We start from the raw sequence: 57,407 nt of genomic DNA, 5'->3' as shown, positions 1-57,407 counted from the left end.
TGGGGGCTGGGCGGCCACTGGGCCGGGATGGACGGTGTGCCACGCCGTTCCTGGGTCTCGGGGCTGCCGCATGACCAGTTCATGCAGTTGTATGGCGCCGTGCAGCCGGCGCTGATCCTGGTGGGGATCGGCGGGGCCATCGCCATGCTCGGCGCCGTGGCGTTCTACATCGTGTTTTTCGGCAGTCTGTTCGGCCGCAAGGACGACCGGGCCATGGTGGCGATCCCATTCGCCGAAGTCATCGCCGGTCCCGAAGGCTCGGCGATGGCGCGCATCGCCGAGCACCTCGGGTTCTGGGCCATTGCCACGCTGGTCATCACCCTGGCCGTCTACATTCCCGTGCTGTGGCCCATGATCACCCATCCCATCCACGCACCCGGCTTCGTCTTGTGGTGAGTGAATGAGGGCTGCAAGCGCAGCGCCGCACGCCCCCGGGCCGCTCAGGCGGCCCGGGGGCCGGAGGGCGTCGGTGCTGCGTGCCGTGCTTGTCTCCGCGGTCCTGATCGCAACGCTTTTCGCATGGTCGCGGCTGCAGCAGCACGCGGTTGCGCTGCATGGCACACCGCTTGCGCCGTCCCCCGCGCCGGCTTTCGCCGGATTCACCGACACGCAGGGCAGGGCGTTTTCCTGGGGCAATGAGCGCGGGCGCGCGGTGCTGGTGTTCTTCGGCTACACCCATTGCCCCGACGTCTGCCCGCTCACCCTCTCGGCGCTGGCGCAAGCGCTGTCCACGCTTGGCCCGCTGCGCCGGCGCGTGCGCGTGGTTTTCGTCAGTCTCGACCCCGCACGGGATACGCCGACCGTGCTGCGCGCCTATCTCGATGCCTTCATCGCCGACGCCATCGGCCTGCGCGGCCCGCTTCCCGCAGTGGCCGCATCGGCCCGGCAATGGGACGTGACCTGGCGGCGCGTGAACGCGGAAGGGGGCGACTACTGGATCGATCACACCGCTGCCGTCACCCTGGTCGGGCCCGATGGCCGGCTGCTGGCGCGCTACGGCTACGGCCAGCTCACCGACCCCGCGTGGCTGGCGGCCGATTTGCGCGCAACGCTGGAGCCCAGGTGACAGCCCCGGGATGGCCGCTCGCCGCATGGAGCGGCTGGTTCGCGCTGGTCGCGGCTGGCGCGGTGCTGTATGCCCTGGCCGCGAGGCGAGGGCGCTGGCCCTGGTGGCGCGCGGCGGTGTTTGCCCTGGGGGGCGCGCTCGCCCTGTTTGCGGCCTGGGGACTGAACAATCCGCTGGCGTCGATGACCGACTACACCGTGGCCCTGATGACGCTGGGTCAGGTGGCGTCGCCCTTTCTGCTGCTGGGTTTCCCACCTGCTGCGCGCTTGCAATGGCGCTCCAGCGGCAACCGCTGGTGGGCGGCGTGGCTGCTCGATCCGTGGGTGGCCGCGGCGGTGTTCGTGCTGCTGACCCTGGGCGTGAATCTGCCCGGCGTGTTCGACACCGCCTTGGCCGATGCGCTGTTTTCGGCGCCCATCGGCATGCTGTTGCTGGTCTCGGGGCTGATGTTCTGGGCGCAGCTGCTGCCCGGCAGCACCGGCATCGGGCAACGCTGGGTGGCCGGCATCTATGCCTGGCTGGCCAGCCTGCCGATGATGATCATCGCCGCCGTTTGGGTGTGGAGCGGGCATGTGCTCTACACGCCGTATCTCGATGTGTTGTGTCTGTGGAACCTGAGCCCGCTGGACGATCAGCATTACGCCGGTCTGGTGATGTTCGCCGCCGGCCTGCCGCTGCAACTGCGCGCTGCATGGCTGCTGATCATGCCGGGTGACGACGAAGACCAGCAGGACAGGATGAAGGGCCGTGATTCAACCACGATGGGCGTCGCGTCTGATCGATGACGTGCGCCTTGGCCATGACTTCCGACTGAAGCCGAACTGAAACGCGCCCACGGCAAGGCCTGCGAGCCTTGAAGATTGGCACATGGCGCATATTCTCATATTCTGTTTGTAGACGTTGTGCAAACCCGTCGAACGGCTTCAAGCGGCTCCAAACGCCAACCACAACACAGGAACCACACCATGGCCACCAACGATGCGCCGCAAGGCCAGGGGAATCCGGCCGGCAAAAAATTGCCCAAGTTCGACCCCAAGACCCGCGTGCACCTGGGCTATTGGCTGATGGCCATGGTCGCCGTGTTCTGGCTGCAAAGCATCTGGTCGACATCCCAGGACGTGCAAACCGTGCCTTACAGCCAATTCCAGACCGAATTGCAGCAAGGCAAATTCAGCAATGTCGTGGTGGGCCAGCAGACCATCACCGGCACCCTCAAATCGCCAGACGCCACCGGCAAGAAAATCATGATTGCCGTGCGGGTCGATCCCCAACTCGCCGGCCAGTTGCAGCGTCAAGGCGTGACCTATTCGCAGGCTTACAGCAACACCTGGCTGAGCAACATTCTCTCATGGGTGCTGCCGGCGCTGGTGTTTTTCGGTGTCTGGTATTTCATGGTGCGCAAGTTCGCCGAGAAGCAGGGCGGTATGGGCATGGGCGGCTTCATGTCCATCGGCAAGAGCCGGGCCAAGGTGTACATGGAAAGCAGCACCGGCGTGAGCTACGATGACGTGGCCGGTGTCGACGAAGCCAAGGCCGAACTCAAGGAGGTGGTCGACTTCCTGAAAAATCCGGTCGACCACAGCCGCCTGGGCGCGCGTGCGCCCAAAGGGGTGCTTCTGGTGGGTCCGCCCGGCACCGGCAAGACCCTGCTGGCGCGGGCCGTGGCCGGGGAGGCCGGCGTGCCGTTCTTCTCCATCAGCGGCTCGGAATTCGTGGAAATGTTCGTCGGCGTCGGCGCCGCGCGGGTACGCGACCTGTTCGAGCAGGCGCGGGACAAGGCCCCGGCCATCATCTTCATCGACGAACTCGACGCCCTCGGCCGCGCGCGCGGCGCCTCGCCCTTCGGCGGCGGCCACGACGAGAAGGAGCAGACCCTCAACCAATTGCTGGTCGAGCTCGACGGCTTCGATTCCGCCTCGGGCCTGGTCATTCTCGCCGCCACCAACCGCCCTGAAATTCTCGACCCCGCCCTGCTGCGCGCCGGCCGCTTCGACCGTCAGGTGCTGGTCGATCGCCCCGACAAGCTCGGCCGGGTGCAGGTGTTGCAAGTGCATGTGCGCAAGATCCATCTCGACCCGACCGTGGACCTGGAGCAGGTGGCAGCGCTCACGCCCGGGTTCTCGGGGGCCGATCTTGCCAACCTGGTGAATGAAGCCGCGCTGATGGCGACGCGCAACAACGCCCAGACCGTCACCACCGAGCATTTCACGCTCGCAGTCGAGCGCATCGTCGCCGGTCTGGAGAAGAAGAACCGCCTGCTCAACCCCAAGGAACGCGAGATCGTCGCGCATCACGAAATGGGCCACGCCATCGTCTCCATGAGCCTGCCTGGAACCGACGTGGTGCACAAGGTGTCCATCATCCCGCGCGGCGTCGGCGCCCTGGGCTACACCATCCAGCGCCCGACCGAGGACCGCTACCTCATGACTCGCGAGGAACTGGAGAACAAGATGGCGGTACTGATGGGTGGGCGTGCCGCCGAGCACATCGTCTATGGCCACTGGTCCACCGGCGCCGCCGACGATCTGGCCAAGGTCACCGACATCGCCCGCAGCATGGTCACGCGCTACGCCATGGTGGACAAGCTGGGATCGATGACCCTGGAAAATGCGCCGCAGACCATGCTGGGCGGGCCCGTCATGCCGCAACAGCGCGAATACAGCGAGCAGACCGCCCGGGAAGTGGACTGCGCCGTGCGCGAACTGGTGAATGCCGCATTCATCCGCGCCGAAGCCATCCTTCAGAGCAAACGCGCCATGCTGGACGAAGGCGCGCGCCAGTTGCTGGACAAAGAAACCCTGAGTGGTGCCGAACTCAAAGCCTTGACGCAGATTGCCGTGCCTGCCGAACCGGCGGCCGCAGAGACGAATGCAGAGATGAAGCCAGCACCCGCCGCCAGCCCGGCATCTGCCTGACTCGGCCGGGCGGCGCCCAAAAAAACGCCGGTCGATCGACCGGCGTTTTCAATACAAGGGATGCGCTGCTTTACTGCGTGACCTTGGCTTGCGCGAGCAATTCCTGCTGGTACTTTTGCACCGCTTCGCGCTGCAGTTCCTGCATGATCTGGGGCTTGAGTTGATCCATGGTCGGCGGCTTGGCCGGGCGGGTCTTGTCCAGCTTGATGATGTGCCAGCCGAACTGGGTCTGCACCGGGATGGTGGTGTACTCGCCCGGCTTGAGCTTGGTCAGCGCGGCGGCGAACGGCTCCACGTAGTTGCCGGGAGTGGACCAGCCCAGATCACCGCCCTTGACGGCCGAGGCTGCATCCTTCGAGTATTTCTTGGCCATCGCGCTGAACTTGGCGCCCTTTTTCAACTGCGCGATGATGTCATCGGCTTCCTTTTCGGTCGGCACCAGGATGTGCTGGGCTTCGTACTCGGTGGTGCCGAAGCTCTTGGCGAACTGGTCATACTTGGCCTTGACCTGCGCGTCGGTGATCGGATGCTTTTTCAGATAGTCCTGGAACAGGGTGCGAATCAGAATGTTCTGGCGGCCGACCTGGATTTCTTCCTGCACGTCCTTCTGGTTCTGCAGGCCTTGTTTTTCGGCTTCCTGCACCACGACTTCACGCAGGATCAGTTCTTTCTTGATCTGGTCCTTGAGTTGCGGGGTCACGGGCTGGCCGGACTGCTTGGCCATGTTCTCGGCGACGATGGTGACCATGCTCTCGGGAATGGCCTTGCCATTGACGGTGGCTGCCGTCTGGGCGAATGCCACGGGTGACAGCAGGGCGAGTGCCAAAGCTGCTGGCAGAAGTTTGATCAGGGGTTTTTGCATGACTGAATGGGGAGGGGTTCGTGAGCGCAGGCCACAAGGACCACGAGGGCTTGCAACCTAGGGTTGGGGTGGCTTGGATAAGTCGCCCGGGGCATGCAGGTCGAGCACGAGGGCATGAATGTCGTGCGCCAGCATCGAAGCCAAAGCATCATACACGAGCCTATGGCGCGCAAGCCTTGACTTTCCGCTGAATGCATGGCTGACCATGCGCACGCGAAAATGGCTGCCCTGGGCATCGAAGCCGCCATGCCCGGCGTGGCTGGCGGATTCGTCGATGACCTGCAGTTGCTCGGGGTCGAGCGCCAGCCGCAAGGCCTGCTCGATGCGCTGGGCGCGGTGCATCAAACGCTCCATCAGGCGTTTTTTCGCGGCAGGTAGCGGGCGATCATCAAGGACTGGATGACGGCGAACACCAGCGTGAGGCCCAGGCTGCCGAAGAGCTTGAAATCCACCCAGATGGCGGTGGAGTAGCGGTAGGCCACCCAGATGTTGACGATGCCCATGACCGCGAAGTAGCCGGCCCACGACCAGTTCAGCCGCGTCCAGGCCACGGCGGGCAGATCCATCTGCGTGCCCAGCAGTTGGCGGATGAAGTTCTTGCGGAACAGCACCTGACCGCCCACCAGCACGACGGCGAACACCCAGTACAGCACCGTGGGCTTCCACTTGATGAAGGTGTCGTTGTGCAGCAGCAGTGTGGCGCCGCCGAACAGCACGACGATGACGAGGCTGACCCAGAGCATGGGCTCCACCTTGCGGCCCTTGAACCACACCCAGCCGATTTGGGCGAAGGTGGCGGCGATGGCCACGCCGGTGGCCACATAGATGCCGCCGAATTTGAAGGCGACGAAAAACAGGATGATGGGAAAAAAGTCGAACAGGAGTTTCATGCCCGTCATTATCCTTGTTCGCCGGTGCTGTCGGCATGCTGGCCAGGGGCGAAATCGAGCGCTGCGGAGTTGATGCAGTAGCGCAGGCCGTTCAGTCCGGGGCCATCGTCGAACACATGGCCGAGGTGGGCATGGCATTTGGCGCAGCGCACTTCGGTGCGCACCATGCCATGGCTGCGGTCTTTCACTTCCTCGATGGAATGTCCCCAGGCCGGCTCGGTGAAACTGGGCCAGCCGGAGCCGGAGTCGAACTTGGTGGTGGAGTCGAACAGCAGCGCGCCGCAGCACACGCAGCGGTAACTCCCATCCGCATGGTGGTCCCAGTATTGGCCGGTGAAGGGGGCTTCGGTGGCGCTGCAGCGCGTCACGCGGTATTGCTCGGGGGTGAGTCGGAGGCGGTAGTCGGCGTCGGCTTTGTCGTCGGGCTGGGTGGGTGACATGAAGCAATCTCCGTGGAGAAGAAAAGTTGAAGCATGGTTGGGGCGAACTTGCCGGGGCGGTCGAGCCGGTTCAAGACGAGCAGGACAGGGCGGGAGCTTCGGCATCCTGCGGCGGTGCGGCGGCGTAGGCCGCGTGCTCGGGCTGCTCCGCATAGGGATGCCGCAGTACGGCCATCAGTTCCCGCGTGGCGGAAAAATCGCCGGCCTCGGCTTGGGCAATGACGTCTTGCGCCAGATGATGGCGCAAGACGAAGCGCGGGTTCACAAGGTCCATCGCCAGCTTGCGTTCGGCGTCCGCACGGCCCTGCTGCTGCAGGCGCTGGCGGTACTCGGCAACCCAGGTGTGGAAGCGTCGCGGGCGGGTGGCGAACAGGCTTTGCAACGCCTCGGGAATCGGGCTGTCGGGGTTGGCGGACAGAGGGCTCAGCAGGCGAAAACTCAGGGTCCAGTCGGCCTGGTTCTCGGCCATGGCCGCAAGCCAGGCGTCGACCAGGGCATCGTCGCCGTCTTGTGGTGCACCCAGGCCCAGCTTGTCTTGCAACTGGGCGCGCATGGCTTGCGAGAACTGGGGCTCGAAGGCTTCCACTGCGTCAATCGCGAGCCGGGGATCGCCGATCAGCGGCAGCAAGGCCTGGGCCAGCGCCAGCAGATTCCAGCGCGCAATGGCCGGCTGCCGTCCCCAGGCATAGCGGCCGGAGCGGTCGGTGGTGTTGGGTGTGTGCGCCGGATCGAAGCCGTCCATGAAAGCGAACGGGCCATAGTCCAGCGTCCAGCCCAGCATCGACATGTTGTCGGTATTCATCACCCCGTGGATGAAGCCCACGCACTGCCATTGCGCCATGAGCCGGGCGGTGCGCGCCACCACGCCCTGCAGCAGGGCGAGTACAGGGTTGGCGGCATCGGCGCAGGCGGGATCGATGCGGGCGATGGTCCAGTCGGCCAGGCGGCGCAGCGCTGCATGCCGGCCGCTGTAGCTGAAGTGCTCGAAATGGCCGAAGCGGATGAAACTCGGCGCCAGGCGTGTGACGACCGCCGCGGTTTCCATGCGCTCGCGCGCCACCGGCAAGCTGGAGGTGACGAGGCAGAGCGCACGCGTGGTGGGAATGCCGAGGTGCCACATGGCTTCGCTGCAGAGGAATTCGCGGATGGAGGAACGCAACACCGCGCGCCCATCGCCATGGCGGGAGTAGGGCGTGAGCCCTGCTCCCTTGAGTTGCACTTCCCAGCGCGCATGGCCGCAGTTCTGCGTGGCATCCGGCGCGTCGAGTTCGCCCAGCAGGTGGGCGCGGCCGTCACCGAGTTGCCCGGCCCAGTTGCCGAACTGGTGGCCGGAATAGACGGTGCTGATCGGGTCGCAACCGGCCGGCAGGGTGGTGCCGCTGAACAACTCGGCCCAGGCCTGCTGCGTTTCAGGATGGGTCGATTCCAGATGCAGACCCAGCAGGCGCGAGGCATCTTCGCTCACCAAACTCAAGCGCGGTGCGGGTAGCCCCATTGGCCGAACAGGGCTGAAGAATTCGCTCCCCAGGCTGCGATAGGGCTGGTCGAAGCCGAGGTCGACCCTGTTTGGAGTCGGTAGCGAGCAAGTTTCCATGGCGTGATTGTCCCCGAGAGCGAAAGCCCTGCGGCGACTGTGTCTGTGTGCGTCTCGAGGCCAACCCGCGAGCAATGGGGATGTGGCCCAGGGCTGGCGGCCCGATGACGGAAATCACGCCATACCACTTGCGGTATCAGAATGAAACATTTTGAAACCTTGGCATCAGGTCTGCCGTCGAAATGCAGGGTTTTCCCGTGGGAAAAGCGCTTGAGCAGCCTGCGTGCATTGCAGCAGAATGTCACCTGCCAAACCAACAAACTCCAATGCCGAACACGCCGATATTGCGGGCCCAGGGGCTCAGCAAGCAGTTTTCCGGTTTCGCCGCGGTGCAAAATGTCGATCTGAAAATCGAAGAGGGATCGATTCATGCACTGGTCGGTCCGAACGGCGCTGGAAAAACAACCTGCTTCAATTTGCTCAGTAAATTTCTCCAGCCCAGCGCGGGCGATATTTATTTTCGTGAGCAGAACATCACAAAAATGTCTCCAGCCAATATATCCAGGCTGGGCATGGTGCGCTCGTTTCAAATCAGCGCCACATTTGCGCACATGAGTTTGCTGGAAAATGTGCGTGTGGGCCTGCAGCGCAGTTCCGGGCTGGCGCATCAGTTCTGGTTGCCCAAGCGCGCCCTGCGCAAATTGGACGACCAAGCCATGAGCTTTCTGGATCTCGTCGGTTTGTCCACCGAGGCAGAGCAACTGGCCACGAACCTGCCCTACGGCCACAAGCGTGCGCTGGAGCTGGCCACCACGCTGGCGATGAATCCGCAACTGCTCTTGCTCGACGAGCCCACCCAGGGCCTGGGTCATGAGGACGTGGAGCAGGTCACCGATCTCATCCGTCGCGTCGCCAAGGGCCGCACGGTGCTGATGGTTGAACACAATATGTCGGTCATCTCCCGCATTTGCGACCGAGTCACGGTGATGCAGCGCGGCCAGATCCTGGCCGAGGGCAGTTATGCCGAGGTGTCGCGCAACCCTGAGGTGATTGCCGCCTACATGGGCGACGAAGCCGAGGAGATGCAGACATGACCGCACCCGAGGTGTTGCATGCGCCGTCCGCCTCGGCTCACGCACCGGTTTCCGACGCAGCGCTGCAAGGCGCTGCAAGTGCCGCCTTGCACATCGACAAGCTGCACGCCTGGTATGGCGAGTCGCATGTGCTGCATGGCGTGAACCTGCACGTCCAGCCTGGCGAGACCGTCTGCCTGCTGGGCCGAAACGGGGCAGGGCGAACCACCACCCTGCGCGCCATCATGGGGCTGACGAGTGCGCGTACCGGCAGCATTCGCGTGTTCGGATATGAGGTCATTGGCGTGCCGCGCCACCGCGTCGCGCCGCTTGGGGTGGGCTACTGCCCGGAAGAGCGTGGTATTTTCGCAAGCCTCAGCGCGCATGAAAATTTTTTACTTCCCCCTGAATTGAAAACCGGGTTTTCCGGACTCAGCGAAGACGAGATCTATGCTTTGTTTCCCAATTTGCGGGAACGAGCCAAAAGCCCAGGAACGCGTTTATCCGGCGGCGAGCAACAAATGCTCGCGGTGGCGCGCATTTTGCGCACCGGCGCGCGCCTGCTGTTGTTGGATGAAATTTCCGAAGGCCTTGCTCCTGTTATCGTGCAGGCTCTCGGCCGGGCGATGAATGCACTGAAGAACAAAGGCTTTTCAATTCTGCTCGTCGAACAGAATTTTAGATTTTCTGCGAATTTGGCCGACCGATTTTATGTCATGGAAGGCGGCCAGATCGTTCTGGAAATCGCGCGAGCCGATTTAGAAAAAAATCGCGCGACACTCAAGGGTTTGCTCGGAATTTGAATCCGGTCAAACCATCCATCCACAAGGAGACTTGCATGAAACTGAACAAACTGACTTTGGCACTCGCCCTGGCACTGGGTACGGCATCGATGGCCCAGGCCGAGGCGCCGGTGAAAATCGGCTTCATCACCGATTTGTCTGGCGTCTATTCCGCCGTTGACGGCCCCGGCGGCGTGGCCGCGATCAAGATGGCCATCCAGGACTTCGGCGGTTCGGTTCTCGGCCGCAAGATCGAACTGACGAGCTTCGATCACCAGAACAAGGCCGACCTGGCCGCTGGCAAGGCGAAGGAATATTTGTCGCAGGACGGCGTCGACATGCTGATCGGCGGCACCAACAGCGCCACCGCACTGGCCATGGAACCCATTGCCGCGCAGTACAAAAAACCGTTCTTCGTGGTGGGCGCGGGTGCGTCCACCATCGTCGGCAAGCAATGCACCCCTTACACGGTGATGTATGCCTACAACACCACGGCGCTGGCACGCGGCACGGCCAGCGCCGTGATCAAGCATGGCGGCAAGACCTGGTATTTCCTCACGGCCGACTACGCCTTCGGCAAGTCGCTCGAGAGCGAGGCGGCCAAGGTGGTCGAGGCCGATGGCGGCAAGGTCGTGGGTCAGGTCTATGCCCCGCTGGGCGCATCCGACTTCTCCTCCTATCTACTGCAGGCGCAGGCCTCCAAGGCGCAGGTGCTCGGCTTGGCCAATGCCGGTGGCGATTCCGACAACTCCATCAAGCAGGCCAACCAGTTTGGCGTGACCAAGACCATGAAGCTGGCTGGTCTGCTGCTGTTCATCACCGACATTCACGCCGTCGGCCTGCCCGCCGCGCAAGGCCTCTACCTCACCACGCCGTGGTACTGGAACCAGAACGCGCAGTCGCGGGCCTGGGCCGAGCGCTACTTCAAGGAGATGAAGGCGATGCCGACCTTCATTCAGGCTGGCGACTATTCCGCCACGCTCACGTATCTGAAGGCGGTGAAGGCGGCCGGAACCACCGACGGCACCAAGGTGATGGACGAGATGCACAAGATGAAGGTCAACGACATGTTCATGCATGACGGCTTCATGCGCCCCGGCGGCCTGATGATCCACGACATGTACCTGGAACAGGTCAAGACCCCGGCCGAATCCAAAGAACCCTGGGACTACTACAAGCTGGTGCAGACCATCCCCGGCAACGACGCTTTCGGCCCGGCTGCCGCCTACGGCTGCCCGCTGGACAAGTAAGAGGCAAGAGGCGTTGAGGTGCCTGCCTCGCGCGCTGCCGAACGGCGCGAGGCAGGCCTTCACCGAACCGGTTTGACGTTCGAGGTGCAGCTTGACTGAACTCTTTGGTTTTCCCTTGCCCCTGCTGCTGGGGCAACTCATGCTCGGCCTGGTCAACGGCGCGTTCTACGCCATGTTGTCCCTGGGGCTGGCCGTGATTTTCGGCTTGATGGATGTGGTGAATTTCGCCCACGGCGCCTTCTTCATGATGGGCGCGATGTTCGCCTGGATGGGCGGGCAATACTTCCATCTCGATTTCTGGTGGATGCTCCTGATCGCCCCCTTGCTGGTGGGCCTGTTCGGCGTGTTGGTCGAGCGCCTGATGCTGCGCCGTCTGCGCGGCATCGACCCCATTTACGGCCTGCTCCTGACCTTCGGCCTCACCCTCTTGATCGAAGGCGTATTCCGCTCCTTCTTCGGCGTGGCGGGCTCGCCCTACAACCCGCCTGCGCTGCTGAGAGGCACCCTGGATCTGGGTTTCATGTATCTGCCCGTGTACTACGCCTTCGCCGTGGTCGCCAGCCTGGTGGCCTGCTTCGGCACCTGGCTGCTGATCGAGCGCACCAAGCTTGGCGCCTATCTGCGTGCGGGCACTGAAAACCCGGCGCTGATCCAGGCCTTCGGCATCAACTTCCCGCTGCTGGTCATGCTCACATTCGCCTTCGGTTCGGCGCTCGCCGGCCTGGCCGGGGTGCTTGCGGCTCCCGTCATCCAGGTGTCGCCGCTGATGGGCTCCAACCTCATCATCGTGGTCTTCGCCATCGTCGTCATCGGTGGCATGGGCTCGGTCATGGGCGCCATCGTCTCGGGCCTGGCGCTTGGCATCATCGAGGGGCTGGCCAAGGTCATTTATGCCCCCATTTCCACCACCGTGGTGTTCATCTTCATGGCCCTGGTGCTCACCGTGCGCCCCGCCGGCCTTTTCGGCAAGGAAAAATGACCATGCCCTGGCGCGCGCGTTTGCCTGCTCATGTGACCTGGGCCTTGCTGCTGCTGGCCTTGGCGGCGCCCTGGCTGGGGCTCTACCCGGTGCTCGGCATGCGCATGATGTGCTTCGCCCTGTTCGCCTGCGCCTTCAACCTGCTGGCCGGTTATGCCGGGCTCATTTCCTTCGGCCATGCCGCATTGTTCGGCGGCGCGGGCTATCTCACCGGCCTGGCCCTCACCGCCTGGGGTTTGCCCACGCCGGTGGGCATTCTCATCGGTGTGCTCGCCGCGCTGGGCATTGGCCTGGTGATGGGTTTGCTGGCGGTGCGGCGGCAGGGCATCTACTTTTCCATGATCACCCTGGCGCTGGCGCAGATCGTTTATTTCTACGCCTTGCAGGCTGATTTCACCGGCGGCGAAGATGGCCTTCAGGGCATTCCGCGTGGCAGCCTGTTCGGCTTGCCGCTGCAGTCCGACCGGGTGATGTACTACGTTGTGCTGGCGGTGTTCGTGGCCAGTTGGTGGTTCATGCGCCGGGTGGTGAACTCCCCTTTCGGCCAGGTGCTGCAAGCGGTGCGCGAGAACGAGCCGCGCGCCATCTCGCTCGGCTACCGCGCCAACCGCTACAAGCTCGGCGTGTTCCTGCTGTCAGCCGGGTTCGCTGGGCTGGCGGGGGCGATGAAGGCGGTGGTGATGGGTTTCGAGACCCTGACCGACGTGCACTGGAGCACTTCGGGCTTGGTCATTCTCATGACCCTCGTGGGTGGCCTCGGCACCGACCTCGGACCCATCCTCGGCGCCGTCATCATCACCGTGCTGGAGGAAAAAATGGGCACCATTGCGCGCTTTCTGGTGGACCTCACCGGCATCCACTGGTTCAACAACCTCAACGACTCGGTGAGCATGGTGATCGGCGCCATTTTCGTGCTCTGCGTGCTGCTGTTCCGGCGCGGCATCGTGGGCGAGTTGCGCGCCCGGCTACGCGGGACGCAGCCGTCCTGAAATCGATGGCACAGCAGGGGTTTTGACGGTACGGATGGCCGCCCTACCGGCTTCCAAGGATCTACCACGAAGTCAACCTTCCTGTGTTCACCGTCCCCGGCGAGAAGACCGTGGCGAATTTAGGCGTGATGCGCGCCCAGTTCAACCTCAAACGAGCCGCAGCGAACGGCCTGTGTTGATGGTTGCTTGAGTAAGATGGGCAGCATCGACCGGATACGCGTTCGGCATGTACCGCCAACTGACTCTTCTGCGCATGCGCTGGTATGCCGCCGCCACCGGCCGCGTCTTGGTGCGGCATTGGCAGCTATTCGTCATCGCGGGCGTGTTCGTGCCGGTCGGAACGCCGGTCGGCAAACTGGTGATGAGCCTCGCCATGCCGCTGATGATGGTCCTGCGCGTCGGCAGCGACACCATCTGGCATTTCCAGCGCATCGTGCTGATCCAGGGCATCGCCCTGGTCTGGGTCATGGTGCAACGCCGTCACATACTCGGCGGCGAATTCATGGCCTATGTGCAAGCGTTGCCGATCTCTCTGCGCGAGCGGCGCTGGGTGGATGTGTCGGTGCTATTGCCCGCCAACAGCCTTTTACTGGTCCCTGTGGCGGCCTTGCTCATGGTCGCGCCCACCGGCGTGTCCGGACCAACATCCACCGTGTTCCTGCTCGCCTCGGCGGGTGTTCTGGCCAGCCTTGTGCTCCTCGCCCAGCTCGCCATGCTGGAGCGACACCCCGCGGCTGTCCTCACGATCGGCGTGGCCGATGGGGTGCTGAGTTGGTGCCTGACCCGCCCGGCCGATGCGGCGGGCTGGTTTGCCCTTGGCGCTTGCGTGCTTTTCGGCGCGTCCTTCCTGCGCGTTCCGCCCGGCCTGTTCAAGGCTTTGCGCCAGGCCAGGATGCGGCGCGCCTCGGCTGGAAGAAAAAACCGTCTTCTCAAGGAAACGCCGGGCCGCCAGCCGCCGGAGTCGACTGGCCTTCGTGCCGTCCAAGCCTGCGCAGGCAGGCTTGGAGCCGCGGCACTCAGCCCCTGGGGCGCTCAACAGTTCTTCCGGTTATTGCCGCCGGCCAGACGCATTCAGATGCAAGCCCTGTGGTTGCAGCATGCAGGGAGCACGGCTCTGCGCATGGTGGCGGCCATGGCGCTGGTCCTGGGCGCCGACGTGCTGATGCAGGTATTCGCCTTCGACACCCGCGCCTTGCCCACCGCCATTCTCGCCATGGCTGCCGTCGCCCTGATCATCAGCGGCCTCTACCGCATGCTGCGATCGGCACATCTGCCGGTGCAGCCCTATCTGCGTGCACTGCCTCTCCCAAGACGTTTCTGGGCGGTGCAGGATACAGCCTTCGTCGTCGCGTTGGGCGCGGTGCCGCTGGCGGTTCTGCTGGTTCCGCTGGGCCTGCATCGCGGCTCTGCCGTCATGACCCTGCTGGTCCTGGCCCTGGCTTACTTCGCACTGCTGGCCTTGCTGCGATTTCCGCTGGTCTACGGCGGGCGGCAGGCCGTTTTGCTGGGCGTGATCCTGGCCAGCACCTGGTCCGGCGTGGCGATGGCTGCGGTTGTTCGATAGGAGTGTGGCGATGCTGCGGTTCTCTGGAATCACGAAGGCGTTCGGCTGGCGCCAGGTGTTCCGGGGCATTGACGACGGTCTGGCTCCCGGCGTCTATGCCCTGCAAGGGGCGAATGGCAGTGGCAAATCCACGCTGCTGGGCATCCTGTCGGGGGCGATCGCGGCCGACTCCGGCGACGTCTGGATCGACGGTGTCAGCCTGAACGCCGACCCGCTCGCAGCCCGCCAGCGACTGTCTTATGCGCCGGATGAAAGTCCCATCTATCCCTTCATGGGCGGACGGGACCTGCTGGACTTCGTTGCGATGGCCAAACAGGTCAAGATCGATTCCGCCATGCTCGATCTCGCCGCGCAACTCGGCCTGAGCCCGTACATGCAGACCCGCTTCGGTGCCATGTCGCTGGGCACGCAAAAGAAGTTCCTGCTCTGCGCCGCCTGGATCGGCGAGCCCCGTGCGATGCTGCTGGACGAGCCTTCCAACGGCCTGGACACGCGGGCGCGCAAGCTCCTGGCGCAGCGTATCCGGGCACGCGGGCTGCAAAACCTGACCCTGTTCGCCAGCCATGACACAAGCTTCGTCGAGGCTTGCGGGGCGACGGTGCTGCATATGGACCGTTTCACGGCGCATGGTCCTTGCACGCAGGCACCCGGCTGACTTTCCGACCGGCCAGTCGCGAAATCTTGGGCGCGGGCTTGCTCAGTCGGCGTCAGGCGGCAGATCGTCCTGCGGCTTGACCGCGTCCGGGCGTGACACCAGCACCTTGTCGATGCGCTTGCCGTCCATGTCCACGATCTCGAAACGCCAGCCGCCCCAGTCGATGTGGTCGCCGGTGTGCGGCAGCCGCGCCAGCAGCAGCATGAGCATGCCGGCCAGGGTGTTGTAGCGCCCCTTCTCCTCCTCCGGCACGGACTTGAGCGCGAGCTTGTCTTTGAGGTCGCCCACGGGAATCAAACCGTCCAGCAACCAGGAGCCGTCGTCGCGCTGGATCGCCCAGGGCTCTTCGGACGGGTGGCTCTTGAACTCGCCGGCAATGGCCTCCAGGATGTCCTGCACCGTGACGATGCCCAGGGTCTGGCCGTATTCGCCAAGCACCAGCGCGGTGTGATCCGAGCTTTGCTTGAAGGTCTGCAGCAGCTCCAGCCCGGTGAGACTTTCGGGCACGAAGATGGCGTGGCTGGAAGCCTTGCTCAGGTCCTCGATGCCCTCGCGCCGGATGAAGCGGCCGAGCAGCTCCTTGGTCGACACCAGGCCGAGCACGTCGTCCAGGTCGCCGCGCACCAGCGGAAAGCGCGAATGCGGAGACTGCGCAATCTTGGCGAGGTTGTCGGTCAGCGGGTCTTCCACGTCGAGAAACTCGATCTCGTTGCGCGGCGTCATCAGCGAGGCGATCTGGCGGTCGTCCAGGCGGAACACGTTGCGCACCATCTCGTGCTCCTGCACCTCGATGACGCCGGCGTCCGAGCCTTCCTCCAGCACCACGTTGATCTCCTCTTCCGTCACATGCGTGGGCGCGTCGGTGCGCACCCGCAGCAGGCGCAGCAGCAGATCGGTGGAGAACGACAGCAGCTTGACGAACACCGCCACGCTGCGCGCCAGGACGAGCATGGGCTGCGCCACGAACAGGGCGATTTTTTCCGGGGCCAGCTGCCCCAGGCGCTTGGGCACCAGCTCGCCAATCACGATGGACAGATAGGTGATGACCAGCACCACCAGCGCGGTGCTGGCGATGTTGGCAAACTGCGGCAAGAGCCCGAAGCCCTGCAGCCAGAGGCTGATGGGAGCGGAGAACGCGGCTTCGCCGATGATGCCGTTGAGCACGCCGATGGACGTGATGCCGATCTGCACCGTGGACAGCAGCCGCGTGGGCTGCTCGGTGAGCCGCAGCGCGGCGCGTGCCGGAACGCTGCCGGATTCGGCCATCGCGGTCAGGCGCGCGCGCCGGGCCGTGACCAGGGCGATTTCCGACATCGCGAACAGGCCGTTGAGCAGAATCAGGGCGAAAAGAATCAGGACTTCCGTCATCGTGGTCAGGCTCGTCAGTCAAACACGGGGCCGTCCCGAAGCTGGCATGCCGCCTCGGGTGGCAGACGCAGCAGGCAGCGTCCAAGGGAAACTCGGGAGAGGAAAATAGCCGACGCGGGATAGCCTACGCGGACAGTCAGCAGGCGCCCGCTTTGGCGGGCGCGGCAACGCGTTTGGCCGCGTGCGCTTTGGCCGCGCGTGCATCTGCGGATGCGACTGCAGATGGGACTGCGGCTGTGCTGCAAGCCCACCAGGGAGAGGGGCGAGGTGGTCACGCCGCCGGGGGCTTCTGCTGCGGGGGCAGGAAGCAAGTGGGGCGAAGGTTCAGGCGAAGGGTCCAATGCGGTGGGCAGAGTCTGTGCGGTTCTTGAACTGGCTATGCTTGAAAGCAAAACCCGGGCCCGAGCGAGCCCGTGGCAACCCATCAGGAGAACCTTGACTCATGTCCAGTGAAGAACATGGCGGTCAATTAGACCAGAACCTTGCAACAAATCGTGAAGTGCAAGCAGCGGAACACGCCGCGGTGGGAGCTGAGCCGGGTGCGGCAGAACCTGCACCACGGCCCGCCACGCTGCTGCAACACTCGCCCTACCAGGCCCCGGCTGGCTTCAGCGCCGTGCAGCCGGCCACGCACCGCGCCTCCACCGTGATGTTCGCCAACGTGGCCGCCATGCGCGCCCGCGACTGGCGCCACAAGACCGGCTACACCTACGGCCTGCACGGCACGCCCACCACCTTCATGCTGGAGGCGCGTCTGGCCGAAATCGAGGGTGCGGTGCATGGCCTGCTGTGTCCATCGGGGCTCTCGGCCATCGCACTGGTCAACCTCGCCTTGCTGCAACAGGGCGACGCCGTCATGCTGCCCGCCAACGTCTACAACCCCAGCCGCGACATGGCGCAAACGCTGCTGTCCGGCTGGGGCATCGCGCTGCAGGTCTACAACCCCATGGACCTTGCCGCCACCCAAGCGGCCATCACGCCGCAAACCAAGCTGCTGTGGCTGGAGGCGCCCGGTTCCGTCACCATGGAAATGCCCGATCTGCGCGGACTCGTCGCCCTGGCGCGGCAGCATGGACTCGTCACCGCCATCGACAACACCTGGGGCGCGGGGCTGGCGCTCAAGCCCTTTGCGCTCGGCATCGACATCTCCATGCAGGCGCTGACCAAATACCAGTCCGGCGGGGCCGACGTGCTCATGGGCGCGGTACTGGCGCGCGACGAAGCCTTGCAAGACAAGCTGCTCGAGGCCCATATGCGCCTGGGCCTGGGCGTGGGCGGCGACGACGCCTCCCTGGTGCTGCGCGGCCTGCACAGCCTGCATCTGCGCTACCACGCGCACGACCAGGCCGCGCGCCGCGTGGCCACCTGGCTGCAGCGCCGGCCCGAAGTGCAGACCCTGCTGCACCCCGCGTTCCCCGGCAGCCCCGGCCACGCCCATTGGGTGCGCGACTGCAGCGCCGCCGCCGGGCTGTTCAGCTTCACCTTCGAGCCGCAGATCACCGCAGCCAAGGTGGACACCTTCGTCGACGCCCTGCGCCTGTTCAAGATCGGCTATTCCTGGGGCGGGCCGGTGAGTCTTGTCGTACCCTACGATGTGGCCGCCATGCGCGGCGCATCCTGGCCTTACGCCAGCCCGCTGGTGCGTCTGAGCATTGGCCTGGAAGACCCGGACGATCTCATCGCCGATCTCGACCAGGCCTTGCGTGTGGCGTTAGGCTGAGCCGCAAGGGCCGTACCGGCACACCGCAGCCACCCACCTTCAACCCACCTTCGTCACGAATCACCCACAAGGGAGAACATCATGGGTTTCCGCTCCATCCTGCTCGTCGTGCTGTTCGTCCTAGTTGCCGGCTTCGCCGCGCTCAACTGGGCGGCCTTCACCGCCAGCACCACGTTGTCACTCGGCTTCACCTCGGTGCAGGCCCCACTCGGGCTGGTGATGCTGGCCCTCAGCGCCGTGCTCGCGCTGGTGTTCCTCGGCTTCGCGCTCTACGTGCAAACCACGTCCCTGATCGAGAGCCGCAAGCAGATGAAAACCCTGCAAGCCCAGCGCGAACTGGCCGACAAGGCCGAAAGCTCGCGCATCACCCATCTGCAGCAAAGCCTGGAAGCCAGCTTCAACCGCCAGGCCGCGCAACTCGAGGCCCACAAGGCCGAACTCACCGCCCGCATCGACCGCCTGGAACAAACCCACGCACAGCACCTCACCGAGACCAGCAACGGCCTTTCGGCGGCACTGGCGGAGCTGGATGACCGCATCGCGCGCAAGGGTTGATGACGGCCGCGGCCGCGAGAGCACGAGGTGCTTGTACGCAGCGTCAATACCTCGGCTGTAAGCCAGTCGCAAGTCACGTTCATGAGCCGCAGAATGACCCAACAAAAGTAATTTTTATTGGGTCATCATGGCGCTGACCTCACAGTTGTTCCGCGAGCACGAACCGTTCAGCGCCGTTCCTGGGCTGCCATCGGCCAGGCTTCCGCTTCGGTGAAGTTGCCCGGAATTCATGGCTTGCTGGTCGACATGTTCGTGCCGGGAAAACGTCTGGGCGACGTGGTACCGTGCCGGAACTGTTGTGGTCCGCGCAAACCATTCCACACCTCGACTACCGGCTCGAAGCCAGCGAACCAGGAGCCATGCTGGCTGGCGGGCACTGCATTCCCATCAGGCTGCCCCAGGCGGGGTGATTCGTCTGGCACAAGCTCCACGCCAGCACGCATGCTGCCTGACTTCCATGCGTTGGAGGAAGGCCGCATGGTGGCGGCGTGTTCGTGAAAGCCACCAGTTCAGGCGGCCGCCGCGAGGGGCAACGCGTCGCATCCGGCCTGCGGGCTTCACGCAAGGCCAGCGCCAAGGCGACTTTGCGCGTCGGGTCGGGCTCCCTCAGCGCGGCAAGCGCACCCCTGCGGGCGCAGCTTGCGTGCGAGGCCTGCGCGTGCGGTGAGCCGTTTTGCGCCGCGGTCACGGATGTCGCCGTGGCGCTCACTGGGTTTTCTTCAGCACCGTCATGGCCGAGGCGATGAGCCCCGCTGCCTGGCTCATGTCGTTGGGCACGATGAGGGTGGTGCTGGCCTTGGCGACGTTGGCGTAGGCGTCGAGGCCTTGCTGCGCGACCTTGAGTTGCACGGCTTCGATTCCGCCGGGTTTACCGATGGCGGCGGCCACCACTTCCAGCGCATGCGCGGTGGCGTTGGCCACGGCTTCGATGGCCGCGGCTTCGCCCTGGGCGCGGTTGATGGCGGCCTGGCGTTCGCCTTCGGAGCGTTCGATGAAGGCCTGGCGCTCGCCCTCGGCCTGGTTGATCTGCTGCTGCCGTGCGCCTTCGGAGGTGGCGATGACGGCGCGCTTTTCGCGTTCGGCGGTGATCTGGCGCTGCATCGCATGCAGGATTTCGCCGGGCGGCGTCAAGTCCTTGATTTCATAGCGCAACACTTTCACGCCCCAGTTCATGGCCGCGTCGTCCAGCGCCGACACCACGCTGTGGTTGATGAAGTCGCGCTCCTCGAAGGTCTTGTCGAGTTCGAGTTTGCCGATGACCGAGCGCAGCGTGGTCTGCGCCAGTTGCGAAATGGCCAGCACGTAGTTGGACGAGCCGTAGCTGGCGCGCATCGGGTCGGTCACCTGGAAATAGAGAATGCCGTCCACCGTGAGCTGGGTGTTGTCGCGCGTGATGCAGATCTGGCTGGCGATGTCCAGCGGAACTTCTTTCTGCATGTGCTTGTAGGCGACGCGGTCGATGAAGGGGATGATGAAGCTCAGGCCCGGCGCCAGGGTGCGGTCGTATTTGCCCAGGCGCTCCACCACCCAGGCATGCTGCTGCGGCACCACCTTCACGCCGCGCGAGACGATGATGATGGCGATGATGACCAGAATGATGGCCAGTTCCATGGCAGTTCTCCAGTAGTGGGGGATGGGGCGCGGCGCGTCTGCTGGCGGGCTGCGGGAGGTGAAGGTCGATGTCCGGCGATCAGCCCGGATGTGTGCCGGATTGTGCCTGCGCCGCGGCGGCATGGCCCGTCGCCAGCGGTTCCAGAACCAGGGTGTTACCGTCCATCGCATGAATGCGGTATTGCCCCGGCTGTGGCTCGCCCCGGCCGCCAAAGCGGGCGGTCCAGTCGCTGCCACGGTAGCGCACGCGGGACTCGCCGTTGGCGTCCCAGGCGCTGACCTGCACGACGGAGCCGATGTCGAGGTTGATGTCGCGGTTGGTCTGCGGCGCCGTCTTGACGCGCTTGTTGCGCATGGTGTAGAGCACGGCGATCAAGCCGGCGCCGACCGCTGCGGCGGCCACCCATTGCCAGGTGGCGCCAAGGCCCAGATGCGCAGCCAGCGCGCCGGCTGCGGCGCCAACGGCCAGCATCAGCAGGTAGAAACTGCCGCTGGCGAGTTCCAGCGCCACCAGCACGGCGGCGATGATCCACCATTGAACGGGGGTACTCATCATGATGGTCTCCCGAGGTTTTGACTTGTGTTCATGGGATTTTTCTACACTTCGCGCTTCACTTGGGGCGTAAGCCTATCTTTCACCGGAGTCCATCATGCGCTTTCGTTTCCCCATCGTCATCATCGACGAGGACTTCCGCTCCGAAAACAACTCGGGCCTGGGCATCCGCGCGCTGGCGCAGGCCATCGAGGCCGAGGGCGTCGAAGTGCTGGGCGTGACCAGCTTTGGCGATCTCTCCAGCTTCGCCCAGCAGCAGTCGCGCGCCAGCGCCTTCATCCTGTCCATCGACGACGAGGAATTCGCCTCCGCCGAGGTGAATGCCGAAGCTCCGGTGCTGCAGACCCTGCGCAAGTTCATCGAGGAAATTCGTTTTCGCAACGCCGAAATTCCCATCTACCTCTACGGCGAAACCCGCACCTCGCGCCATATTCCGAACGACATCCTGCGCGAGCTGCATGGCTTCATTCACATGTTCGAGGACACGCCGGAGTTCGTCGCGCGCCATATCATCCGCGAATCCAAGGCTTATCTGGATTCGCTGGCGCCGCCGTTTTTTCGTGCCTTGGTCGGCTACGCGGCCGACGGTTCCTACTCCTGGCATTGCCCCGGCCATTCCGGCGGCGTGGCTTTCCTGAAAAGTCCGGTGGGGCAGATGTTCCATCAGTTCTTCGGCGAAAACCTGCTGCGCGCCGATGTCTGCAACTCGGTGGACGAACTCGGGCAACTGCTGGACCACACCGGCCCGGTGGCGGCGTCCGAGCGCAATGCGGCGCGCATCTTCCATGCCGACCATCTGTTCTTCGTCACCAACGGCACCTCGACCTCGAACAAGATGGTGTGGCATTCCACCGTGGCGCCGGGCGACGTGGTGGTGGTGGACCGCAACTGCCACAAGAGCGTGCTGCACGCCATCATCATGACCGGCGCGCTGCCGGTGTTCCTCACGCCCACGCGCAACCACTACGGCATCATCGGCCCGATTCCGCGCGACGAATTCAAGCCCGAGAACATCGAGCGCAAGATTGCCGCCAACCCGCTGACCGCGCATCTGGCGGGCAAGGTCAAGCCGCGGGTGCTGACCATCACCCAGTCCACCTATGACGGCGTGGTCTACAACGTCGACACCATCAAGCAGATGCTCGACGGCTATATCGACACCCTGCATTTCGACGAAGCCTGGCTGCCGCACGCCACCTTCCACCCGTTCTACACCGGCATGCACGCCATTGGCCAGGGGCGGCCGCGCACCAAAGAGGCGATGGTGTTTTCCACCCAGTCCACCCACAAACTGCTGGCGGGGCTGAGCCAGGCTTCGCAAATCCTGGTGCAGGATTCCGAAACCCGCAGCCTCGACCGGCCGCGTTTCAACGAGGCCTATCTGATGCACAGCTCGACCTCGCCGCAATACGCCATCATCGCCTCGTGCGACGTGGCCGCGGCGATGATGGAGCCGCCCGGCGGCACCGCGCTGGTGGAGGAGAGCATTCTGGAGGCGCTGAACTTCCGCCGCGCCATGCGCAAAGTGGACGAGGAGTTCGGCCACGACTGGTGGTTCAAGGTCTGGGGACCGGACGAATTGGCGCCGGAAGACATTGGCGCGCGCGAAGACTGGTTGCTCGGGCCGCAGGCACAGTGGCATGGCTTTGGCGAACTGGCGCCAGGCTTCAACATGCTCGACCCGATCAAGGCGACGGTCATCACCCCTGGCCTCGACCTGCACGGCAGCTTCAGCGAAACCGGCATCCCGGCGGCCATCGTCACCAAATTCCTCGCCGAGCACGGCGTCATCGTGGAGAAAACCGGGCTCTACAGCTTTTTCATCATGTTCACCATCGGCATCACCAAGGGCCGCTGGAACACCCTGGTGACGGCGCTGCAGCAGTTCAAGGACGACTACGACCGCAACCAGCCGCTATGGCGCATCCTGCCGGAATTCGTCGCCAAGTATCCGGTGTACGAGCGCGTGGGCCTGCGGGAGCTGTGCCAGCGCATCCACACCGCCTACCAGGCCAGCGACGTGGCCCGGCTGACCACCGAGATGTATCTGTCGGACCTGCAGCCTGCCATGACGCCCACCGAGGCCTATGCCAAGATGGCGCACCGCGACATCGAGCGCGTGGGCATTGACGAGCTGGAAGGGCGTATCACCACCGCCCTGCTCACACCCTACCCACCGGGCATTCCGCTGCTGATTCCGGGCGAGCGCTTCAACCGCAAGATCGTGCAATACCTGCAATTCGCGCGCGACTTCAACCGCCAGTTCCCGGGTTTCGCCACCGACATCCACGGCCTGGTGGAGGAAGACGGGCCAAACGGCAAGCACTACTGCATCGACTGCGTGCGGGGAACCGCGTAAGCGCGTACCGGCACGCGCTGTGAGAACGTGAGCGCGCTCAGCGCTGTTGCTGCTGGTACTGCTGCCGCAGCCGTTGTTGTTACTCGGGCGGCAATCTCTGGTAGCGCTGCTGCTCCTGCAGAATGCGCTGGCGGCGCTCGGGTGGCAGGCGCTCCCACTGCTGCATGCGCTGGTTCCATTGCGGCCCGCGTTCCTCGCCCTGACGTTCCCGGTTCGCCATGGCAGGCGCAGCGGCGGTCAGCCCGATCAGTGCCAGGGCGAGCCAGAGGACGCGACGTGGGAATCGGCCTTGCATGGTGCGGCCCGAATCAGGCGGGGTTGGCATGGCGTGCGTCCTGCATGGCCTGGGGATGGGCGGCCAGCCATTCATAGAAGTCCATGTGCTGCACGGCGTCGGCGGTTTGCGCGTTGAGCATGACGGGCTGCAAGGGCGTTTGCGTGGGGCTGGACAGCAGCGGCAGCGCAGCCAGCGTGAAGACCGCCAGAGACGCGGTGACGAAGCCCGCCGCCATCACCCGCGGCCAGCGCAAGCGCCGTGCTTGCTTGGCCTGGGTGCGACGTGCCGCCAACTGCGGCAAAGGTGCAAGCCCGGCGGCCAGCCGGGCGCCGAACCGGGCCTCGGCAGCCAGCGATTCATTGGACCGCAAAGCCTCCTGCACGACACGCGACCGCTCGGCATCGAGCAGGCCAGCGCGCCAACGGTCGATTTCGGCCGTTGTGATGGATGTGTTGGTGTTCATGGCGTCACCGTTCACGATGAGATTCCCCCGGTTAATGGATTATCACTCTGCAGCACATTGCGCAGGTGGGTCAGGGCGCGTAAGTGATGGGTTTTCACGCTGCCTTCGCTCACATGCATGGCTTTTGCCGTGTCGGCGATCGACAGGCCTTCCATCTCGCGCAACATGAAAGCCTCGCGCTGGCGCGCGCTGAGCTTGCCGATGGCGTCGGCAATCCGTCCGGCAAGCTGCAGGTTGCCGAGTTGGTGGTCAGGGCCCGGGCCTGGGTCGGCCAGGCTTTCCCAGGGTGCCGGGGCGCCTTCATCGTCGTCGTCGCTGGCAAAGAAAAAATCGAACACCTTCTCGATTTTCTTGCGCCGATGCCAGTCGGTGATGCGGTTGCGCAGAATGCTGTAGAACAGCGGTGCCCATTCCTCGGCAGGTTTGTCACGGTAATTGCTCACCAGTTTGGCCAGGCTGTCCTGCACCAGGTCGGCGGCCAAATGCGAATTGCCCGCAGTTTCCAGCAGCGCCAGCCGCAGCGCGCGCGGGCGCACCTCCAGGCAGAAGCGGTCGAGCGCAGGTTCCTGGCTCACGTCGTCAAGCGTAAGTGTGAATACATGTGACATAGCATAGTGCGCGGTGGCTGCGGGCGATTCAACGCGGTTTCCTCGCTGCAACAACGCGAAACGGGCGGCTTTTCAGGACAGCAGCTGCAAGTTTTTTTGTAACAATTTGCCGGCGCCGAATCCGAACTCCTGACCCGGCCGGCCTCCCTAGAATGGGCAATCACTTTGACTTGCCGCCGTGAATCCCCTGCTCAGCCGACTCCAGCCCTATCCCTTCGAGAAACTGCGCGCCTTGACGGCGGGCGTACGTCCCAATCCTGCTTACGCGCCCATCAGTCTCGGCATCGGCGAGCCCCGGCATCCAACGCCGGACCTCATCAAGCAGGCCCTGGTCGATCATCTGGACGGCCTGGCGCACTACCCGGCCACGGCTGGCAGCGCGGAATTACGCCAGGCTTGCGCAGCCTGGGCCAGCCGGCGCTATGGCGTGGCGCTCGACGCTGCCACGCAGGTGCTGCCGGTGAATGGTTCGCGCGAGGCGCTGTTCGCGCTGGCGCAGGTGGTGCTGGACCCTGCTCGGGAGCAAGCCACCGTGGTCAGCCCCAATCCCTTCTACCAAATTTACGAGGGCGCGGCGCTGCTGGCCGGGGCGCATTGCCATTTCGCCCCGGTGGATGCGGCGCGCAATTTCGCGGTGAACTGGGACGCAGTACCCGAGCAGGTGTGGCAACGCACCCAGCTGCTGTATGTCTGCTCCCCAGGCAACCCCACCGGGGCCGTCATGCCCCTGGAGGAATGGGAGCGTTTGTTCGCGCTGTCCGACCGGCATGGTTTCGTCATTGCCAGCGACGAGTGCTACTCCGAAATCTGGTTCGGCGATGCAGCGCCTCTGGGCGGGCTGGAAGCCGCGGTGCAACTGGGCCGCACCGATTTTCGCCGGCTGGTGATGTTCACCTCGCTGTCCAAGCGCTCCAACGTGCCTGGGCTGCGCTCCGGCTTCGTCGCCGGCGACGCCCATATTCTCAAGGCCTTTCTGCAATACCGCACCTACCACGGCAGCGCCATGGGGCCGGCAGTGCAGGCGGCCAGCATCGCCGCATGGAACGATGAAGCGCATGTGCAGGCGAACCGGCGCCTGTATCGCGACAAGTTCGCCCGGGTTTTACCCATCCTGCAGCCCGTGCTGGATGTGCGCCAGCCCGACGCCGGTTTTTATCTGTGGGCCAAGACGCCGAACGACGATGTCGAATTCGCCCTCGGCTTGCTCCAAAACTACAATTGCACGGTTTTGCCCGGCAGCCTTCTGGCCCGCGAGCAGGACGGCCACAATCCGGGCAGCCGGCGCATCCGCCTGGCCCTGGTGGCTGAAGTCGACGCCTGCGTCGAAGCCGCCGAGCGCATCGCCGCCTACGCCCGCAGCCTTTGAGTGTTGATTCCAGTCTTGCCAGCCCCAGCCTCCACACCATGACCACACAACTCCAGACCCTCATCGATCAGGCTTGGGACAACCGCGCCCAACTGAGTCCTGCCGCAGCGCCGGCTGAACTGCGTCAGGCGGTCGAGCATGTGCTCGACGAACTCAACGCCGGGCGTTTGCGCGTGGCCCAGAAAGTCGAAGGCGAATGGGTGACGCACCAATGGCTGAAGAAGGCCGTGCTGCTGAGTTTTCGCCTCACCGACAACACCATGATGCGCTCCGGCGACCTGCATTTCTTCGATAAGGTGCAAACCAAATTCAGCCGCCTGGGTGAAGAAGAGATGCGCGCAACCGGCGTGCGCGTGGTGCCGCCGGCCGTGGCGCGGCATGGCAGCTATCTGGCACCCGGCGTGGTGCTGATGCCGTCCTACGTCAACATCGGCGCCTATGTGGACAGCGGCACCATGGTCGATACCTGGTCCACGGTCGGCTCGTGCGCGCAGATCGGCAAGAACGTGCATCTGTCGGGCGGCGTCGGCATCGGCGGCGTGCTGGAGCCGGTGCAGGCCAACCCCACCATCATCGGCGACAACTGCTTCATCGGGGCGCGCTCGGAAGTGGTGGAAGGCGTCATCGTCGAAGACAACTGCGTCATCTCCATGGGCGTGTATATCGGCAAGTCCACCAAAATCTACGACCGCGCCACCGGCGAGGTGCATTACGGCCGCATTCCCGAGGGTTCGGTCGTGGTGTCGGGCAACCTGCCGAGCGCCGACGGCAAATACAGCCTGTATTGCGCCGTCATCGTCAAGCGCGTGGATGCCCAGACCCGCGCCAAGACGGCCATCAACGAATTGCTGCGCGACTGAGCCGCAAGGCCGACCCGGCGCTGCCGCGCACCACCAACCAGGGGGAGAAAGACATGTCGACGATGGAACGCCTGTTCAAGCTCATGGCCGAGAAAAAAGCCTCGGACATCTACATCAGTCCGCATGCTCCCATTCTCATCCGCATCAGCGGCCAGGCCGTGGCCATCAACCGCCAGGTGCTCACCCCGGAAGATCCGCCCAAACTGCTGGCCGAAATCGTCGATGCCAAACGCCAGCAGCAGTTGCAGGACGAGGGCGAGCTCAATATTGGACTGTCGCGCACCGGTATCGGCAGCTTCCGCCTGAGCGCCTTCATCCAGCGCGGCAGCGTGGCCATGGTGATCCGCTACATCCCGAGCGATATTCCGCCACTGGAGAGCTTGAATCTTCCCGGGGTGATGGCCGACCTGGTGATGGAAAAGCATGGCTTGATCCTGATGGTGGGCTCGACCGGCTCGGGCAAGAGCACGAGCCTGGCGGCCATGCTGGACCACCGCAATGCGCGCATGACCGGCCACATTCTCACGCTGGAGGAGCCGATCGAGTTCCTGTTCAAGAACAAGAAGTCCATCGTCAATCAGCGCGAGGTCGGCATCGACGCCAAGAGCCTTTCCGTTGGCTTGAAGAACGCGCTGCGCCAAGCACCCGACTGCATCATGATCGGTGAAATTCGTGACACCGAAACCATGACCGCGGCGTTGAACTACGCGCTCTCCGGCCATTTGTGCCTCAGCACCCTGCACGCCAACAACAGCTATCAGGCGCTCAATCGCATCCTCGGCTTTTACCCGCTGGACATGCGCCCCGCGCTGCTGTCCGATTTGTCCGCCGGCCTGCGCGCGGTGGTGTCTCAGCGCCTGCTACGGGCCACGGCCGGCGGCCTGACTCCGGCGGTGGAGGTGATGCTGAACACGCCGCTGATCCGCGAACTCATCGCCAAAGGCGATTTTTCGACCATCAAGGACACCATGGAAAAAACCATGGCCGAAGGATCGCAGACTTTCGAGCAGTGCCTGGCGCGCATGGTGGTGGAAGGCCAGGTTTCACGCGATGAGGCGCTGGCCTATGCCGACTCCCCCACCAACCTGATGTGGCGCTTGCAGAACGATTTTTCCAACCGCCCGACCAGCTCGCTGCCAGCCAACGCCATGCTCGATTCGGATGAGCCCTCGTTCCGCGAAATCTCGCTCGACCTCGGTGCCAACTGAGGTTTTCCCGCACATGACATCTCCCACCCGCAAACTCGCCGAAGCCTTGATTGCACGCCATTCCGTCACGCCTGCCGATGGTGGCTGCCAGGAGTTGCTGGCCGAGCGCCTGCGCCCCCTTGGCTTTGCCTGCGAGTTCATCGAGGCAGGGCCAGACGAATTCCGCGTGTGCAACCTTTGGGCGCTGCGCCCGGGGCAGGGCGGGGCGGATGCGCCGGTGCTGGTCTTCGCCGGCCATACCGATGTGGTGCCCACCGGGCCGCTGGAGCAATGGCACAGCGACCCCTTCATTCCCACCGAGCGTGACGGCAAGCTCTACGGCCGTGGCGCCGCTGACATGAAAACATCGCTGGCGGCGATGGTGGTTGCGGTTGAAGGCTTGCTCGCGGCGCAGCCGCAGCCGCAGGGCTCGATCGCCTTCCTGCTCACCAGCGACGAGGAAGGCCCGGCGCGCGACGGCACGGTGCGCGTGTGCGAGGCCTTGCAACGACGCGGACAGCGGCTCGACTGGTGCATCGTCGGCGAACCCACGTCTGTCTCCACCCTGGGCGACACGATCAAGAACGGCCGGCGCGGTTCACTCTCCGGGCGCCTCAGCGTGCATGGCGTGCAAGGGCATATTGCCTACCCGCATCTGGCGCAAAACCCCATCCATCTGGCCGCACCCGCACTGGCCGAGCTCGCCGCCATGCAGTGGGATGCCGGCAACGCCCATTTCCCGCCGACCAGTTGGCAGATGTCGAATATCCGCGCCGGCACCGGCGCCACCAACGTCATCCCCGGCGACCTGACGCTGGACTTCAACTTCCGCTTCTCCACCGAAGCCACGCCGCAATCCCTCAAGGACCGCGTGCACGCCGTGCTCGACCGCCACGGCCTGAACTACGCACTCGACTGGACCCTGGGCGGCGAGCCCTTCCTCACCCAGCCCGGCAGCTTGTCCGCCGCCCTGCAGGCCGCCATTGCGGCTGAAACCGGGCAGCATGCCGAGCTGTCCACCACAGGCGGCACGTCGGATGCGCGTTTCATCGCCAAGATCTGCCCGCAGGTGGTCGAGTTCGGGCCGCCCAACGCCAGCATCCACCAGATCGACGAGCATGTGGAACTGCGCTTCCTCGATCCTCTGGCCGCCATCTACCGGCGCACCCTCGAGGCGTTGGTGGCGTGAGCAAAGGGCACCCGGCCACACCGCGCTTCGGCGCAGTGTGGCAACGTGCAACGCACGAACTCCAGGCCGCCGGTTTGCACTTCGGCCATGGCGCCGCGACGGCCGAGGACGAAGCCGCCTGGCTGTTGATCCACGCCCTGGGCTGGCCGCTGATGGACAGCTTCGCGGCGTTCGACGCCTTGCTGCAGCGCGAAGTGCCTGCCGATGCCCACGCACGCTTCGACGCGCTGCTTGGCCAGCGCATCGCCACGCGCAAACCCGTCGCCTATCTGCTCGGCGAAGCCTGGCTGCAGGGCGAGCGCTTCCTCGTCGACGAACGCGTGATCGTGCCGCGCTCCTTCATCGCCGAACTGCTGCAGGACGGGCTGGATCCCTGGCTGCCTGCGCAGCCTCGACGCATTGCCGACATCTGCACCGGCAGCGGCTGTCTGGCCATCCTCGCCGCGCAGCGCTGGTCCGAGGCCCAGGTGCTTGGCACCGACATCTCGCCGGGCGCGCTCGACGTGGCGCGGGCCAACGTCGCGCTGCATGCCTTGCAGGACCGCGTGCAACTGCTGCAATCGGACGTGTTGAACGCCTTGCCCGGCGGTGTGCGTGAGCCGGTGCTGGAGCTGATGTTGTGCAACCCGCCCTACGTCAATGCCCAGAGCATGCGGGCGCTGCCGCAGGAATACCGTCACGAACCGGAGCTGGCCCTGGCCGGTGGTGCCGACGGCATGGACCTGGTGCGCCGTTTGCTGGCCGACGCGCCTTCGCGCCTCGCGCCGGAAGGCGTGCTGGTGGTCGAGATTGGCAACGAGCGCGCGCATTTCGAGGCGGCTTTCCCGCGCCTTCCCGTGGTCTGGTTGTCCACCAGTGGCGGCGACGATGCCGTGTTCCTGGTCGAGGCCGCGGCCTTGCGCAGCCCGGCATGATTCGCCTGCAAGCCCTCACCCTGCGGCGCGCCGCCAAAGTGGTGCTGGACAGCGCCGACCTCACCATTCACCCCGGTGAGAAGGTCGGCCTGGTTGGCGCCAACGGTGCCGGCAAATCGTCGCTGTTCGCGCTGCTGCTCGGCCACTTGCATGAAGACGGCGGCAGCCTCGATTTTCCCACCCACTGGCGTGTGGCCTCCGTCGCGCAGAACACGCCGGATTCGGATCTGGCGGCCACCGATTTCGTCTGCCAGGCCGATGCCGCCTTGCAGGAGGCCAACGCCGCGATGCGCGCCGCCGAAGCCGTGCACGACGGCATGGCCCTGGCCGCAGCCGCCGAGGCGCTGGAACTGGCCGACGGCTACACCGCCACCGCCCGCGCCGAGGCCTTGTTGCTGGGCCTGGGCTTCGCCCCCCAGGAATTGCAACAACCGGTGCGCGACTTCTCCGGCGGCTGGCGCATGCGCCTGGCCCTGGCCCAGGCCTTGTTTCAGCCCAGCGATTGCATGCTGCTGGACGAGCCCACCAACCATCTCGACCTCGACGCCCTGGTGTGGCTGGAGAACTGGCTGTCGCGCTACGCCGGCACCTTGATCGTCATCTCCCACGACCGCGAATTTCTCGACGCGGCAACCCGCGTCACCGTGCAACTCGAACACGGCAAACTGCAGCGCTTCGCTGGCGGCTACACCGATTTCGAGGAGCGTCGCGCCCAGCAGCTGGCGCAGCAGTCGCAGGCCTACAACAGGCAGCAGCAAGACATCGCCCATCTCACGCGCTTCGTCGATCGTTTCCGTGCCCAGGCGACCAAGGCAAAGCAGGCGCAAAGCCGGCTCAAGGCGCTGGAGCGCATGGAACGCCTGGCCCCGGCGATGCTGAGCAACCCCCTGCGTTTCGACTTCCTCAAGCCCGCGCGCCAGCCGCAACAACTGCTGCGGCTGCGCGGGGTGGACTGCGGCTACGCGCCAGGCCAACCCATCTTGCAGGGCGTGGAGCGCGACATCCTTGCCGGCGCGCGCATCGGCGTCCTGGGCGCCAACGGGCAGGGCAAATCCACCCTGGTCAAAACCCTGGCCGGATTGCTGCCGGCGCTGGCCGGCAAGGCGCAACCGGGGGTCGACGTGGTGGTGGGCTACTATGCCCAGCAGGAGATGGACGTGCTGCGCCCGGACGAATCACCCATGCAGCACCTCGCGCGCCTGGCCAAGCAGACCCAGCCGCAGACCACCACGCAGGACTGGCGCAACTGGCTGGGCCGCTTCCAGTTCAGTGGCGACATGGCCGAGCAGAGCGTGGGCTCGATGTCGGGTGGCGAGAAGGCGCGATTGCTGCTCGCCCTGCTGGTGTGGCAGCGCCCCAATGTGCTGCTGCTCGACGAGCCGACCAACCACCTCGACCTCGCCACGCGCGAAGCGCTGACCCTGGCCCTGCAGGAATTCGGCGGCGCCATGCTGCTGGTGTCGCACGACCGCGCCTTGTTGCGCGCCGCCTGCGACGACTACTGGCTGGTGGCCGACGGCACGGTGCAGACCTTCGAGGGCGATCTCGACGACTACCAGCGTTGGGTGCTGGAGCGTGCACGCGCCCGCATGCGTGACCGCGCGCAGGCTCCGGGCAGGGGTACGAACGGGGCCGGCGGTGCAGCCAGCAACGCAACCGACAGCACGGCCGACAACACAGCTGGCAGCGCGGCACCAGAGCCGGAGTCTGCCCAGGGGACCCGCAAGGACCAGCGTCGCCATGCGGCGCAGTCGCGTCAGCAGCTGGCGCAGCAGGCCAAGCCGCTGAAGAGCGAGCAAAGCCGTCTCGAAGCCGAGATGCGTGCACTTGAAACCGAGCAGGCCAGTCTGGAACGCAGCCTGTCGCAAGCGACGACGCAGGCAACCGAGCGTGTCGAGCAGGGCAAGCGCCTCAAGCAGGTGGCCGAGCGCCTGGCGCAATGCGAAGAGCGCTGGCTGGACATCGCCCAGGCCATCGAGGCGCTGCAGGCCTGAGGTGCAGACGGGGCAGGATGCAGACTTGAAAGCGTGATGAGGTCGCGGCTTGGAGCCGCAGTCGTCACAACGGCTTGCGCGCCGTGCGCCACAACAGCCAGGCAAAGCTGCCTGCCGCCAAGGCCAGCCCGGTCGTGTTCCCCATCCAGAAACCAGCCGCGCCTTGCAGCGCGGCCGGGCTGAACCCCAGGGTGTTGAACGCCAGCACATAGCCACCGCCCAGGCCCACACCCCATAACGACAGGGCGTAGAGCGCGCTGGGCAGCACCGCGATGTGATACGAGCGCAGCACGAAGGCGCTGCAAGCCTGCACCGCGTCGAACAACTGGTAAGCGGCGATGAAGAGGAAGAGGTGATAGGCCACGGCCTGCACCGCCCCATCCGGCGTGTACCAGGCCACGATGCTCGCGCGCCCGAACCAGACCACGGCGCCCAGGCTCATCGACAACAGCGCCGCCAGCCCCACGCCTCCCCAGGCCGCGTGCCGCGCCGCGGCCCCATGTCCGGCCCCCAGTTGCTGCGCCACCAGGGAGCCGGCGGCGATGGAGACCGACAGCGGCAACATGTACAGCACGGTGGCAAAATTGGCTGCGATCTGATGTCCCGCCAGTTCGGTGTCGCCCATGCGCGCAATGAACAGCGCCATGAACGTGAAGGCCGAAACTTCCACCAGCAGGCTCAGGCCGATGGGGCCACCCAGGCGCAACAATGGGCCTTGTTGCGCCCATGAGGGCCATTCCCAATGTCGCAAGGCCTCGAACGGCCGCAGCACGCGGCTGTGGCGATGTTGCAGCAGGGCAATGCCGAGCAGCAGCCATTGGGTGATGACGGTTGCCAGGGCGCAACCGGTGGCGCCGAGCGCTGGCAAGGCATGCAGACCAAAGCTGGCGGGCAGCAGGAACAGGGCGTTGAGCGCGAGCTTCAGCAGCAGCCCGCCGAGTTGCAGCAGGGTGACGAGCATGGGCCTGGAGATCGCCTGGCTGAGGGCGGTGTGGATGCGAAACATCAGCGCCGCTGGCAGGCCCAGCGCCAGGATTCGCAGATAGCGGTCGACCGCGGGGTCGTGCGACTGCCCGGCCAAGGACAGCAGGGGGTCGGGCCACAGCAGCACCACCATGCCCGCGAGGCAAAGCCCGGCGGCCAGCCACAGTCCCTGGCGAAAGGCCGAGCCGACCTGCTGCGGCGACCCCGCCCCATACGCTCGGCCCAGCGCCGGAAGCAAGGCCTGGGTGACACCCGCAAGCGCGACATACAGGGTGATGTAGATGGCCTGCCCGAGCGACAAGGTCGCCAGGTTGGCGGTGTTGGCATAGCGGCCGAGCATGACCGTATCGGCCACGCCGAAACCAATGATGGCGAGCTGGCCCATCAGCACGCCCGCAGTCAGGCGCAGCAGTGGCGCAACCGCCTTCATTCGGCGCTCGATCTGCGGTACAGGCTCAAGCGCTCGTCAGATTCACCGGGGCGGTGCCCGCTCCACACCAGCACGCCCCGTTCGGCCCGTCGCAGCGTCTGTTGCTCGGCCTGTGCGTTGGTCGCCGTGAGGTGTGTGTCCGAGGCTGGTGCGTTGTGCACTGGTGGTGCAATCAGGACGTAGGGGCAGCGGCCACCGCGCAGGCCCGGAACGAGGGTCGCCCGACTGAAATAGCCCATCAGCGCTTGCTGCGGCAAACTCAGGCCCAGGGTTTGCACACAAGGCGCAGGCAAGCCAGGCTGATGCTCGGCGCGCAACCGGCTTGCCAGTTGCAGGCCGAGCGGGCGGTAGGTGCTGGCGTAGTTCAGCACCGGCAGCCAAAGCAGCCCCACCAGGACCCACACCAGGGTCACGCCTCCGGCGGACAGCACCATGCCTTTCCAAAGCGGATGGCGGTGCCGCCCGGCGCGCCATGCCACCAGGGCAGCCCAGCCCGCCGTGGCGAGCAGGGCCAGCAAGGCGGGCAGCCAGGAGAAATGGGCGGTGAAGCCTGGGGCGAGCCGGGCGATATTGGCAGCCGGCTTGGCGGGAAACCCTGTGAGCATGGCCAGCCACAAGACCCAGACCACAAGGGCGAGCAAGCTGAAAAACATGAGCGAGAACCAGTCCAACGCCGCCATGCTGCCACGGCGCATGACCGGCAAGGCGAGAGCCGCCAGCGCTGCCGCCGGTGGCAGAACCAGCACCAGCGTTGCCGCGTTGCCCGGGGCCAGCAAGGCGGCAAGGGTGGCCAGCACCAGCAGTGCCAGCGGTGCGAGCACATGCCATTCCCCGAGCGATTCGCGCCAACGCCACACGGCCCATGCAGCCAGCGGCCACGCTGGCCAGACGAACCAGGCGAAGGTGCCGAGAAAATGCTGGAAGGCCGCCATGCTGGGCCAGCGTGCCACGGATTGTCCGTGTAGCAAAACCAGGACGCCGAGCGCGAAAGTCGCACTGCAGGACAGGGCGAAACCAGGGATGGGCCACTGTTTGAGACTGGGTTCAGTGCCCTGCTGTGCAACGACTACAAGAGGGTTGCGAAGAATTTCCAGGCCTTCCTTGCGTGAGGCCAGTTTCAGCATGAGCAAGCTCAGGGTCAGCGTGGTGAGCAGGGCGAGCCAGGGCGCTCCGCTTGCCGCGAGCGATAGCAAACCGAAGAACAGGGCCGCGGAGGCCAAAACCGCCCGAGTGGGCAGGAGTGAAAGACCCAACAGCACCCCGGTGGAGCCGGTGAGCTGCACCAGTTCGGGAATGGTTTCGTGGCCCCGGGCCAGCAGACCCAGGCAGGCCACGAGGCTGAGCAAAGCACCGTCGGCCATGGCGCGGGCATAGCTGCTTCTGGAAATGGCCGCGGCAAAAGCAGGCTGGACCGGCTGTGCCGTCTCGCGTTGCGCGAAATGGTAGGCGGCGTACCAGGTTTGCACCAAGACGAGGCCGAGCAGGATGATGAAAGGCAGGCGGCTGGCGGCAATGGTGCCGATCCACGGCCCGAGGCCGCGAATGCTGGCAGCCCCCAGCCAGTAGGGGAGCCAGCCACCGCCGACAGGCTGGCCATAGAGGCTGGGTGCCAACCAACTCGATTGGCCCTGCGCGATTTGCCACATCACGCCGAAGCTCAGGCCGTCACCTTTCCAGGGGTCGCGGCCGATGAAACCCGGCAGCACGTAAGCCACGCACAACAGCCACAGTGGCCAGCGCGGCAGTCTGGCGACGGCTTCGGCCGAGACCACGGGACGTGCCGGCGATTTCCCCTGGCCTGGGGTGGTGTTGGGCGAGTTCATGGTCCTGGCCAGGAAAGGCGTTGTTGGCGATTTTGCTCAATAAAAACGGGCAGCCAGGCTGCCCGTTTCGTGGATGCGCAACGCGTCGCCATGCGACCCGTCAGCAGCGTGTCGAAGGTTTACTTCTTCGCGGCGGCAGCCGCACGCGCGAATTTTTGGCGGAACTTGTCCACGCGACCACCCAGGGCGTCGACGCTCTTTTGCGTGCCGGTGTAGAAAGGGTGCGACTCGGATGAGGTGTCGAGCTTGAACAGCGGCAATTCACGGCCGTCGTCCATCTTCACGGTTTCGCGGGTTTGGGCGGTGGAGGGGATGACGAACTTGCTGCCGTTCGACAGATCGACGAAGCAGACGTCGCGGTATGCGGGGTGGATTCCAGATTTCATGGGGGTGGGTCCAAAAGTGAGGTCAGCCGCAGCGCAGACAACAAAGGAGGATGCGTGTCCGCTGTACTTAACCAAAAAAGCAATTATTTCATGAATTTGGCTTGATGCCAAAGCAGATCGTCGCGGCGGCCACGAGTCAGTCCGAAGTCCGGTGGCCAATGTTTCAGCCGCCCCGGCGCATCATGTCGAAGAACTCGGCGTTGTTCTTGGTCTGCTTCATTTTTTCGAGCAGGAACTCCATCGCCTCGATCTCGTCCATCGGGTAGAGCAGTTTGCGCAGAATCCACGCCTTTTGCAGGATGTCGGATTTGAGCAGCAATTCTTCGCGGCGGGTGCCGGAGCGGTTGAGCAGGATGGCCGGATACACCCGTTTTTCCGCCAAGCGGCGCTCGAGGTGGATTTCCATATTGCCGGTGCCCTTGAACTCCTCGTAGATCACCTCGTCCATGCGGCTGCCGGTGTCGGTCAGGGCGGTGCCGATGATGGTCAGCGAGCCGCCTTCCTCGATATTGCGCGCGGCGCCGAAGAAGCGCTTGGGCCGTTGCAGCGCGTTGGCGTCGACGCCGCCGGTGAGCACCTTGCCGGAGGCGGGAACCACGGTGTTGTAGGCGCGGGCCAGGCGGGTGATGGAGTCCAGCAGGATGACCACGTCCTTCTTCAGCTCCACCAGGCGCTTGGCTTTCTCGATCACCATCTCGGCCACTTGCACGTGGCGCAGCGCCGGCTCGTCGAAGGTGGAACTGATGACCTCGCCCTTGACCGAGCGCTGCATTTCGGTCACTTCTTCCGGACGCTCGTCGATCAGCAGCACGATGAGCACGGCCTCCGGGTGGTTGGCGGTGATGGCGTGGGCGATGGACTGCAGCATCACGGTCTTGCCGCTCTTGGGCGGCGCCACCAGCAGGCCGCGCTGGCCCTTGCCGATGGGGGCGATGATGTCGATGACGCGGCCGATGATGTTCTCCTCGGCCTTGATGTCGCGTTCGAGCTTGAGGTGTTCCGTCGGGAACAGCGGCGTCAAGTTCTCGAACATGATCTTGTTCTTGTTCTCCTCCGGGGTCACGCCGTTGACGCGGTCGACCTTGACCAGGGCGAAGTAACGCTCGCCGTCCTTGGGCACCCGCACCTCGCCCTCGATGGAATCGCCGGTGTGCAGGTTGAAGCGGCGGATCTGGCTCGGCGAGATGTAGATGTCGTCCGGCGAGCCGAGATAGTTCGACTCGGGGGCGCGCAGGAAGCCGAAACCGTCGGGCAAGACCTCCATCACGCCGTCGCCGAAGATTTGTTCGCCCGTGCGTGCGCGGCGCTTGAGGATGGCGAACATCAGCTCCTGCTTGCGCAGTCGGCTGGCGTTCTCGATCTCCAGGCCGGTTGCCATTTCGAGCAGCTGGGAGACGTGCATCGCTTTGAGGTCGGACAGGTGCATGGCAGGGGGCGAGGCAAGAGGGGGAGAGGTGTGCGCCGGACCGGGCTGTGCGGCAGGGACGTGACAATCGGATTCCGATCATCGGCCCTGTGCAGGCGCTCGTGGCAACGCTAGAAGAAAAAAGTTGGGGGAGATGCAGCACGGAAAACGGTGCATCGGGCGCTCTTAGCGCCGGAGCAACCCAATGGATGCGGGTTGCTCGCGTCTTGCAAAGGCATGGGGGCGGAGATCTCTGCCCCCATGCCATGAAACGCAATTATATATTCGCGTCCAGGAAGGTTGTCAGTTGTGACTTCGACAGGGCGCCAACCTTGGTCGCAGCCACTTCACCATTCTTGAACAGCATCAAGGTGGGAATGCCGCGGATGCCATATTTCGCCGGGATGCTACGGTTCTCATCCACGTTCACTTTCATGATGTTCAGGCGGCCCTGGTACTCACCGGCGATTTCGTCGAGGATGGGCGCCACCATGCGGCAGGGGCCGCACCATTCGGCCCAGTAATCGATCAACACGGGGGTCGTGGATTTGAGAACGTCGATGTCGAAAGACGCGTCGGTTGTTTGTTTGATGAGATCGCTCATATGAATTCCAGATCAGAAGGCGCCGACACGGACAGCGAGGCGCGGCCATTGCACAAGTCGATTGACGGGCCAGAGCCGGCCAATGGCCTCTATTTAACCCCGAATTCACATTTCTGGCAGAACGCGGCTCGCCAAATTGGGTTGTGGTTGCGACAGATCAGCATTTCGTCGATTGATTTGACCGTCATACTTCCCCAGGCGATGCACCAAGGACTGTTCCGCTCCGCCTGGCTCGGCCTGGCTCCAGCTGCATCGGTCTTGCCCCAGTTGCTGACCTTGAGCCAGATCCTGACGCTTCAGCGCTTGCAACTGGCAGGTCCGTCGGGGAGCGGGGCAGAGAACCTCGACCTGCAGGCCCTTGCCCTGGCCCAGCGCTGGCAGGCCGAGGGCCATTTGCCCAAGGCCTACCAGGCCGCCGCGCGGCTTGGTAGCCGCCTGGCCCTGGCTCGCGACGTCTTGCAGTTACGCGAACGATGGGCGCCACTCGCCCAGATGGCGCCCATCACAGCAGGTGCGTCAACCGAACACCGCATGGCAAGCGACCATGGCGTTGTCGCCGAGGCAGCATCCAGCCCGGATGACGGCGGCTGGATGCTGCGCATGGCCTTGCAGGAGATGCCGGCCGCCGCCTGGTGGAACGACGCTGCGCAACTCGATGCCTGGTGCGCGGCCCAGCGCGGCGCCCTGGTGCTGGTGCTGGCGGAGGAGCCGGAACCGCGCCTGCGCCGCCTGATGCAGTTGGCACAGGCGCGGGGTTTGCCGTTGCTGTGTCTGCAAGCCGGTTTCGGCCGGGGTTTTGGCCCGGCGCTGGCGCGTGCCAGTGGCTGTTTTCCGGCGGCCCACGCGAGCTTGTCGCGTGGTGAGGATTCGAACGGCGCGCAGTGGCTGAACGACTTGCACGGTCAGCAGCGCACAGCTTCGCTCAGCGCGGCAAGCTGTCCCTTACCGCCGCGCATGGCGCGCTTGTTGGCGCAGCGCTTGCTGTGGGGGAGGGGCAGCAAGCTGGAAGAGCAGGCGCAGGCCATCGTCGGGCTGGTCCTGCGTCAACGGGCAGCGTTGCCGCAGTCGCGCATGGCCCTGATCGCGCTCGACCGGCGCCTCGCGCGCCGCGTCAACGCCTTGCTCACCCGCGTTGGTTTGCCGGTGCGCGACGAAGCTGGCTGGCTGCTCTCCACCACGCGCGCAGCGGCCAGCCTGCAAGCCGTGTTCGAAGTGCTCGATGCGCAGGCCGGCAGCGATGCCATGCTCGACTTGCTCAAGCAGGCCGGCGTCGCCGCTGCCGCAGGCCTGGGGGCGAAGGACCTGGAGGCGATCGAGGTGGATGTGCGCGCCGCACGCCTGCTCGACGCACGCGCCTGGCGCGCCTGGGCCTTGCAGCAAGAAAGCCCGGCAGCCGGGCGGCACCGGCGCGTGCTCGACTGGCTTGGGGAATGCATGCGCCGCATGCGCAAACCGGGCAAACACCCGGTCGCAGGATGGGCCGATGCCTTGTTGCAGACCTTGCACAGCCTGGGCTTGGCGCAAGCCTGGAGCCAGGACGCTGCGGGAGCCCAAATCCTGGCTCTGCTGCAGGCGCAAGCGCAAGACCCGAGCACGGCCCACGCCGTCCATCTGCAGCAGAGCGACTATCTCGCCTGGCTGCGCCTGACACTGGAAGCCGCCGTGTTTCGTCCCGAGCCCGACGCGGCCGAGGGCGAGCACGGGCCGGCCGTTCACGTGCTGGCCTTGCGCGACGCCTTGCTGCGCCCCTGGGACATATGCATCCTGGCCGGTGCGGATGCTGGCAATCTCCCCGCCTGGCCGGATGCGCCGGGCGGGCTGGGCGACCAGGCCTGCAGTCAGTTGGGCCTGCCGACCCGTGGGGAGCGACGCACCCAGGCGGCTCAACTGGCCGTCAAACTCGTGCTCGGTTGCCGGCGCCTTGTCGTGTTCGAAGCGTCGCCACGCCCCGACCATCCAGGCCCCAGTCCCTTGCTGGAATTGTGGCGCTGGGCCATGGGCCGTTTTGGCCAGGCGCAATATCAATACATTTCCGCCATGCCCGGGCTGTCCATGGCTGACTTGCAAACGCTGGGAGTCGAGCCGCAGCGGGTTCCCACCGAGGCCACTGCGCCGCAGGCTCAGCCGGCGGCTCCGGCCGACATTCCCTCCCGCTGGTCACCCAGCGCCTACGCCGACTTGCGCGCCTGCCCTTACCGCTTTTTCGCCCGCCGGGTCCTGCGCCTGGCCGAGGACGACGATCTATTGCCCGATTTCTCCAAGCGCGATTTCGGCAACACGCTGCACCGCATCCTGGAGCAATTCCACCAGCAGCAGCCGGGGCTGGACTTGCCGACCAATCGTGACTTGCTCGACCGCATCGCGGCCGAAGCCTGGAGCAGCGCCGGCGCGCTGGCCGAGCCTTTTGCCGCCGCCTGGCCCGCCGTGCGCGACAACTATCTCGACTGGTTGCAGGCCTGGCGAGCGCAGGGCTGGGAGGCGCAGGGCGAGGAGCAGAGCCTGCGTCGGGTGATCGACATCGAAGCCGACCCGGCAGACGACGCGACCAGCGAAGGTGACGTGTTGCGGCTCGAAGGCCGTATCGACCGCATCGACCGGCGGGGTGCCGAACGTTACGCCCTCGACTACAAGACCGGCGACCCGCAGGCGCTGAAGTCGCGCATGAAACGCTACGCCGAAGACACCCAACTGTTGTGTTACGCGCTGCTGCTGGGTGCCGATGCGCCGGATGCCGGCTCCCGACAGCCTGCGGATGCCAGCCCTGCGCGCATCGCTGCCGGCTATCTGGTGGTCTCGGAACGGCGCGATCCCGAGCACACCGATGCCGCGACCGAACTGCCATGGGCGCCTGATGACTTGCGCGAGCAATCGGCGCAACTGTTGGCACAGATGCGCCGCGACTGGCGCGCGCTGCGCACAGGCCAGGCCATGCCTGCGCTTGGCGAGCCGCCCCTATGCGATCACTGCGAAGCACGCGGGCTGTGCCGGCGTGACCATCGGCCGTCGCCACAATCCGCACGCTCGCAGTCCACGCAGGGCGAGCGTGCATGAGCGCCCCCGCTTACGCCGCACAACTCCCGGGCCAGGACCAGGCCGCGCCGGTCACGCCCGAAACCTATGTGCGCCTGGCCTGCGACCCAGCCGCCTGCGTGGTGGTGCGCGCCTGCGCCGGTGCCGGCAAGACCTGGCTGCTGGTGGCGCGGCTGGCGCGCTGCCTGCTGGACGGCTACGCCCCGCAAGACGTGCTGGCCATCACCTTCACCCGCAAGGCCGCGGCTGAAATGCAGCAGCGCCTGCTGGAGTTGCTGCAGCACTGGAACCGGCTCGACGACCGGGCGCTGGCCGACGAGTTGGCGCGTCGCGGCCTGCCGCGTGCCGACGCCGCATTGCTGCAGCGGGCACGGGCGCTTTATCCCACGGTGCTCGCTGGCGGCACGCAGGCCACGGTCTCCACGTTTCACGGCTGGTTTGCGCAACTGCTGCGCGCCGCGCCTTTGCGCTTTGGCATTCCGCTGCATTTCGAGTTGATCGAGAACGAGAAGCCCTGGGTGCAGCAAGCCTGGCGCAGGCTGTTCGACAAGCTGCAAGCCGAGCCGGAGCTGCGTGCCGACTACCGCGCCCTGGTGGCTCGAACCGGACGCAGCACGGCGGCTCAACTGATGGAACTGGTGGTGCAGCGGCGCGGTGAATTCATGCTCGCCGCCCAGGCCGGCACCCTGGCGCAAGGGCTGGACGCGCCCGAGCCCGAAAGCTGGCCGGCCTGGCGCACGCGCAACCTGGCCGAATTGCGGCTGTGGGCGCAAGCCTGGGGCGCATGTGGCGGCGCGCATGCGCGCGAAGCGCTGCTCCATCTGCAGGCCGCGCTCGACGCGAGCGACGCGCAACAGGTGGGGGCTTTGCTGCGCAAGGTCATGCTCACGGCCCAGGGCGAGCCGCGCTCGGCGCGCAATCTGGCGACCAGGGCGGTGCAGCTCGAAATGCTCAGGCTTGGCCTGGAAGGCGACCCCGTGGGCCGCTGGGACACGCTGGCGAGCGACTGCCTGGGCGTGGTGCAGGCGCACGACGCGCTCGACATCGAAACCATCCACGCCTGGGCCTTGCGCCTCGGGGCGGAACTGCTGGGCTGCTACGAGCAGTTGAAGGCCGAGCGCGGCCTGCTCGACTTCAGCGACCTGGAGTTGCACGCCCGCACCTTGCTGGCCGATGCCGATGTCTCGGCCTGGGTGCAGACCCGGCTCGACCGCCGATACCGCCAGGTGCTGATCGACGAATTCCAGGACACCAACCCGGTGCAGTGGCAGGCCCTGCAGGCGTGGCTCTCGGCCTATGCCGGCGACGCGCAGCGCCCCTCGGTGTTCATCGTTGGCGACGACAAGCAGTCGATTTACCGCTTTCGCCGCGCCGACCCGCAGGTGTTCGAGGCCGCGGCCAGCTTTCTGCGCCAGGGCTTTGGTGCCGTGCTGCTCTCGGCGCAGCACACCCGCAGGCTGTCGCTCGCGGTGCTGGATTGGGTCAATGCGGTGTTCGCCCAGGCCCCCGCCATGGCCTTCATCGCGCACACGACCGAGAGCCGGGTGCGGGGCCATACCGCCTTGCTGCCCGCGCCCGCAACGCAAGGTGAAGCGGCAGCTGCCGCCACGCCGGCACAGTTCATGGAAACCGCCCCGCGCGTGCGCGACACCCTGACCGAGCCCGACGTGGATGCCGAGATCGGCAAGGTCGAGCACGACGCCCGGCGCGTGGCCGCACTGTTGCGCGAGCTGATGCAGCGTCCCTGCGTGGAAGACGCCCATGGCCGACTGCGCCCAGCCAGACCGGGCGATGTGTTGCTGCTGCTGCGCAAGCGCAAGGACCGCATGGACCTGTACCTGCGCGCCTTGCTTGCGGCCGGCATTCCCGCCGCAGCGGGCGACAGCGAGGCCAGTCTGCTCGACACCATCGAAGCCCAGGATCTGCTGGCTTTGCTGAGCGTGCTGGTGTCGCCCGGCGGCAATCTGGACCTGGCGCAGGTGCTCAAGTCGCCCATCGGCGGACTGGTGGATGACGATTTGCTCGCGCTGGCCCGCTGCGCGCGCGAAACCCGGCAGAGCTGGTGGCAGGCGGCGCAAACCCTGGCCGAGCGCGACGCGGCCATGCCCGCGCTGCGCCGCTTCATGACCCTGGCCGAGGGCTGGATGGCCCTGCTCGGCAGCCTGCCGCCGCATGACCTGCTCGACCGCATCGTCGCCGAGGGCCAACTGCGCCAACGCTATGCCCAGGCCGTGCCGGCAACCATGCGGGCGCAGAGCCTGGCGCAGATCGATGCCTTTGTGCATCTCGCGCTGGACATGGACGGCGGCCGCTTCCTCACCCCCTACGCCTTCGTGCGCAAGCTCAAACGCGGCCTGGCTCGGGCGCCTCTGCCCGAACTGCACGTTGGAGCGTATCCCCAGGCCCATGCTGCGCAGCAGCCGTCCCCCGAGGAGGATGGGGATACCTGGGGCGGCCCGGCGTCTCCCCATGACGTGGTCCGCCTGTCGACCATCCACGGCGCGAAGGGTCTGGAGGCCAATATCGTCATCCTGGCCGATGCCGACTCCCGTCCTGCCGCTAACGGCCCTTCGGTGCTGTTGCATTGGCCGGCCGAGCAGACGCATCCGCTGCATTTTTCCTTGCAACTTTCGTCCAAGCGCCTGCATCCGGCCCAGCGGCAGTTGGTGCAAGCCGAGCTGGATGTAGCCGAGCGCGAAGACTGGAACCTGCTTTATGTGGCCATGACCCGCGCCCGCCAACAACTCTGGGTCACCAGCTTGCCGATGCGCGGCCAGGCACAGTGGAGCCAGCGCCTGGCCGTGGGGGCGGGTGCAACTCCAGCCGCCGTGGCCGATGCGTTTCCCAAGCTGCCGGATGGCGCAGGGCAGGGCGCCATCGAGCCGCAGGCCCCAGCCACTTCGCCGGCGATGCCCATCGAGATCCCCTGGTTGGGCAGGCCGCAAACCGCGCCAGCGGCAAGCCCGGCCAATGCCCCCCAGGCTGACATGCGCGCCACGCGCATCGGCATTGCCCTGCATGCCTTGCTGCAGTCCGCCAGCGCCACGGCCCGGCCCGATGCCGTGATCGAGGCCCTGGATGCGCCAGGCGTTGCCCTGCAGCTCGGGCTGGACGCGGACGAGGCGCAGGCTGCCATTCACGCGGCCCTGCGCATCGTGCGCTCGCCACAGGCCAGCATGTACTTCGATGCGGCGCACATTCGCTGGGCGCGCAACGAGGTGGAGGTTGCGTGGAATGCACAGGCCGGAGGCGAGCCCGGCTGGGGGCGCATCGACCGCCTGGTCGAACTCGATGACGCCGTTTGGGTGCTGGACTACAAGCTTGCAGCCAGCAGCCTGCAAACCGAACACTACGCTCCCATCCTCGCCCGCTATGCTCAGGCCTGCGCCAGCCTGCGCCCCGGCAAGCGGGTGCGGGTGGCGCTGATTGCGGGCGATGGCTCGGTGCTGGAATGGCAGGTGCCCGAGGCCATCAACGCGCCACGGCCTGAGTCGCCTCGGAGCGCGTAGAGGCCGCGGCTGGAGCCCCCGCCTTGCTGGCATCCGCCTCGCCCAGCAGCACGCACATGCGCTCGCGCAGTGCCGTCATCTGCTGCTGCAGCTGCTTGCGCATGAACCACGGCCCCAACAACGGCGGCAGCCAGGTGCGCGGGTGCAGTTGGGCGGTGTAGTGCACCGCGCTGCCGCCAGCCTGCGCTCTCACCTCGGCGCGACCTTGCGAATCGAGATTGCCGTGGATTGTGAACCACGTTGCCACATGCCCGCGCAAGGTGATGTCGAGCGTGCTGCGCAGCGTCAGCCGAAAGGGCTCGATGCCGCTGCGCCCCACCTGCAGCACCCGCAGGCTGTCGCCATCGGCCGCGAGCACTTCGCTGCGTTCCATGCCAGGTATGTAGCTGGCCATCGCGTTGTAATCGGTCATGGCTTGCCAGGCCATCTGCACCGGCACAGGCGCAAAAAAGCGCACGGCCATATCGAAGTGTTTCGGCAGCGCAGCGGGTTCGAGCCGCAGTTGCAAGGGGTGCTGCTGCAATGTGGCGCGGCAACGCGAGGTGGCAGCCAAGGCGGTTGACGATGCGGGAATGGCTTCGGACGCGGGTGCTTGAAGCAGCGCGGGCGCGCTTAGAGCCGGCGCCAGCGCCCCGGCGGGGCCGGAAGCGGCGGGCGTTGCGGGCAGCGTTGCCGCATCAACCGGCATGCAGGCCGATGCAAGGCAGCACAGAGCAACGGCCAAGGTCTGCGGCATCCACGATGGGGCCTCATCAGGCAGAGGGCGGATGCGTTGCATACGCCGCATTGTGCTCGGCCTTTCGCCCAGCTCAGCGCGCACGGGACGACGACGCCCGGGTGGGGCGTCAGGGCGAAATGGGGAGGGGAGGTTGACGAGCCGTTCCCCCGGCACTTGCAGTAAACGGCTGTGGCTGCTCCGTTCCCGGCCTGACCAGGTTCACCGCGCCGCAATGCGGGGCGGCCCGTCAACCAGCATTGTAGGCGGGCCGGTCGATGGTCTGCCCTTGCCCATGCCCGGACGGGTTTTCGCCCCCTACAATCCGCTGCATGTCCAGTACCGTGCTGGCGCGGAAATGGCGCCCTAAAACCTTCTCCACCCTGGTCGGCCAGGACCATGTGGTGCGTGCCCTGACCCATGCGCTGGAACAACGCCGCCTGCACCACGCCTACCTCTTCACCGGCACGCGTGGCGTGGGCAAAACCACCATTGCGCGCATCCTGGCGAAGTCGCTCAATTGCACCGGGGCGGACGGGCAGGGCGGCATCACGGCAGAACCCTGTGGCGTCTGCCAGGCCTGCACCGAGATCGACGCTGGCCGCTTTGTCGACTACATCGAGCTCGACGCCGCCTCGAACCGTGGCGTGGACGACATGACCCGGCTGCTGGAGCAGGCCGTCTACAAACCCACCTCGGGGCGCTTCAAGGTCTACATGATCGACGAAGTGCACATGCTCTCCAACCACGCGTTCAACGCCATGTTGAAAACGCTGGAAGAGCCGCCCGAGTCGGTGAAGTTCGTGCTCGCCACCACCGACCCGCAGAAGGTGCCGGTCACGGTGCTCAGCCGTTGCCTGCAGTTCAGCCTCAAGTCCATGCCGCCGGCGGCCATTGCCGGGCATCTGCAGCAGGTGCTGCAGGCGGAAGGCGTGGCTTGCGAACCGCAGGCGCTGCAGGCCATCGGCCGCGCCGCGCATGGCTCGATGCGCGATGCCCTGTCACTCACCGACCAGGCCATCGCCTACAGCGCCGGCAGCATCACCGCCGAGGCTGTGCGGCAGATGCTGGGTGCGGTGGACGCCGGCTATCTGTTCGACCTGCTGCGCGCCCTGGCTGCCGCTGACGGTGCCGCCTTGCTGCAACTGGCCGACGACATGGATGCACGCGGGTTGTCCTTCCCCGCCGCGCTGGAGGAACTGGCCTCGCTGCTGCAGCGCATTGCCGTGGTGCAAGTGGTGCCACAGGCGCTGGATGCCGCAGATCCCGATGGCGCTGCGCTGCGCGAATTGGCCGCGGCCTTGAGCCCGGAACTCGTGCAACTGGCCTACAGCATGGTGTTGCATGGCCGGGGCGAGTTGGCGCTGGCGCCGGACGAGCATGCCGGTTTTTGCATGGTGCTGCTGCGCCTGCTGGCCTTCGCGCCGGTGGGCACCCAGGGTGCCAACCTTGCCATCGGACAGGGCGACCAGAGCCGTTCGGCTGCAGAGGCAACGACAGCCCCTCAAGCAACGGCCGCAACGGCTGCACCCTCGGCTGCTCTTGCCGCCGATATCGTCACGATCGCCTCCGTCATGCCTCCCAAGGTTGAGGTACAGGCTGATGCGGCCAGCACCGTGCATGCCGTCGCCGAAACGCAGGCGTCGTACACGCCGCTTGCAACGGCTGCGCTGCCAGCGGCTGAGCCGCCCGCAAGCTCCGCACCGGCGCTTGCCGACGCCTCCAGTGCACCGTTCCCGGGTCCCGAGGTCGATTGGCCCAGCCTGGCCCAGCGCCTGGAAGTCGTCGCCCTGGCGCGCAGCCTCGCGTTGCAAAGCCAGTGGATGGGTGCCGAGGGCGACTGCTGGAGCCTGCGTGTGCCCAGCGAACAATTCACCCGTGCCGGCGCGCTGGACAAACTCCAGGCCGTGTTGAGCGCGACCGTGGGCCGGCCCATCAGCCTGCAGATCGAGGTGGGCGCGGTGCGCGACAGCGCCAGCCTGCGTGCCGCCGCCGCTCGGGCACAGCGGCAGCAAGAGGCCGAGTCCACCATTGCCGCCGATCCGCTGGTGCGACAGTTGATGGAAGACCTGGGCGCACAGATCGTGCCCGGTTCGGTGCGCCCGCTCGACGCCTGAACCCGCTGTCGTTCCATTCCCGCCATCCCCTTCCACATTCCCAACGAGGACCCAACCCATGTTCAACAAAGGACAACTCTCCGGCCTGATGAAACAGGCTCAGCAGATGCAGGACAACATGAAGCGCGTGCAGGATGAGCTCGGCAACATCGAAGTCGAGGGCCAGTCCGGCGCCGGACTGGTGAAGGTGCTCATGACCTGCAAATACAACGTGCGCCGCGTCGCCATCGATCCCAGCCTGGTGGGCGACGACCGCGACATGCTCGAAGACCTGGTGACCGCCGCCTTCAACGACGCCGTGCGCAAGGCCGAGGCCACATCCCAGGAAAAAATGGCGGCCGTCACCGCCGGCATGCCCCTGCCTCCCGGCATGAAGCTGCCGTTCTGAATTTGCGCGCCGTGTCTGCTCCTGGCGGCCGTGCAGGCCCACCCGGCCTGTCATGGAACCGCCGCAAGGCGGTGCTGCGATGAGCGCTTCCCAGCTCACCCAGGTTGCCACGCTCGACGCCCTGATCGACGCACTGCGCAGCCTGCCCGGCGTCGGCCCCAAGTCCGCAGCGCGCATGGCCTTTCATCTGCTGCAGCACGACCGCGACGCAGCCTCGCGCCTGGCCGGCGCCCTGACCCAGGCGCTGGGCAGCATCCGGCGTTGCAGCCGCTGCAACACCTACACCGAGCGAGAGGTTTGCGCCACCTGCGCCGACCCCAAGCGCGACCGGCGCCTGCTGTGCATCGTGGAAAGCCCGGCCGACCAGGCCGCGGTGGAGCAAACCCTCACCTACCGCGGTCTGTACTTCGTGCTCATGGGGCATTTGAGCCCGCTCGACGGCGTGGGCCCCAAGGACATCGGCCTGGATCTGCTGGTGCAGCGCTTGAAGAGCGACGAGGTGGAGGAAATCATTCTCGCCACCAACTTCACCAACGAGGGCGAGGCCACCGCCCATGTGATTGCCGAAACCCTGAGGCCGCTCGACCTGCGCATCACCCGCCTGGCGCGCGGCGTACCGGCGGGCGCCGAGCTGGAATATGTCGACCTCGGCACCATCGCCCGCGCCCTGGTGGACCGGCGCGGCGCTTGAGAACGAGGGCGGGTTTCACCACCGCGCCGCTCCAGTGAAGCTGCAGTCATGGCCGAGCGCTGGCTGCAGGTTGCCGTTAGCATCGGTTCCAGTTCTCTCCTTACCTCCACCTGTGTCGCCGCCATGCCCATCACCCGCCGCCAGACCCTGCAATGGGCCTCCAGCCTGCTGCTCGGAGCCAGCCCCTTCGCCAGTTCGACCGCAACTCCGGCCAGCGCCGCCGCATCCAGCCCGGGTGAACGTGCCGGCCAACTGAGCTTGTTCGCCGGGCAGATTCAGCTCCATGGCCATACCGACGGCCCCGTGGGCAAAGCCACGTTCTTCGACCCGCGCGGCCTGGCCGTGGATCCGCGCAACGGGGACATCATCCTCGCCGACGCTGCCAATGCCCTGATTCGCCGCATCACCCCGGCCGGCGAGGTCAGCACCTTGGCCGGAGGCGCCGAAGACCGCGTCAACAAGGATGGCCCGGCGCTGCAAGCGCGCTTCGTCGGCCCCGACGCCTTGGCGGTGGCGCTTGATGGCACCATTTACATCGCCGATTCCTACGCCAACACCATTCGCGTGCTGCGCAACGGCGAGGTGTCCACGCTGGCCGGGCAGGTGGGGCGCCAGGGGTATGCCGACGGGCAGGGTACGGCCGCGCAGTTCAACCATCCGGTGGGCATCGCGGTGGACCCTCGCACCGGCGACGTGCTGGTGGCCGACGCCTACAACAACACCCTGCGGCGCATCAGCCCCAAGGGGCGCGTGCGCACCATCGGCGGGCAGCCGGGGGTGAACGACCATCGCGACGGCTTGCTGAAGCAGGCGTTGTTCAACACGCCCGTGGGTATTGCCGTGGCGCCCGACGGCACCATCTATGTCAGCGAATTCTTCAACCAGGACGTGCGCAAGATCACCCCGCAGGGCATGGTCGGCACCCTGGCTGGCAACCCGGCCAAGCGGGGGGACACCGATGGGCGGGGCACTGCCGCGCTGTTTCGCAAACCGCAGCAACTCTGTCTCGACGCGCATGGCAACATCATTCTGGCTGATGGCGGCAACCACAAGGTGCGCCGCATCACGCCCGCCGGCGAGGTCACGACCCTCGCCGGCCAGGGCCAGCTCGACAAGGTGGAACTCGGCCCCTTGCCGGGCGCGCTCATCACGCCTTATGGCGTGGCGCCGGGGCCGCAAGGCAGCGTGCTGGTCAGCAGCGGCGAGGCCGTGTTGCGCATCACCCAAGCCGCTTGAATCGGCACGCTGACGGGTCTCAACCGCCCGTCACCGCCGGTTGCGCCGGTTCGAACTGGCTGAGGTCGACGCGGGGTTTGGGTTTCCAGCCGCGCTTGTGGTGTTCCACCACCACATTGGTGTAGATGCCGCCACGCACATACCACTGGGCCGTGACGCGCAGGAAACGCGGGGCGATGGCTTTCACCAGATCGCCCAGAATGGTGTTGGTCACTTTTTCGTGGAAAGCGCCCTCGTTGCGGTAGCTCCACATATAGAGCTTGAGGCTCTTGAGTTCCACGCATTTCTTGTCGGGAATGATGTCGAGCACGATGCGGGCGAAATCCGGCTGGCCGGTGAGCGGGCACAGGCAGGTGAACTCGGGCACCTGCATATGAATGTGGTAGTCGCGCTCGGTGGCCGGGTTGGGGAAGGTCTGCAGAGTCTTGCTGGGTTGGCTGCTCATGGGGGTTGGAAAGGGTCGGGGGTAGGGCGGATGAAGTGCGGAATGAAGGGCCGATGAAGGGGCTTGATGCGGCGTACTGGCAGGCCGCATGCGGGTTGCGGCATCGTGCAAACCCGAATTATCCGAGGCCTTGGCGGCGGCTTCGGCGGCGGAGCCTGTACGGGATGAGCGCCGGGCGGATGCTATCATCCAAAAAAGGCCTTGAATCAGACTATTTTACTTTGTAAATCAATAACTTACTCACGTGCGCCTGTCCTGGATCAAGCTCGCCGGATTCAAGTCCTTTGCCGACCCCGTGGCCTTTCAAATGCCCGGGCAACGCATTGGCGTGGTCGGGCCGAATGGCTGCGGCAAGTCCAACATCATCGACGCGGTGCGCTGGGTGCTGGGCGAGTCCAAGGCCTCGGAGTTGCGTGGCGAGTCCATGCAGGACGTGATCTTCAGCGGCAGCAGCACGCGCAAGCCGGCCGGGCGCTGCAGCGTGGAACTGGTGTTCGACAACAGCGAGCATCGCATCACCGGAAACTGGGGCCAGTTCACCGAAATCGCCGTCAAGCGCGTGCTCACCCGCGACGGCGCCTCCAGTTATTTCATCAACAACCAAGTCGTGCGCCGGCGCGACGTGCAGGACATTTTCCTCGGCACGGGGCTGGGGCCGCGCGCCTACGCCATCATCGGCCAGGGCACCATCACCCGCATTCTCGAATCGCGCCCGGAAGAATTGCGCGTCATGCTGGAAGAAGCGGCCGGCGTGTCGAAGTACAAGGAACGCCGGCGCGAAACCGAGAACCGCCTGCACGGCACGCGTGAAAACCTGCTGCGCGTGCATGACATCCTGCGCGAATTGAATGCGCAGCTCGACAAGCTGGAGCAGCAGGCCGCCGTGGCGCAGCAGTACCAGCAGTTGCAGCAGCAGCTCGAAACCAGCCAGCATGGCTTGTGGCTGCTGCGCTGGCAGGAAGCCCAGGCAAGGCAGACCCGCATTGCCGCCGAGGCTGGCCAGGCGGTGAATGCGCTGGAGGCGCAAACCGCGCAGTTGCGTGCCGCCGAGGCCGAGCTGGAAACCCTGCGCCAGGCGCAATACGCCGCGAGTGACGCGCTCAATGCCGCGCAAGCCGAGCTGTACGCGGCACAGGCGCAAGTGGCTCGGCTGGAGACGGAAATCCGCTATGTCGTCGAGGCGCGCGACCGCGCCCTGCGCAGCCAGATCGAGCTGGGCGCCGAGCAGTCGCAGTGGTTGGCAAGGCAGCAGGCGGCGCAGCAGGATGCCGCGTCCGCCGGAACCGAGATGGCCGAAGCCGAGCTGCTGCAGGCCGAAGCTGAGGCCCGGGTGGTGGAGCAGGGCGAGCAAACTCCTGCGCTCGAAGCGCGGCTGAGCGATGCCCAGATGCGGGCCGCCGAGCAGCGCGCCCAGGCGGCGGCAGCGCAACAGCGCCTGCAAGCCGAGGCCGAGCGCCAGCGCGCCCTCGGCCAGCAAGCCCAGCAGATTGAACAACGCCTGCAGCGCCTGCAGGCCGAACGCCGCGCCGTGCAGCGCCCCGACAGCCTGCGCCTTGGCGATTTGAACGCGCAGCAAAGTCGCCTTGGCGACGAGCGCGACGAAGCCGAAGCCCGGCTGCAGGCTTTGCAGGAACAACTGCCCGGGCTGCAGGACGCGCGCCAACTGCAGCAGGCTGCAGCGCAGCAGGCAGCCGCCGAGCTTGGCTCCAGCACCGCGCGGCTGCATGCGCTCAAGGCCTTGCAGGACAAGGTGATGACCGAGGGCCGCATTCAGCCCTGGTTGGCGCGGCATGGTCTGGACACCCTGGCCCGGCTTTGGACCCGCATCCACATCGAACCCGGCTGGGAGACTGCGCTCGAAGCCGCCTTGCGCGAGCGCTTGGCAGCTCTGGAGGTGCGCGGGCTCGACGCCATGGCCGGTTTCGCCGCCGACCCGCCTCCGGCCAAGCTGGTGTTTTTCGCCGCGCCACAGGCCGCCGCCCCCATCCCAGCCACGATGGACCTGCAGCCCCTGGCCGCATTGCTGCGCCATGTCGACCCCGGCCTGCGCGCCGTGCTCGACGACTGGCTGGCCGGTGTCTTCACCGCCGACTCCATGCTGCAAGCCATGCAGCGCCGTGCCAGCCTGCCGCCGGGCGCCATGCTGGTGACGCGTGATGGCCATGCCGCCACGCGCCACAGCGTGAGCCTGTACGCCGCCGACAGCGAACAGGCCGGCATGCTGGCGCGTGCCCAGGAGATTGAAAACCTGGAACGCCAGACCAAGGCGCAGCAACTCATGGCCGACGGCTCCCGCAGCGCCGCGCTGCAGGCTGAAGCCGCCTGGACCCAGGCGCAGGAGCAAGCCACCGCCGAGGGGCGTCGGCTGCAGGCGCTGACCCAGCAATTCCACGCCGTGCAGGTGGAATGGCTCAAGCTGCAGCAGCAGGAGCAGGAGTCAACCGCGCGCGCCGAACGGCTCGACACCGACCTCGCCGAACTGGTCGCGCAGGGTGACGAACTCGCCGCCGCACAGGCCGAGAGCGAAGCGCGTTTCGAGCAGCTCGACGCCGAACTCGGGCGATGCCAGCAGGATCAGGCCGACCTCGACGGCGAGGCCCTGCGCGAACAGGCCGCGCTCAACGAGGCCCGCGCCAAGCTGCGCGCGCTGGAGCAGCAGCAGGCCGAAGCCGGTTACGCCATTCGCAGCCTGCAGCAACGCCAAGCGGATGCCCAGCGCATGGCGGCCACCGCGCAGCAGCACCTCGGCGAAGTGGCCGTGCGGCTGCTGGGCGTGGAAGGTGAACTGGCGCGTCTGAGCGGCCAGACCGCCAGCGCCGGTTTGCAGGACGCCCTCGCCGTCCAGCAGGCCAGCCAGGAGCGGCTGGCGCTGCGCCGTGCCGAGCATGACGAAATTGCCGCACGCCTGCGCGCCCTGGAGGAAAGCCGCCTGCGCCTGGAGCGTGAGGCCGAACCGCTGCGCGCCGCCATCAATGCCCGCCAGCTCGACGAGCAGGAAGCCCGGCTGCAGGGCGAGCAGTTCCAGCAGATGCTGGCCGACGCTCAGGTGGACCTTGAGCAACTGGCCGCAAGCCTGCCGCAAGGCGTGCAACCCGAGCAGCTGGGCCGCGACACGCAACGCCTGCAGCGCGACATTGCCGCCCTGGGTGCGGTGAATCTGGCCGCGCTCGACGAACTAGGCCAGGCGCGCGAGCGCAAGCAATTTCTCGACGCGCAAGTGGCCGACCTGGAGCAGGCCTCCGGCACGCTGGAAGACGCCATCCGCAAGATCGACAGTGAAACCCGCGGGCAACTGCGCCTGACCTTCGACGCCGTGAACGAGCATTTCGGCCGCCTGTTCCCGCAGCTCTTCGGCGGCGGCGCGGCCAGGCTGGTCATGACCGGCGAGGAAATACTCGATGCCGGCGTGCAGGTCATGGCCCAGCCACCGGGCAAGCGCAACAGCTCCATCCACATGCTGTCGGGCGGCGAGAAGGCGCTCACCGCCATTGCCCTGGTGTTCGGCATCTTCCACCTCAACCCCGCGCCGTTCTGCATTCTTGACGAGGTCGATGCACCGCTGGACGATTCCAACACGGAGCGTTTTGCCCAGCTCGTGCGCTCCATGTCCGATGCGATTCAGTTCCTGTTCATCTCGCACAATAAGATTGCCATGGAAATGGCCGAGCAGTTGGTGGGCGTGACCATGCAGGAGCAAGGCGTGTCGCGCATCGTTGCGGTGGATATGGACACCGCGGCGCATATGGCCGAAGCGGTGGCTTGATGGCGGTCTGAATGGTGGCCTGAATGTGGTGGTGGTGAGCGCAGCGGGCATTGCGTCCAGGCCACAGCGGCCATGTGCACAAGGCGCGCAGCAACACCGGAACCAAGCCAGCCTGCATGGTCTTAGCTCCATCACCAACGAATACGAACGAGGACGAACACATGGGTCAATTGCAGCAGGCCTTGCTGGTGGTGGGGGCGCTGATCATCGCCGCCGTGGTGGCGCTCAACCTTTGGCAATCCTGGCAGTTGCGGCGCCGCCGGGCGCGGCCGGAAACCAGTTCGCCGCCTATCAAGCCGTCATCGGGCAGTGAGCTGCGCGCGATGGAACACGGCCAGCGCGAACCAGAACTGGACGACCGGCCCGAACGCGTCGAACCCGAGCTGGCGCCGGTCGAGCCGGGCCGAACGCGAGCCCCCGCGCCGCATATCGACCCCTTGATCGACGCCATCGTCAGCTTCCTGTTCGAGCTGCCCGTGCCCGGCGAGGCCCTGCAGCAACGCTTGCCGCGCAGCTCACGTGCAGGCACCAAGCCCATGCTGTTCGAGGGGCGCAACGCGCAGTCGGGCCTGTGGGAAGCCCTGCAACCCGGCGCACGCTATGTCGAGCTGCAGGCAGCCGTGCAGCTGGCCAGCCGCAGCGGCCCGCTCAACGCCATCGAGTACTCCGAGTTCGTCACCAAATGCCATGCCCTCGGCGAGGCCCTGGGCGCCGCGCCCGACCTGCCCGATATGGCCGAGGCGTTGGAGCAGGCGCGCGATCTCGACAATTTTGCCGCCGCCAACGACGCGCAACTGTCCATCAACCTGCAGGCGCAGGGCGTGGCCTGGGGCGTGGACTATCTGCGCCAGCAGGCTCAGGCTGCAGGCTTCACCACGACCCTGTCGGCCGGTCGGCTTGCGCTGGTGGATGTCATGCCGGCATCGGCCGAGCCTGGCGAGACGGACATTGCCGAGCCCGGTCGGCCCGTATCGATGGTGCAACTCCAGTTCGACGCTCAAGCCGCCCTGGCCGACAACCCGGAAATGCCGGTGAGCCGTGCCACCCTCCTGCTCGACGTGCCCCAAGTGCCACAAGCCCTGCGGCCGTTTGCGCGCATGCGCGAGGCCGCGCAGCGCCTGGGTCAGGCCCTGGATGCGAAACAGGTCGACGACAACGGCGCACCGCTCTCGCCCACCTCGCTCGACCAGATCGAGCAGCAATTGCAACGACTCTACGCAGCGCTCGACGCCCGCAGCCTGCCAGCTGGAACCGCCACCACGCAACGACTGTTCAGCTAGTGTCCTGAATTCCCAATTCAGGACACTAGCTGCCGACATGGGCGCAGCCCCGCGGCCGCTTCCACGTTTGCCTCCACGCCACATGTCTCAAGCACAAGCTCCGCAATCCGCATCGCTCTTTGCCGACCCGGCGGCCCGCGCTGCCGCGTTGCGCGCCGAACTCACCCGCCTCGACCACGCCTACTACGTGCTCGACGCCCCGCTCGTTCCCGACGCCGACTACGACACCCTGTTCTGCGAGTTGCAGGCACTCGAAGCCGCGCACCCCGAGCTGCGCACGCCCGACTCGCCCACCCAGCGCGTGGGCGGTGCGCCGCTGCCGCAATTCGCCCCGGTGCGCCACGCCGTGCCGATGCTGTCCATCCAGACCGAGACGGACACCACGCCGCAAGGGGCGGCCGCGTTCGATCAACGGGTGCGCAACAAACTGGCCTTGAGCGCGGACGACGCCCCGGTGACCTACAACGCCGAACTCAAGTTCGACGGCCTCGCCATCAATCTGCGCTATGAGCACGGGACCCTGGTGCAGGCCGCCACCCGTGGCGATGGCGAGACCGGCGAGGATGTGACACAGAACGTACGCACCATCCGCAGCGTGCCGCTGCAACTGCACACCACCCATCCGCCGGCAGTGCTGGAAGTGCGTGGCGAGGCGCTGATGAAGCGCGCCGACTTCGAGCGCTACAACGAGCGCCAGCGCGCCAAGGGTCTGCCCACCCTGGTCAACCCGCGCAACGGTGCGGCAGGCAGCATTCGCCAGCTCGACCCCACGATTGCCGCGCAGCGTCCGCTGGCCTTCTACGCCTATGGCTGGGGCGAAATCGTCGGCTGGGCGCATCAGCCCGACACCTATCACGCCATGCTCGATGCGCTGGCCGCCATGGGCCTGCCGGTCGCAGAGCAACGCGTGCACGGCCCCGGCGCGCAGACCCTCATCGACTTCCACGGCCGCATCGCCACTGAACGCGACAGCCTGCCGTTCGACATCGACGGCGTGGTCTACAAGGTCGACAGCCTTGCGCTGCAGGCCGAACTCGGCTTTCGCAACCGCGAGCCGGTTTGGGCCGTGGCGCATAAATACCCCGCGCAAGAGCGCAGCACCCGCGTGCTGGCCATCGACATTCAGGTGGGCCGCACGGGCAAGCTCACCCCGGTGGCCAAGCTGGAGCCGGTGTTCGTCGGCGGCGTCACCGTCACCAACGCCACGCTGCACAACGAAGACGAAGTGCGCCGCAAAGACGTGCGCGTGGGTGATACCGTCATCGTGCGCCGGGCGGGGGACGTGATTCCCGAAGTGGTGAGCGTGCTGCTCGATCAACGCCCCGCCAACGCGGGCCAGCCCTTCGACCTCGACAAGCAACTCGGCGGCCACTGCCCGGTGTGCGGCTCGGCCATCGTGCGCGAAGAGGGCGGGGCCGACTGGCGCTGCACCGGCGGCTTGTTCTGTGCCGCGCAACGCAAACAGGCCGTCCTGCATTACGCCAGCCGCCGAGCCATGGACATCGAAGGCCTGGGCGAAAAACTGGTCGATCAACTGGTGGACGGCGGCATCGTCAACGTCCTGCCAGACCTCTACCGCCTCGATTTGCTCAAGCTCGCCGCGCTCGACCGCATGGCCGACAAAAGCGCCACCAATCTGCTCGACGCGCTGCAAGCCAGCAAGTCCACCACCTTGCCGCGCTTCGTCTATGCGCTGGGCATCCGCCAGGTCGGTGAGGCCACCGCCAAGGAACTCGCCCACCATTTCGGCAGCCTCGACGCCCTGATGGACGCCAGCCTGGAACAACTCCAGGCCGTGTCCGACGTCGGCCCGGTCGTGGCCCAAAGCATCCGCACCTTCTTCGACCAGCCGCACAACCGCGAAGTCGTCGAACAACTCCGCGCCTGCGGCGTGCATTGGGACGAATCCGCCCCTGCCGAGCCCGCAGCGTCCAACCCCCTCGCCGGAAAAACCTTCGTCCTCACCGGCACCCTGCCGACGATGAGCCGCGAAGAAGCGAAAGAACGCATCGAAGCAGCGGGCGGAAAAGTGGCGGTGTCGGTGTCGAAGAAAACCGATTATGTTGTTGCTGGGGCCGAGGCTGGGAGCAAACTCGCCAAGGCGCAGGAGTTGGGGATCGCAGTGCTTGGCCAAGAAGGCTTGATGACCTTACTCGATCATGATGGAGCCGCAGACCAGGGCGCCTGAAGTTTTCTCAGCACCAACCTCTGTGGCGCCAAGATCGAAATAGTCTGACCCGCATCGAACTGTCCCCCTGTTTCTTTTCGTGGCCATCGTGCATATCCCATCGGGTATCCTTGGGCACGATGTCTATCCGACGATCTACATCGCGTTAGGGCCTGTTAACACAAACTGCGAAGTCCATCGACCACCAGCACGAAGCTGAGGAAGCCGAGGAACATCGCGTCAAGTTTTTCGAACCGAGAAAAGATGCGCCGGAAACCCTTCAGGCGCCGGAACAGGCGCTCGATTTCGTTGCGGCGCTTGTACATCTCTCGGTCGTAATCCCATGGCTCAATGCGCGTCTTCAGTGGCGGCACCACTGGGATGAAGCCAAGATCCAGAGCCAGTTGGCGC

47 protein-coding genes, 1 other RNA gene and 1 pseudogene (1 of these 49 running past the window's edge) are annotated in these 57,407 nt (G+C 65.8%); 29 read left to right on the top strand and 20 right to left on the bottom strand.

The window, feature by feature from the left end:
• From ACYCUK_RS06850 to ftsH, 4 genes are all read left to right on the top strand, one after another.
• On the top strand, positions 1–396 hold the end of the coding sequence (locus ACYCUK_RS06850; RefSeq protein WP_461594059.1) for a cbb3-type cytochrome c oxidase subunit I. Its footprint begins 1,308 nt before the window's first position; 396 of the gene's 1,704 nt are visible here — the last part of the coding sequence; its start codon lies beyond the left edge, outside the window; it ends in the stop codon at positions 394–396.
• Between the two features lie 73 nt (positions 397–469).
• The gene (locus ACYCUK_RS06845; RefSeq protein ID WP_461594058.1) at positions 470–1,066 is read left to right on the top strand and encodes an SCO family protein; all 597 of its coding nucleotides are present in this window, start codon (positions 470–472) and stop codon (positions 1,064–1,066) included.
• Positions 1,063–1,851 carry a cytochrome c oxidase assembly protein gene (locus tag ACYCUK_RS06840; protein ID WP_461594057.1) on the top strand — a complete coding sequence of 263 codons (789 nt, stop codon included), beginning with the start codon at positions 1,063–1,065 and terminating at the stop codon, positions 1,849–1,851. The genes ACYCUK_RS06845 and ACYCUK_RS06840 overlap by 4 nt, the downstream gene beginning before the upstream one ends.
• 180 nt (positions 1,852–2,031) lie before the next feature.
• A complete protein-coding gene (ftsH, locus tag ACYCUK_RS06835; RefSeq protein WP_461594056.1) occupies positions 2,032–3,981 on the top strand; it encodes an ATP-dependent zinc metalloprotease FtsH in 1,950 nt (649 codons plus the stop codon).
• 70 nt (positions 3,982–4,051) lie between these two features.
• On the opposite strand, the gene ACYCUK_RS06830 is transcribed toward ftsH, so the two are convergent.
• The 5 genes from ACYCUK_RS06830 to ACYCUK_RS06810 all read right to left on the bottom strand — a co-directional run bounded on the left by ACYCUK_RS06830 (position 4,052) and on the right by ACYCUK_RS06810 (position 7,767).
• Positions 4,052–4,843, bottom strand: a complete 792-nt coding sequence (locus tag ACYCUK_RS06830) for a peptidylprolyl isomerase (protein ID WP_461594055.1) — start codon at positions 4,841–4,843, stop codon at positions 4,052–4,054.
• 57 nt (positions 4,844–4,900) lie between these two features.
• Positions 4,901–5,185, bottom strand: coding sequence for a BolA family protein (locus tag ACYCUK_RS06825; protein ID WP_112488375.1), 285 nt, complete (start codon positions 5,183–5,185; stop codon positions 4,901–4,903).
• A gap of 11 nt (positions 5,186–5,196) precedes the next feature.
• Positions 5,197–5,733 carry a septation protein A gene (locus ACYCUK_RS06820; protein WP_112488374.1) on the bottom strand — a complete coding sequence of 179 codons (537 nt, stop codon included), beginning with the start codon at positions 5,731–5,733 and terminating at the stop codon, positions 5,197–5,199.
• Positions 5,734–5,741: 8 nt separating this feature from the next.
• Positions 5,742–6,173, bottom strand: a complete 432-nt coding sequence (gene msrB, locus ACYCUK_RS06815) for a peptide-methionine (R)-S-oxide reductase MsrB (RefSeq protein WP_461594054.1) — start codon at positions 6,171–6,173, stop codon at positions 5,742–5,744.
• A 70-nt stretch (positions 6,174–6,243) separates the two neighbouring features.
• Positions 6,244–7,767 carry a protein adenylyltransferase SelO gene (locus ACYCUK_RS06810; RefSeq protein ID WP_461594053.1) on the bottom strand — a complete coding sequence of 508 codons (1,524 nt, stop codon included), beginning with the start codon at positions 7,765–7,767 and terminating at the stop codon, positions 6,244–6,246.
• Between the two features lie 266 nt (positions 7,768–8,033).
• On the opposite strand from ACYCUK_RS06810, the gene ACYCUK_RS06805 reads away from it, so the two are divergent.
• The 7 genes from ACYCUK_RS06805 (at position 8,034) to ACYCUK_RS06775 (ending at position 14,999) form a co-directional block, all read left to right on the top strand.
• On the top strand, positions 8,034–8,801 hold the full coding sequence (locus tag ACYCUK_RS06805; RefSeq protein WP_461594052.1) for an ABC transporter ATP-binding protein: 768 nt from the start codon (positions 8,034–8,036) through the stop codon (positions 8,799–8,801).
• The gene (locus ACYCUK_RS06800) at positions 8,798–9,583 is read left to right on the top strand and encodes an ABC transporter ATP-binding protein (RefSeq protein WP_461594051.1); all 786 of its coding nucleotides are present in this window, start codon (positions 8,798–8,800) and stop codon (positions 9,581–9,583) included. Before ACYCUK_RS06805 ends, ACYCUK_RS06800 begins: the two co-directional genes overlap by 4 nt.
• Before the next feature lie 35 nt (positions 9,584–9,618).
• On the top strand, positions 9,619–10,812 hold the full coding sequence (locus tag ACYCUK_RS06795; RefSeq protein ID WP_461594050.1) for an ABC transporter substrate-binding protein: 1,194 nt from the start codon (positions 9,619–9,621) through the stop codon (positions 10,810–10,812).
• 91 nt (positions 10,813–10,903) lie between these two features.
• Complete coding sequence (locus tag ACYCUK_RS06790; protein ID WP_461594049.1) at positions 10,904–11,791, top strand: branched-chain amino acid ABC transporter permease; 888 nt, start codon at positions 10,904–10,906, stop codon at positions 11,789–11,791.
• On the top strand, positions 11,788–12,780 hold the full coding sequence (locus ACYCUK_RS06785) for a branched-chain amino acid ABC transporter permease (RefSeq protein ID WP_461594048.1): 993 nt from the start codon (positions 11,788–11,790) through the stop codon (positions 12,778–12,780). Before ACYCUK_RS06790 ends, ACYCUK_RS06785 begins: the two co-directional genes overlap by 4 nt.
• A 226-nt stretch (positions 12,781–13,006) precedes the next feature.
• Positions 13,007–14,344: a hypothetical protein gene (locus tag ACYCUK_RS06780; RefSeq protein ID WP_461594047.1), complete on the top strand. Its 1,338-nt coding sequence runs from the start codon at positions 13,007–13,009 to the stop codon at positions 14,342–14,344.
• A gap of 10 nt (positions 14,345–14,354) precedes the next feature.
• A complete protein-coding gene (locus ACYCUK_RS06775) occupies positions 14,355–14,999 on the top strand; it encodes an ABC transporter ATP-binding protein (RefSeq protein ID WP_461594046.1) in 645 nt (214 codons plus the stop codon).
• Positions 15,000–15,041: 42 nt separating this feature from the next.
• Here ACYCUK_RS06775 and ACYCUK_RS06770 read toward each other — a convergent pair whose 3' ends face one another.
• Entirely contained in the window at positions 15,042–16,367 is a 1,326-nt protein-coding gene (locus ACYCUK_RS06770; RefSeq protein ID WP_461594045.1) for a hemolysin family protein, read from the bottom strand.
• 442 nt (positions 16,368–16,809) lie between these two features.
• Between ACYCUK_RS06770 and ACYCUK_RS06765 the strand changes: the two genes are divergently transcribed.
• Together ACYCUK_RS06765 and ACYCUK_RS06760 are read left to right on the top strand one after the other, a co-directional pair.
• Positions 16,810–18,087 (top strand): cystathionine beta-lyase, encoded by a 1,278-nt coding sequence (locus tag ACYCUK_RS06765; RefSeq protein ID WP_461594044.1) that lies wholly within the window; start codon positions 16,810–16,812, stop codon positions 18,085–18,087.
• A gap of 81 nt (positions 18,088–18,168) precedes the next feature.
• Positions 18,169–18,642 carry a LapA family protein gene (locus ACYCUK_RS06760; RefSeq protein WP_461594043.1) on the top strand — a complete coding sequence of 158 codons (474 nt, stop codon included), beginning with the start codon at positions 18,169–18,171 and terminating at the stop codon, positions 18,640–18,642.
• 705 nt (positions 18,643–19,347) lie between these two features.
• On the opposite strand, the gene ACYCUK_RS06755 is transcribed toward ACYCUK_RS06760, so the two are convergent.
• Both ACYCUK_RS06755 and ACYCUK_RS06750 read right to left on the bottom strand, forming a co-directional pair.
• Positions 19,348–20,253: an SPFH domain-containing protein gene (locus tag ACYCUK_RS06755; RefSeq protein ID WP_461594042.1), complete on the bottom strand. Its 906-nt coding sequence runs from the start codon at positions 20,251–20,253 to the stop codon at positions 19,348–19,350.
• Between the two features lie 79 nt (positions 20,254–20,332).
• Positions 20,333–20,809, bottom strand: coding sequence for an NfeD family protein (locus ACYCUK_RS06750; protein WP_461594041.1), 477 nt, complete (start codon positions 20,807–20,809; stop codon positions 20,333–20,335).
• Between the two features lie 94 nt (positions 20,810–20,903).
• Between ACYCUK_RS06750 and ACYCUK_RS06745 the strand changes: the two genes are divergently transcribed.
• Positions 20,904–23,165: an Orn/Lys/Arg family decarboxylase gene (locus tag ACYCUK_RS06745; RefSeq protein ID WP_461594040.1), complete on the top strand. Its 2,262-nt coding sequence runs from the start codon at positions 20,904–20,906 to the stop codon at positions 23,163–23,165.
• A gap of 79 nt (positions 23,166–23,244) precedes the next feature.
• Here the strand turns inward: ACYCUK_RS06745 and ACYCUK_RS06740 are convergent, their stop codons facing one another.
• The 3 genes from ACYCUK_RS06740 to ACYCUK_RS06730 are packed head-to-tail and all read right to left on the bottom strand — an operon-like array spanning position 23,245 to position 24,480.
• Positions 23,245–23,460, bottom strand: a complete 216-nt coding sequence (locus tag ACYCUK_RS06740; RefSeq protein WP_461594039.1) for a hypothetical protein — start codon at positions 23,458–23,460, stop codon at positions 23,245–23,247.
• A 13-nt stretch (positions 23,461–23,473) separates the two neighbouring features.
• Positions 23,474–23,905 carry an anti-sigma factor family protein gene (locus ACYCUK_RS06735; protein WP_461594038.1) on the bottom strand — a complete coding sequence of 144 codons (432 nt, stop codon included), beginning with the start codon at positions 23,903–23,905 and terminating at the stop codon, positions 23,474–23,476.
• Between the two features lie 11 nt (positions 23,906–23,916).
• A complete protein-coding gene (locus tag ACYCUK_RS06730; RefSeq protein WP_461594037.1) occupies positions 23,917–24,480 on the bottom strand; it encodes an RNA polymerase sigma factor in 564 nt (187 codons plus the stop codon).
• Between the two features lie 211 nt (positions 24,481–24,691).
• On the opposite strand from ACYCUK_RS06730, the gene dapC reads away from it, so the two are divergent.
• From dapC to ACYCUK_RS06700, 6 genes are read left to right on the top strand one after another with little or no spacing between them, the layout of a single operon-like run.
• Entirely contained in the window at positions 24,692–25,879 is a 1,188-nt protein-coding gene (dapC, locus tag ACYCUK_RS06725) for a succinyldiaminopimelate transaminase (protein WP_461594036.1), read from the top strand.
• 38 nt (positions 25,880–25,917) lie between these two features.
• Positions 25,918–26,739 carry a 2,3,4,5-tetrahydropyridine-2,6-dicarboxylate N-succinyltransferase gene (gene dapD, locus ACYCUK_RS06720; protein ID WP_461594035.1) on the top strand — a complete coding sequence of 274 codons (822 nt, stop codon included), beginning with the start codon at positions 25,918–25,920 and terminating at the stop codon, positions 26,737–26,739.
• Between the two features lie 53 nt (positions 26,740–26,792).
• Entirely contained in the window at positions 26,793–27,947 is a 1,155-nt protein-coding gene (locus ACYCUK_RS06715) for a PilT/PilU family type 4a pilus ATPase (RefSeq protein WP_461594034.1), read from the top strand.
• A gap of 13 nt (positions 27,948–27,960) precedes the next feature.
• Complete coding sequence (gene dapE, locus ACYCUK_RS06710; RefSeq protein ID WP_461594033.1) at positions 27,961–29,115, top strand: succinyl-diaminopimelate desuccinylase; 1,155 nt, start codon at positions 27,961–27,963, stop codon at positions 29,113–29,115.
• On the top strand, positions 29,112–30,029 hold the full coding sequence (prmB, locus tag ACYCUK_RS06705; protein WP_461594032.1) for a 50S ribosomal protein L3 N(5)-glutamine methyltransferase: 918 nt from the start codon (positions 29,112–29,114) through the stop codon (positions 30,027–30,029). The genes dapE and prmB overlap by 4 nt, the downstream gene beginning before the upstream one ends.
• On the top strand, positions 30,026–32,023 hold the full coding sequence (locus ACYCUK_RS06700; protein ID WP_461594031.1) for an ABC-F family ATP-binding cassette domain-containing protein: 1,998 nt from the start codon (positions 30,026–30,028) through the stop codon (positions 32,021–32,023). The genes prmB and ACYCUK_RS06700 overlap by 4 nt, the downstream gene beginning before the upstream one ends.
• A 64-nt stretch (positions 32,024–32,087) precedes the next feature.
• Here ACYCUK_RS06700 and ACYCUK_RS06695 read toward each other — a convergent pair whose 3' ends face one another.
• The 5 genes from ACYCUK_RS06695 to trxA form a co-directional block, all read right to left on the bottom strand.
• A complete protein-coding gene (locus tag ACYCUK_RS06695) occupies positions 32,088–33,437 on the bottom strand; it encodes an MATE family efflux transporter (RefSeq protein ID WP_461594030.1) in 1,350 nt (449 codons plus the stop codon).
• The gene (locus ACYCUK_RS06690) at positions 33,434–35,260 is read right to left on the bottom strand and encodes a hypothetical protein (protein WP_461594029.1); all 1,827 of its coding nucleotides are present in this window, start codon (positions 35,258–35,260) and stop codon (positions 33,434–33,436) included. Before ACYCUK_RS06690 ends, ACYCUK_RS06695 begins: the two co-directional genes overlap by 4 nt.
• Before the next feature lie 119 nt (positions 35,261–35,379).
• Positions 35,380–35,646, bottom strand: coding sequence for a type B 50S ribosomal protein L31 (locus ACYCUK_RS06685; RefSeq protein ID WP_461594028.1), 267 nt, complete (start codon positions 35,644–35,646; stop codon positions 35,380–35,382).
• 163 nt (positions 35,647–35,809) lie between these two features.
• Positions 35,810–37,072, bottom strand: a complete 1,263-nt coding sequence (rho, locus tag ACYCUK_RS06680) for a transcription termination factor Rho (RefSeq protein WP_461594027.1) — start codon at positions 37,070–37,072, stop codon at positions 35,810–35,812.
• A 256-nt stretch (positions 37,073–37,328) separates the two neighbouring features.
• The gene (gene trxA, locus ACYCUK_RS06675) at positions 37,329–37,655 is read right to left on the bottom strand and encodes a thioredoxin TrxA (protein WP_112486621.1); all 327 of its coding nucleotides are present in this window, start codon (positions 37,653–37,655) and stop codon (positions 37,329–37,331) included.
• Positions 37,656–37,856: 201 nt separating this feature from the next.
• Here trxA and ACYCUK_RS06670 point away from each other — a divergent pair, with 201 nt between their 5' ends.
• Together ACYCUK_RS06670 and ACYCUK_RS06665 are read left to right on the top strand one after the other, a co-directional pair.
• Complete coding sequence (locus tag ACYCUK_RS06670) at positions 37,857–40,706, top strand: PD-(D/E)XK nuclease family protein (protein WP_461594026.1); 2,850 nt, start codon at positions 37,857–37,859, stop codon at positions 40,704–40,706.
• Entirely contained in the window at positions 40,703–44,194 is a 3,492-nt protein-coding gene (locus ACYCUK_RS06665; RefSeq protein WP_461594025.1) for a UvrD-helicase domain-containing protein, read from the top strand. Before ACYCUK_RS06670 ends, ACYCUK_RS06665 begins: the two co-directional genes overlap by 4 nt.
• On the opposite strand, the gene ACYCUK_RS06660 is transcribed toward ACYCUK_RS06665, so the two are convergent.
• Both ACYCUK_RS06660 and ffs read right to left on the bottom strand, forming a co-directional pair.
• Positions 44,157–44,972, bottom strand: coding sequence for an SRPBCC family protein (locus ACYCUK_RS06660; RefSeq protein ID WP_461594024.1), 816 nt, complete (start codon positions 44,970–44,972; stop codon positions 44,157–44,159). The genes ACYCUK_RS06665 and ACYCUK_RS06660 overlap by 38 nt on opposite strands.
• A 90-nt stretch (positions 44,973–45,062) precedes the next feature.
• Positions 45,063–45,161: signal recognition particle sRNA small type (gene ffs / locus ACYCUK_RS06655), an RNA gene on the bottom strand.
• Positions 45,162–45,241: 80 nt separating this feature from the next.
• Between ffs and dnaX the strand changes: the two genes are divergently transcribed.
• The 4 genes from dnaX to ACYCUK_RS06635 all read left to right on the top strand — a co-directional run bounded on the left by dnaX (position 45,242) and on the right by ACYCUK_RS06635 (position 49,341).
• The gene (gene dnaX, locus ACYCUK_RS06650) at positions 45,242–47,026 is read left to right on the top strand and encodes a DNA polymerase III subunit gamma/tau (protein ID WP_461594023.1); all 1,785 of its coding nucleotides are present in this window, start codon (positions 45,242–45,244) and stop codon (positions 47,024–47,026) included.
• A gap of 58 nt (positions 47,027–47,084) precedes the next feature.
• Positions 47,085–47,414 carry a YbaB/EbfC family nucleoid-associated protein gene (locus ACYCUK_RS06645; protein WP_112486616.1) on the top strand — a complete coding sequence of 110 codons (330 nt, stop codon included), beginning with the start codon at positions 47,085–47,087 and terminating at the stop codon, positions 47,412–47,414.
• A gap of 79 nt (positions 47,415–47,493) precedes the next feature.
• On the top strand, positions 47,494–48,105 hold the full coding sequence (gene recR, locus ACYCUK_RS06640) for a recombination mediator RecR (RefSeq protein WP_461594022.1): 612 nt from the start codon (positions 47,494–47,496) through the stop codon (positions 48,103–48,105).
• A gap of 123 nt (positions 48,106–48,228) precedes the next feature.
• Positions 48,229–49,341 carry an NHL repeat-containing protein gene (locus tag ACYCUK_RS06635; protein ID WP_461594021.1) on the top strand — a complete coding sequence of 371 codons (1,113 nt, stop codon included), beginning with the start codon at positions 48,229–48,231 and terminating at the stop codon, positions 49,339–49,341.
• Between the two features lie 19 nt (positions 49,342–49,360).
• Here the strand turns inward: ACYCUK_RS06635 and queF are convergent, their stop codons facing one another.
• Positions 49,361–49,786 (bottom strand): preQ(1) synthase, encoded by a 426-nt coding sequence (gene queF, locus ACYCUK_RS06630; RefSeq protein ID WP_461594020.1) that lies wholly within the window; start codon positions 49,784–49,786, stop codon positions 49,361–49,363.
• Between the two features lie 244 nt (positions 49,787–50,030).
• On the opposite strand from queF, the gene smc reads away from it, so the two are divergent.
• The 3 genes from smc (at position 50,031) to ligA (ending at position 57,017) form a co-directional block, all read left to right on the top strand.
• Positions 50,031–53,549, top strand: coding sequence for a chromosome segregation protein SMC (smc, locus tag ACYCUK_RS06625; RefSeq protein WP_461594019.1), 3,519 nt, complete (start codon positions 50,031–50,033; stop codon positions 53,547–53,549).
• A 161-nt stretch (positions 53,550–53,710) separates the two neighbouring features.
• Positions 53,711–54,829, top strand: a complete 1,119-nt coding sequence (locus ACYCUK_RS06620) for a cell division protein ZipA C-terminal FtsZ-binding domain-containing protein (RefSeq protein WP_461594018.1) — start codon at positions 53,711–53,713, stop codon at positions 54,827–54,829.
• Between the two features lie 82 nt (positions 54,830–54,911).
• Complete coding sequence (ligA, locus tag ACYCUK_RS06615) at positions 54,912–57,017, top strand: NAD-dependent DNA ligase LigA (protein WP_461594017.1); 2,106 nt, start codon at positions 54,912–54,914, stop codon at positions 57,015–57,017.
• 155 nt (positions 57,018–57,172) lie between these two features.
• On the opposite strand, the pseudogene ACYCUK_RS06610 reads toward ligA, so the two are convergent.
• Positions 57,173–57,407, bottom strand: a pseudogene (locus ACYCUK_RS06610) (IS5-like element ISCARN85 family transposase); the annotation flags it as partial.

This window comes from Thiomonas sp. (assembly GCF_054608695.1).
Note: the sequence above shows the minus strand (reverse complement) of the source record. Positions and strands in the feature narration are given on the sequence as shown.

Coding starts and splice junctions, on each gene's coding strand:
- ACYCUK_RS06690 (WP_461594029.1), bottom strand. CDS start 35,260: ATGAACTCGCCCAACACCACCCCAGGCCAGGGGAAATCGCCGGCACGT.
- msrB (WP_461594054.1), bottom strand. CDS start 6,173: ATGTCACCCACCCAGCCCGACGACAAAGCCGACGCCGACTACCGCCTC.
- ACYCUK_RS06715 (WP_461594034.1), top strand. CDS start 26,793: ATGTCGACGATGGAACGCCTGTTCAAGCTCATGGCCGAGAAAAAAGCC.
- rho (WP_461594027.1), bottom strand. CDS start 37,072: ATGCACCTGTCCGACCTCAAAGCGATGCACGTCTCCCAGCTGCTCGAA.
- dapD (WP_461594035.1), top strand. CDS start 25,918: ATGACCACACAACTCCAGACCCTCATCGATCAGGCTTGGGACAACCGC.
- ACYCUK_RS06755 (WP_461594042.1), bottom strand. CDS start 20,253: ATGGAACTGGCCATCATTCTGGTCATCATCGCCATCATCATCGTCTCG.
- ACYCUK_RS06775 (WP_461594046.1), top strand. CDS start 14,355: ATGCTGCGGTTCTCTGGAATCACGAAGGCGTTCGGCTGGCGCCAGGTG.
- trxA (WP_112486621.1), bottom strand. CDS start 37,655: ATGAGCGATCTCATCAAACAAACAACCGACGCGTCTTTCGACATCGAC.
- ACYCUK_RS06700 (WP_461594031.1), top strand. CDS start 30,026: ATGATTCGCCTGCAAGCCCTCACCCTGCGGCGCGCCGCCAAAGTGGTG.
- ACYCUK_RS06750 (WP_461594041.1), bottom strand. CDS start 20,809: ATGATGAGTACCCCCGTTCAATGGTGGATCATCGCCGCCGTGCTGGTG.
- recR (WP_461594022.1), top strand. CDS start 47,494: ATGAGCGCTTCCCAGCTCACCCAGGTTGCCACGCTCGACGCCCTGATC.
- ACYCUK_RS06765 (WP_461594044.1), top strand. CDS start 16,810: ATGTCCAGTGAAGAACATGGCGGTCAATTAGACCAGAACCTTGCAACA.
- ACYCUK_RS06695 (WP_461594030.1), bottom strand. CDS start 33,437: ATGAAGGCGGTTGCGCCACTGCTGCGCCTGACTGCGGGCGTGCTGATG.
- ACYCUK_RS06670 (WP_461594026.1), top strand. CDS start 37,857: ATGCACCAAGGACTGTTCCGCTCCGCCTGGCTCGGCCTGGCTCCAGCT.
- ACYCUK_RS06820 (WP_112488374.1), bottom strand. CDS start 5,733: ATGAAACTCCTGTTCGACTTTTTTCCCATCATCCTGTTTTTCGTCGCC.
- ACYCUK_RS06810 (WP_461594053.1), bottom strand. CDS start 7,767: ATGGAAACTTGCTCGCTACCGACTCCAAACAGGGTCGACCTCGGCTTC.
- dapE (WP_461594033.1), top strand. CDS start 27,961: ATGACATCTCCCACCCGCAAACTCGCCGAAGCCTTGATTGCACGCCAT.
- ACYCUK_RS06620 (WP_461594018.1), top strand. CDS start 53,711: ATGGGTCAATTGCAGCAGGCCTTGCTGGTGGTGGGGGCGCTGATCATC.
- ACYCUK_RS06740 (WP_461594039.1), bottom strand. CDS start 23,460: ATGCAAGGCCGATTCCCACGTCGCGTCCTCTGGCTCGCCCTGGCACTG.
- ACYCUK_RS06745 (WP_461594040.1), top strand. CDS start 20,904: ATGCGCTTTCGTTTCCCCATCGTCATCATCGACGAGGACTTCCGCTCC.
- ACYCUK_RS06645 (WP_112486616.1), top strand. CDS start 47,085: ATGTTCAACAAAGGACAACTCTCCGGCCTGATGAAACAGGCTCAGCAG.
- ACYCUK_RS06785 (WP_461594048.1), top strand. CDS start 11,788: ATGACCATGCCCTGGCGCGCGCGTTTGCCTGCTCATGTGACCTGGGCC.
- ACYCUK_RS06770 (WP_461594045.1), bottom strand. CDS start 16,367: ATGACGGAAGTCCTGATTCTTTTCGCCCTGATTCTGCTCAACGGCCTG.
- ftsH (WP_461594056.1), top strand. CDS start 2,032: ATGGCCACCAACGATGCGCCGCAAGGCCAGGGGAATCCGGCCGGCAAA.
- ACYCUK_RS06685 (WP_461594028.1), bottom strand. CDS start 35,646: ATGAAATCTGGAATCCACCCCGCATACCGCGACGTCTGCTTCGTCGAT.
- ACYCUK_RS06760 (WP_461594043.1), top strand. CDS start 18,169: ATGGGTTTCCGCTCCATCCTGCTCGTCGTGCTGTTCGTCCTAGTTGCC.
- ACYCUK_RS06635 (WP_461594021.1), top strand. CDS start 48,229: ATGCCCATCACCCGCCGCCAGACCCTGCAATGGGCCTCCAGCCTGCTG.
- dnaX (WP_461594023.1), top strand. CDS start 45,242: ATGTCCAGTACCGTGCTGGCGCGGAAATGGCGCCCTAAAACCTTCTCC.
- ACYCUK_RS06665 (WP_461594025.1), top strand. CDS start 40,703: ATGAGCGCCCCCGCTTACGCCGCACAACTCCCGGGCCAGGACCAGGCC.
- ACYCUK_RS06800 (WP_461594051.1), top strand. CDS start 8,798: ATGACCGCACCCGAGGTGTTGCATGCGCCGTCCGCCTCGGCTCACGCA.
- ACYCUK_RS06795 (WP_461594050.1), top strand. CDS start 9,619: ATGAAACTGAACAAACTGACTTTGGCACTCGCCCTGGCACTGGGTACG.
- ACYCUK_RS06780 (WP_461594047.1), top strand. CDS start 13,007: ATGTACCGCCAACTGACTCTTCTGCGCATGCGCTGGTATGCCGCCGCC.
- queF (WP_461594020.1), bottom strand. CDS start 49,786: ATGAGCAGCCAACCCAGCAAGACTCTGCAGACCTTCCCCAACCCGGCC.
- ACYCUK_RS06735 (WP_461594038.1), bottom strand. CDS start 23,905: ATGAACACCAACACATCCATCACAACGGCCGAAATCGACCGTTGGCGC.
- ACYCUK_RS06805 (WP_461594052.1), top strand. CDS start 8,034: ATGCCGAACACGCCGATATTGCGGGCCCAGGGGCTCAGCAAGCAGTTT.
- ligA (WP_461594017.1), top strand. CDS start 54,912: ATGTCTCAAGCACAAGCTCCGCAATCCGCATCGCTCTTTGCCGACCCG.
- ACYCUK_RS06825 (WP_112488375.1), bottom strand. CDS start 5,185: ATGCACCGCGCCCAGCGCATCGAGCAGGCCTTGCGGCTGGCGCTCGAC.
- ACYCUK_RS06830 (WP_461594055.1), bottom strand. CDS start 4,843: ATGCAAAAACCCCTGATCAAACTTCTGCCAGCAGCTTTGGCACTCGCC.
- ACYCUK_RS06660 (WP_461594024.1), bottom strand. CDS start 44,972: ATGCAACGCATCCGCCCTCTGCCTGATGAGGCCCCATCGTGGATGCCG.